At 51.7% G+C, this 57,671-nt stretch carries 51 protein-coding genes and 2 pseudogenes (2 of these 53 cut by a window edge); 23 read left to right on the top strand and 30 right to left on the bottom strand.

Annotation, left to right across the window (positions count from 1 at the left end):
• The 6 genes from G006_RS27365 to G006_RS0123145 all read left to right on the top strand — a co-directional run.
• Positions 1–137, top strand: the final stretch of a protein-coding gene (locus tag G006_RS27365; protein ID WP_020485605.1) for a PAS domain S-box protein. Its footprint begins 3,790 nt before the window's first position; only the last 137 of its 3,927 coding nucleotides appear in the window; its start codon lies beyond the left edge, outside the window; its stop codon occupies positions 135–137.
• Between the two features lie 329 nt (positions 138–466).
• The gene (locus tag G006_RS0123120; protein ID WP_020485606.1) at positions 467–1,393 is read left to right on the top strand and encodes a LysR substrate-binding domain-containing protein; all 927 of its coding nucleotides are present in this window, start codon (positions 467–469) and stop codon (positions 1,391–1,393) included.
• Positions 1,394–1,754: 361 nt separating this feature from the next.
• Positions 1,755–2,270: an RNA polymerase sigma factor gene (locus G006_RS0123130; protein ID WP_081607997.1), complete on the top strand. Its 516-nt coding sequence runs from the start codon at positions 1,755–1,757 to the stop codon at positions 2,268–2,270.
• A 68-nt stretch (positions 2,271–2,338) separates the two neighbouring features.
• Positions 2,339–3,409: a FecR family protein gene (locus G006_RS0123135; protein ID WP_020485609.1), complete on the top strand. Its 1,071-nt coding sequence runs from the start codon at positions 2,339–2,341 to the stop codon at positions 3,407–3,409.
• A gap of 240 nt (positions 3,410–3,649) precedes the next feature.
• On the top strand, positions 3,650–6,079 hold the full coding sequence (locus tag G006_RS0123140; protein WP_020485610.1) for a TonB-dependent siderophore receptor: 2,430 nt from the start codon (positions 3,650–3,652) through the stop codon (positions 6,077–6,079).
• Between the two features lie 17 nt (positions 6,080–6,096).
• On the top strand, positions 6,097–7,269 hold the full coding sequence (locus tag G006_RS0123145; RefSeq protein WP_051067732.1) for a PepSY-associated TM helix domain-containing protein: 1,173 nt from the start codon (positions 6,097–6,099) through the stop codon (positions 7,267–7,269).
• Between the two features lie 1,008 nt (positions 7,270–8,277).
• On the opposite strand, the gene G006_RS0123155 is transcribed toward G006_RS0123145, so the two are convergent.
• The 4 genes from G006_RS0123155 to G006_RS0123170 all read right to left on the bottom strand — a co-directional run bounded on the left by G006_RS0123155 (position 8,278) and on the right by G006_RS0123170 (position 11,587).
• Entirely contained in the window at positions 8,278–8,619 is a 342-nt protein-coding gene (locus G006_RS0123155) for a DUF5615 family PIN-like protein (protein WP_020485613.1), read from the bottom strand.
• Entirely contained in the window at positions 8,616–8,897 is a 282-nt protein-coding gene (locus G006_RS0123160) for a DUF433 domain-containing protein (protein WP_235048906.1), read from the bottom strand. Before G006_RS0123160 ends, G006_RS0123155 begins: the two co-directional genes overlap by 4 nt.
• A 96-nt stretch (positions 8,898–8,993) precedes the next feature.
• Positions 8,994–10,415, bottom strand: coding sequence for an Nramp family divalent metal transporter (locus G006_RS0123165; protein WP_152429002.1), 1,422 nt, complete (start codon positions 10,413–10,415; stop codon positions 8,994–8,996).
• Between the two features lie 209 nt (positions 10,416–10,624).
• Positions 10,625–11,587: a helix-turn-helix transcriptional regulator gene (locus G006_RS0123170; RefSeq protein WP_020485616.1), complete on the bottom strand. Its 963-nt coding sequence runs from the start codon at positions 11,585–11,587 to the stop codon at positions 10,625–10,627.
• Between the two features lie 320 nt (positions 11,588–11,907).
• Between G006_RS0123170 and G006_RS0123175 the strand changes: the two genes are divergently transcribed.
• Together G006_RS0123175 and G006_RS0123180 are read left to right on the top strand one after the other, a co-directional pair.
• On the top strand, positions 11,908–12,366 hold the full coding sequence (locus G006_RS0123175) for a hypothetical protein (RefSeq protein WP_020485617.1): 459 nt from the start codon (positions 11,908–11,910) through the stop codon (positions 12,364–12,366).
• Positions 12,367–12,378: 12 nt separating this feature from the next.
• Positions 12,379–12,939 carry a VPLPA-CTERM sorting domain-containing protein gene (locus G006_RS0123180; protein ID WP_020485618.1) on the top strand — a complete coding sequence of 187 codons (561 nt, stop codon included), beginning with the start codon at positions 12,379–12,381 and terminating at the stop codon, positions 12,937–12,939.
• A 98-nt stretch (positions 12,940–13,037) separates the two neighbouring features.
• Here the strand turns inward: G006_RS0123180 and istB are convergent, their stop codons facing one another.
• The 4 genes from istB to G006_RS0123195 all read right to left on the bottom strand — a co-directional run bounded on the left by istB (position 13,038) and on the right by G006_RS0123195 (position 15,719).
• Positions 13,038–13,787, bottom strand: coding sequence for an IS21-like element helper ATPase IstB (gene istB / locus G006_RS0123185; protein ID WP_020485619.1), 750 nt, complete (start codon positions 13,785–13,787; stop codon positions 13,038–13,040).
• Entirely contained in the window at positions 13,777–14,013 is a 237-nt protein-coding gene (locus G006_RS29270; RefSeq protein WP_225587273.1) for a hypothetical protein, read from the bottom strand. Before G006_RS29270 ends, istB begins: the two co-directional genes overlap by 11 nt.
• Positions 13,956–15,311, bottom strand: coding sequence for an IS21 family transposase (gene istA, locus G006_RS26725; protein ID WP_235048907.1), 1,356 nt, complete (start codon positions 15,309–15,311; stop codon positions 13,956–13,958). The genes G006_RS29270 and istA overlap by 58 nt, the downstream gene beginning before the upstream one ends.
• 201 nt (positions 15,312–15,512) lie before the next feature.
• Positions 15,513–15,719 carry a DUF1289 domain-containing protein gene (locus G006_RS0123195; RefSeq protein WP_020485620.1) on the bottom strand — a complete coding sequence of 69 codons (207 nt, stop codon included), beginning with the start codon at positions 15,717–15,719 and terminating at the stop codon, positions 15,513–15,515.
• A gap of 412 nt (positions 15,720–16,131) precedes the next feature.
• Here G006_RS0123195 and G006_RS0123200 point away from each other — a divergent pair, with 412 nt between their 5' ends.
• Entirely contained in the window at positions 16,132–18,528 is a 2,397-nt protein-coding gene (locus tag G006_RS0123200; protein WP_085986511.1) for a TonB-dependent receptor plug domain-containing protein, read from the top strand.
• Positions 18,529–18,579: 51 nt separating this feature from the next.
• On the opposite strand, the gene cysZ is transcribed toward G006_RS0123200, so the two are convergent.
• From cysZ to G006_RS0123220, 4 genes are all read right to left on the bottom strand, one after another.
• A complete protein-coding gene (gene cysZ / locus G006_RS0123205) occupies positions 18,580–19,323 on the bottom strand; it encodes a sulfate transporter CysZ (RefSeq protein ID WP_020485622.1) in 744 nt (247 codons plus the stop codon).
• Positions 19,317–20,354 carry an S-methyl-5-thioribose-1-phosphate isomerase gene (mtnA, locus tag G006_RS0123210; protein ID WP_020485623.1) on the bottom strand — a complete coding sequence of 346 codons (1,038 nt, stop codon included), beginning with the start codon at positions 20,352–20,354 and terminating at the stop codon, positions 19,317–19,319. Before mtnA ends, cysZ begins: the two co-directional genes overlap by 7 nt.
• Before the next feature lie 211 nt (positions 20,355–20,565).
• Entirely contained in the window at positions 20,566–25,986 is a 5,421-nt protein-coding gene (locus G006_RS27370) for a PAS domain S-box protein (protein WP_152429003.1), read from the bottom strand.
• Between the two features lie 96 nt (positions 25,987–26,082).
• Positions 26,083–27,204: an HD-GYP domain-containing protein gene (locus G006_RS0123220; RefSeq protein ID WP_033194441.1), complete on the bottom strand. Its 1,122-nt coding sequence runs from the start codon at positions 27,202–27,204 to the stop codon at positions 26,083–26,085.
• Positions 27,205–27,321: 117 nt separating this feature from the next.
• On the opposite strand from G006_RS0123220, the gene G006_RS0123225 reads away from it, so the two are divergent.
• The 6 genes from G006_RS0123225 (at position 27,322) to G006_RS0123250 (ending at position 32,503) form a co-directional block, all read left to right on the top strand.
• A complete protein-coding gene (locus G006_RS0123225) occupies positions 27,322–28,644 on the top strand; it encodes a TRZ/ATZ family hydrolase (protein ID WP_020485626.1) in 1,323 nt (440 codons plus the stop codon).
• A 142-nt stretch (positions 28,645–28,786) separates the two neighbouring features.
• Entirely contained in the window at positions 28,787–29,494 is a 708-nt protein-coding gene (gene ubiG / locus G006_RS0123230) for a bifunctional 2-polyprenyl-6-hydroxyphenol methylase/3-demethylubiquinol 3-O-methyltransferase UbiG (RefSeq protein WP_020485627.1), read from the top strand.
• 7 nt (positions 29,495–29,501) lie between these two features.
• Positions 29,502–30,173, top strand: coding sequence for an HAD family hydrolase (locus G006_RS0123235; protein WP_020485628.1), 672 nt, complete (start codon positions 29,502–29,504; stop codon positions 30,171–30,173).
• Positions 30,164–30,892: an SDR family NAD(P)-dependent oxidoreductase gene (locus tag G006_RS0123240; RefSeq protein ID WP_020485629.1), complete on the top strand. Its 729-nt coding sequence runs from the start codon at positions 30,164–30,166 to the stop codon at positions 30,890–30,892. The genes G006_RS0123235 and G006_RS0123240 overlap by 10 nt, the downstream gene beginning before the upstream one ends.
• A 7-nt stretch (positions 30,893–30,899) precedes the next feature.
• On the top strand, positions 30,900–31,448 hold the full coding sequence (gene sufT / locus G006_RS0123245; RefSeq protein WP_020485630.1) for a putative Fe-S cluster assembly protein SufT: 549 nt from the start codon (positions 30,900–30,902) through the stop codon (positions 31,446–31,448).
• Between the two features lie 167 nt (positions 31,449–31,615).
• Positions 31,616–32,503 (top strand): GGDEF domain-containing protein, encoded by an 888-nt coding sequence (locus G006_RS0123250; protein ID WP_020485631.1) that lies wholly within the window; start codon positions 31,616–31,618, stop codon positions 32,501–32,503.
• A gap of 29 nt (positions 32,504–32,532) precedes the next feature.
• Here G006_RS0123250 and G006_RS28070 read toward each other — a convergent pair.
• From G006_RS28070 to G006_RS0123280, 5 genes and pseudogenes are all read right to left on the bottom strand, one after another.
• Positions 32,533–32,637: pseudogene (locus G006_RS28070) on the bottom strand (winged helix-turn-helix domain-containing protein); the annotation flags it as partial.
• A 193-nt stretch (positions 32,638–32,830) separates the two neighbouring features.
• The gene (locus G006_RS0123260) at positions 32,831–33,010 is read right to left on the bottom strand and encodes a hypothetical protein (RefSeq protein ID WP_020485633.1); all 180 of its coding nucleotides are present in this window, start codon (positions 33,008–33,010) and stop codon (positions 32,831–32,833) included.
• A 533-nt stretch (positions 33,011–33,543) separates the two neighbouring features.
• Positions 33,544–34,671, bottom strand: a complete 1,128-nt coding sequence (locus G006_RS0123270) for an aminotransferase class V-fold PLP-dependent enzyme (RefSeq protein WP_020485635.1) — start codon at positions 34,669–34,671, stop codon at positions 33,544–33,546.
• Between the two features lie 72 nt (positions 34,672–34,743).
• On the bottom strand, positions 34,744–35,298 hold the full coding sequence (locus G006_RS0123275) for a M15 family metallopeptidase (protein WP_020485636.1): 555 nt from the start codon (positions 35,296–35,298) through the stop codon (positions 34,744–34,746).
• 7 nt (positions 35,299–35,305) lie between these two features.
• Positions 35,306–36,109 (bottom strand): phytanoyl-CoA dioxygenase family protein, encoded by an 804-nt coding sequence (locus G006_RS0123280; protein WP_033194442.1) that lies wholly within the window; start codon positions 36,107–36,109, stop codon positions 35,306–35,308.
• On the opposite strand from G006_RS0123280, the gene G006_RS0123285 reads away from it, so the two are divergent.
• The 4 genes and pseudogenes from G006_RS0123285 (at position 36,108) to G006_RS29280 (ending at position 38,800) form a co-directional block, all read left to right on the top strand.
• Complete coding sequence (locus G006_RS0123285) at positions 36,108–36,311, top strand: hypothetical protein (protein ID WP_020485638.1); 204 nt, start codon at positions 36,108–36,110, stop codon at positions 36,309–36,311. The genes G006_RS0123280 and G006_RS0123285 overlap by 2 nt on opposite strands.
• A gap of 90 nt (positions 36,312–36,401) precedes the next feature.
• Positions 36,402–37,949, top strand: a complete 1,548-nt coding sequence (locus tag G006_RS0123290) for a cation:proton antiporter family protein (RefSeq protein ID WP_033194443.1) — start codon at positions 36,402–36,404, stop codon at positions 37,947–37,949.
• A 161-nt stretch (positions 37,950–38,110) separates the two neighbouring features.
• Positions 38,111–38,472 (top strand): annotated as a pseudogene (locus G006_RS29275) (oxidoreductase).
• A gap of 85 nt (positions 38,473–38,557) precedes the next feature.
• Positions 38,558–38,800, top strand: coding sequence for a hypothetical protein (locus G006_RS29280; RefSeq protein WP_020485640.1), 243 nt, complete (start codon positions 38,558–38,560; stop codon positions 38,798–38,800).
• Here the strand turns inward: G006_RS29280 and G006_RS26345 are convergent.
• The 7 genes from G006_RS26345 to G006_RS0123335 all read right to left on the bottom strand — a co-directional run bounded on the left by G006_RS26345 (position 38,778) and on the right by G006_RS0123335 (position 46,787).
• Positions 38,778–40,199, bottom strand: a complete 1,422-nt coding sequence (locus G006_RS26345; RefSeq protein ID WP_020485641.1) for a mechanosensitive ion channel domain-containing protein — start codon at positions 40,197–40,199, stop codon at positions 38,778–38,780. The two genes, G006_RS29280 and G006_RS26345, sit on opposite strands and share 23 nt — an antisense overlap.
• Before the next feature lie 93 nt (positions 40,200–40,292).
• Positions 40,293–41,651, bottom strand: a complete 1,359-nt coding sequence (locus G006_RS0123310) for an alginate export family protein (RefSeq protein ID WP_081607999.1) — start codon at positions 41,649–41,651, stop codon at positions 40,293–40,295.
• A 44-nt stretch (positions 41,652–41,695) separates the two neighbouring features.
• Positions 41,696–43,573 carry an amidohydrolase gene (locus G006_RS0123315; RefSeq protein WP_020485643.1) on the bottom strand — a complete coding sequence of 626 codons (1,878 nt, stop codon included), beginning with the start codon at positions 43,571–43,573 and terminating at the stop codon, positions 41,696–41,698.
• 57 nt (positions 43,574–43,630) lie between these two features.
• Positions 43,631–44,296, bottom strand: coding sequence for a hydrolase (locus G006_RS0123320; RefSeq protein ID WP_020485644.1), 666 nt, complete (start codon positions 44,294–44,296; stop codon positions 43,631–43,633).
• 250 nt (positions 44,297–44,546) lie between these two features.
• Complete coding sequence (locus tag G006_RS0123325) at positions 44,547–45,371, bottom strand: helix-turn-helix transcriptional regulator (protein ID WP_020485645.1); 825 nt, start codon at positions 45,369–45,371, stop codon at positions 44,547–44,549.
• Positions 45,372–45,482: 111 nt separating this feature from the next.
• Positions 45,483–46,061 carry an antibiotic biosynthesis monooxygenase gene (locus G006_RS0123330; RefSeq protein ID WP_020485646.1) on the bottom strand — a complete coding sequence of 193 codons (579 nt, stop codon included), beginning with the start codon at positions 46,059–46,061 and terminating at the stop codon, positions 45,483–45,485.
• A 6-nt stretch (positions 46,062–46,067) separates the two neighbouring features.
• Positions 46,068–46,787 carry a pirin family protein gene (locus G006_RS0123335; protein ID WP_020485647.1) on the bottom strand — a complete coding sequence of 240 codons (720 nt, stop codon included), beginning with the start codon at positions 46,785–46,787 and terminating at the stop codon, positions 46,068–46,070.
• 165 nt (positions 46,788–46,952) lie between these two features.
• Between G006_RS0123335 and G006_RS0123340 the strand changes: the two genes are divergently transcribed.
• Positions 46,953–47,843, top strand: a complete 891-nt coding sequence (locus tag G006_RS0123340) for a LysR family transcriptional regulator (RefSeq protein ID WP_020485648.1) — start codon at positions 46,953–46,955, stop codon at positions 47,841–47,843.
• Between the two features lie 258 nt (positions 47,844–48,101).
• Here the strand turns inward: G006_RS0123340 and G006_RS26350 are convergent, their stop codons facing one another.
• Positions 48,102–48,287, bottom strand: a complete 186-nt coding sequence (locus G006_RS26350; RefSeq protein ID WP_020485649.1) for a hypothetical protein — start codon at positions 48,285–48,287, stop codon at positions 48,102–48,104.
• A 198-nt stretch (positions 48,288–48,485) separates the two neighbouring features.
• Between G006_RS26350 and G006_RS0123350 the strand changes: the two genes are divergently transcribed.
• Together G006_RS0123350 and G006_RS0123355 are read left to right on the top strand one after the other, a co-directional pair.
• Positions 48,486–48,938 carry a TerB family tellurite resistance protein gene (locus G006_RS0123350; RefSeq protein ID WP_020485650.1) on the top strand — a complete coding sequence of 151 codons (453 nt, stop codon included), beginning with the start codon at positions 48,486–48,488 and terminating at the stop codon, positions 48,936–48,938.
• Positions 48,939–48,975: 37 nt separating this feature from the next.
• Entirely contained in the window at positions 48,976–49,332 is a 357-nt protein-coding gene (locus G006_RS0123355; RefSeq protein WP_020485651.1) for a hypothetical protein, read from the top strand.
• Positions 49,333–49,527: 195 nt separating this feature from the next.
• On the opposite strand, the gene G006_RS0123360 is transcribed toward G006_RS0123355, so the two are convergent.
• From G006_RS0123360 to G006_RS0123380, 5 genes are all read right to left on the bottom strand, one after another.
• Positions 49,528–49,866, bottom strand: a complete 339-nt coding sequence (locus tag G006_RS0123360; protein ID WP_020485652.1) for a DUF2956 domain-containing protein — start codon at positions 49,864–49,866, stop codon at positions 49,528–49,530.
• Between the two features lie 488 nt (positions 49,867–50,354).
• Positions 50,355–51,464, bottom strand: coding sequence for a hypothetical protein (locus tag G006_RS0123365; RefSeq protein WP_020485653.1), 1,110 nt, complete (start codon positions 51,462–51,464; stop codon positions 50,355–50,357).
• A gap of 110 nt (positions 51,465–51,574) precedes the next feature.
• Positions 51,575–52,096, bottom strand: coding sequence for a hypothetical protein (locus G006_RS0123370; RefSeq protein ID WP_020485654.1), 522 nt, complete (start codon positions 52,094–52,096; stop codon positions 51,575–51,577).
• Between the two features lie 299 nt (positions 52,097–52,395).
• On the bottom strand, positions 52,396–53,784 hold the full coding sequence (locus G006_RS0123375; RefSeq protein WP_020485655.1) for a DUF3999 family protein: 1,389 nt from the start codon (positions 53,782–53,784) through the stop codon (positions 52,396–52,398).
• Positions 53,781–56,294 (bottom strand): DUF2339 domain-containing protein, encoded by a 2,514-nt coding sequence (locus G006_RS0123380; protein WP_020485656.1) that lies wholly within the window; start codon positions 56,292–56,294, stop codon positions 53,781–53,783. Before G006_RS0123380 ends, G006_RS0123375 begins: the two co-directional genes overlap by 4 nt.
• Positions 56,295–56,617: 323 nt before the next feature.
• On the opposite strand from G006_RS0123380, the gene G006_RS0123385 reads away from it, so the two are divergent.
• Positions 56,618–57,671, top strand: partial view of a methyl-accepting chemotaxis protein gene (locus tag G006_RS0123385; RefSeq protein ID WP_020485657.1) — the 5' portion only. It continues 554 nt past the right edge of the window; 1,054 of the gene's 1,608 nt are visible here — the first part of the coding sequence; it begins with the start codon at positions 56,618–56,620; its stop codon lies beyond the right edge, outside the window.

Consider the following 57,671-nt stretch of genomic DNA (forward strand, 5'->3'; position numbering starts at 1 on the left):
TACAGCGTTTGGCGCAGCAAGCCGAAGTGGCCGCTAAGGATCAAGCCGATGACGCGATTTTACTGGCGGAGGGTTTGGCCAACACGCTGGAAACTATTCTGGCGGAGTTACAGAGTAAACGGGCTGTCGCTAGTTAGGGATTATCCGTTCGTCCGCCGCCTAGGGAATGACTCAATCAGCGCTTAATTGAACTCATGTGCTCGGGACTAGTGGCGAAAAAAATGGCGGGTTTATGCAACCCGCCATCAAAACATCCCTGTCGCTAGGAGGAGGTCTGCCTCTCACTAACAAAAGCCGACGAAATCACCTGGTTGATTTGTCATGTTAATGAACGGAACCTCTAAAATAAAACGATATAATGTGATTTTTATATCGAAATAATAGATTCTCATCGCAACGTCGAATTACAGTATAGGTTAGTAATAAAATTTTGCTTTGAATCCCGGAATTTTTTAGGAGCAAGCCTATGAATCTTAATCAATTGGAATTGCTGCGAGTTTTGCAGGAAACCGATTGCAATTTGAGCAAAGCCGCAGAAAAAATGCACGTCGTGCAGTCGGCGGTCAGTCGGCAACTCCAGTTGTTTGAAATAGAAGTGGGCTCGCCGCTGTTCGTCAGACAGGGAAAAAAGCTGACTGGCTTGACGCCCTTGGGCGAAAAGATCATGGAAGAAGTGGATTTAATCAATCAGGCTAAAAAAAATATCCAACTGATTGCCGACGACTTTCTGGAAAATAGTAACGGTACGTTGAGGATAGCGACTACTCATACGCAGGCCAAATATTTACTGCCGGAACCGATAGGCCGGTTTAGGCGCAAATATCCGGGCATTAAAATCTATATGGTGCAATCGTCGCCGGATAATCTGATTAATTTGTTGCATCGGCATCAAGCCGACATCGCCATCTGCACCGAAAAACTGGATGAAGACGATAAATTAGTGGTTAAGCCCTGTTATCAATGGCATCACGTCGCCGTGGTGCCACTCGGTCATCCGCTGGCGGAAGGCGAGATAAGCCTACAGCGCTTATCGGCTCAACCGATTCTGACCTATACCCCAGGTTTTACCGGCCGAACAACCATAGAAAAATCCTTTTATAGCGCTCATTTGCCATTGGATATTACCTTGGCGGCCGCCGATTCCGACGTGATTAAAACCTATGTGCGCCTGGGAATGGGAGTGGGAATTATCGCCGGCACAGCATACGAAGCAGGCAAGGATGCCGATTTGGTTGCCATAGATCTGTCCGGCTTAATACCCAGTTCCACGACTAAGATTGCTTATCTGAAACAACTTTATGTGCCCAACTACTGTCGTTATTTTATCGATGAATTGTTGGCGGAAGCCGCGCGGAAAAGTCGGGAAAGGGGCGAGGGATTTGACGATTGTTAATCTGTCGGACAATGGATTCGGGTAGTAAGTATCTGCCGGGTGGGTTTTGCTATTACCCGGTCCTTGCATACCGTTCGCCTTAATGCCCTTGAGGGTACTGGGTCTATCGAAGGGCGCAGCATCCAGGGCTTAGACGAGTTCAGCCCGAACGGAATACCAGTGATAAAAGGGCCGGGTTAGCAATGTGTGTGAAATCGGGTACTTGACCAGTTTTATTTAACATAGATTAATAAAAAACTATCGGATTTGGAGTCTTGCCAATTTTCTAGCTGTTTGATTGAGCAAAATATTTCTGGTTCGGCTTTAAATTTGCTGACAACTTTTGGTTTACGCCCTGATACCGAAACCATTAAGCCGGCAAATGTCTTTCCCAGCCCATCAATCCCTTCAAGAGCTATACGTCAGTTGCCACGGCGAGTTGGAGACTGTGCTGTATTCGCGTCTACGCTGCCGGGAAACCGCCGCCGACATTTGCCAAGAAGCCTTCGTGCGCTTATGCCGCAGCGAGGACTTGAGCGGTGTCGGCAATCTGAAAGCCTATCTGTTCCGTACCGCGCAAAACCTGGTGATCGATTATTATCGCAGCCAGACCGCGCGCAGTGCCGCGATTGTAGAATGGCCGGACGATACGCCGCCGGAAGTCGAAGACCTGCGCTGCGCGGAAACCGTGGCGCTGGGTGAACAGGATTTGGACCGACTGATCGAGGGCATGGCCAGCTTGTCCCCCTTGTGTCAGCGCATTTTTTACCTCAACCGCTTCGAAGGCTTGAAGCAGCGGGAAATCGCCGAAACGCTGAACATCTCCCTCCGTACCGTGGAAGAAAACATCAAAAAAGCCTTAGTGCATTGTGCTAAAACCCTGGATGAATCCAAATAGCGACTGTGGTTTCGGCCAATGGCCTCGTCTATGATATATCTCCTCCACCGTTCAATCAGGAATTGACCATGTCCACCGAACCAATGCCGGACGATGCCGAGCGTTTGCTGGAGCAGGCTTGCGCATGGTTAAGCCAATTGCATTCCGGTGAGATTTCTCAGTCTGCGCGGCAAGAACTGAATGCCTGGCGGGCCGCCGACAGCACGCACGAACAAGCGTGGCAACGCGCCGAAAAACTGTGGGCGGGCTTGGGACAACTGCGTGGCCGCCGCGTCATTCCCGGTGCGCAACCCTTACCGGGGGAGGGTGGTTGGCAAGCGCACGATGAGGGTGTACGGGTAAGCCGCCCGGTTGCCAAATTGGATTCCCGCCTGCGCGGGAATGACGGCCTTAGGAGTCTTAAAGGCCGCGTCAATACCAGAACCCGCAGCCGCCGTTCTCTCACTTTGGCGGTAGCTTGCTGTGCATTGCTGGCGGTGACGCTGACCGCGCTGTATCCACCGGCATTCTGGCGGGCCGATTATCTTACCGGCAAGGGCGAGCAACGCACCGTAACCTTGGCCGACGGATCGCGAGTAATGCTCAACACCACTACGGCGCTGGCGATTCATTTCGACGATAACGTGCGCCGGGTGGAGCTGTTGACGGGCGAAGCCTTTTTCGAAGTGGCTAAAAATGCGCAACGGCCGTTTGTGGTCAGCAGCGCCGGCAGCGAAGTCCGGGCAATTGGCACCGCTTTCAGCGTCCAGCGCCAGTCGGCGCAAACCCAGATCGAACTGGTTGAAGGCATAGTCGAAATCCAGGATGCCCAACAGCACCGCGAACGCCTGACCGCCGGACAATCGGCGTTGATAAGCGGCCACGCTATCGCCTTACACACCTCAAAACAGCCCGAGAATATGGCGTTGTGGCGCGACGGCTATCTGCAATTTGATGGTTTGCCGCTGCACCAAGCCGTCGCCCAAATCAATCAATACCGGCCCGGACGAGTGGTGTTGCTGAATCCGGCCCTGGCTGACAAACGGATTAGCGGGCTGTTTCGGCTGGAAGCGTTGGATCAAGCCATCGCCAGTTTACAAGCCGCCGTACCGGAGCTGCAGATTATCAACGTCACGCCGTATTTGGTCGTGCTGCGTTAGGCGCTGTTACTTCCCCCTTTGAAAAAGTACCCATGGGGGCATAAAGGGGAGTGAGGGGGATTTATCCAAAACTAGTCAAGCAAATGCCGTCCAGAATTAACAATGCCATCTCAAATTTCAATTGCCAATTTCCCCGAAAAAAATTCCCTAACCGCCTGATGTGGGTTTTTAAATAGTTTCCGTCTTAACTAACACCAGCCCGAATGCTGCCGTGTAACCAGACCGAAACCAGGAGAATCCATGTTCAACGCAAAGTATTGCAAACCTTTCTCAGCCGGCAAGGGCCGACCCCATGCCGCCAAAGCTGCCTTGCTCGCGGCGTTGATCTCGCAAACCGCCCTCGGCGATGCCGCCGGCAAACACCATTTTGACATCCCCGCCCAATCGCTGAACCAAGCCTTACTGATGTTCGGCAGGCAAAGCCAGCAACAACTGATGTACGGCACCGACATCGCCGACAACCTGCGCAGCCGTAACTTGCAAGGCGACTATACCGCTGACGAAGCGATCAGGATTTTATTGGGGGATGCGCCGTTGCAAGCGGTGACGACCGGCGACGGGGCCGTCACCTTACAGCCGCGAGCGGCGGAACTGCACAACAATCTGGGGCCGCAGACCATGCCGGCGGTGCAGGTGGTGGGCAAGGCGGTTTATGATTCGACTGATCCCTATAATCCGGATTACCGTTTGCCCAATGCATCTACAGCGACTAAGACGGATACGCCGATTATGGAGACGCCATTTTCGGTACAAGTGGTGCCGCAACAGGTTCTGGAAGATCAGCAGGTAGTGCGTTTGGATCAAGCAGTACGCAACGTCGCCGGTGTTAATACCAGTTCATTAAATCAAGGAAATACCGATGGATTCATCATTCGCGGATTCCAAAACAACATCACCTATCGAGACGGTATGTTGTTGCCGACTTTTTTGGGCGGCGGGACAACCAAGCGCGAGATGGCCAACCTTGAGCGAGTAGAGGTGTTGAAAGGTCCGGGATCGATTTTGTTCGGCCGGTCGGAACCGGGTGGGATTATTAATATGGTGACCAAGCAACCTCTGGCTACACCGTATTATTCGCTACAGCAACAATTCGGCTCTTACGATTTCTATCGAACTACGATTGATGCAACTTCACCTTTAACCAAAGACGACACACTGCTATATCGCTTAAATATGTCTTACGAGACTGCCGGATCATTTCGCGATTTCGTGGATAGTGAGAGAGTGTTTATTGCCCCGATTTTGAAATGGAATATCAGTCAACGTACGCAAGCGACGTTCGAGTTGGAGTACCAGCACTTCGATGGGACCAACGATCCCGGTATTCCAAACATTGGGGCTAGACCCGCTAATGTTCCAATAAATACCGTGCTACTAGAGCCTGCATTTACTAAAACTAAAGGCGATAGAGTTCTGGCAGGATTTAATTGGTCGCATGAGTTTAACGATAATTGGAAAATAAGTCATAGATTTAACTACGAGAATTTCGACTACAGTAGTGCATCATTATTTTTTAGCGCAGCCGCTCAAAATGGTGACATTACACGGCGGCTAAATATATTTCCGGTGAATGTGTCCGATCGATATTTTAATACACTCAATCTAGCTGGAAAATTCTCCACATTTGGAGCGAACCATAAGGCGTTGTTTGGCTTTGATAGCTACGTGATTAATGAAAGAAGCCAAGGAAATTGTTGTCAAGCGGCACCAGCCTTTAATATATTTGATCCAGTCTATCTAACAGGCTTACCGGCACTTAACCCAAGTAACAACACTTCTAATAATTACACGCAAAACTGGTACGGGTTGTATATCCAAGACCAAATTGAACTTCCTTATGATTTTCACATATTGGCAGGGGTAAGGTACGATAACGCTGACAGTACCGATAATATGATCGGAAAAGTAACATCCGACGAAAATTATTTGAGTCCAAGGGGAGGTGTGCTTTGGCGACCAATTCCTTGGCTGTCCGTCTACGGTAGTTACACCGAAAACTTTGGCCCCTCCAGCACAGTATTTAGAACCGATGGTTTAACTCTGCCCCCGCAAACCGCGCAGCAGTGGGAGGCCGGAATCAAAACCGAATTTTTTGACGGGCGTTTAAGTAGCACGATTTCTTATTTTGATCTAACGAAACAAAATATCCGTGTTGCCGGCACCCAAGCTCCGTTGTTTCTACCAAGGGCTGCCGGCGAAGCGGAGAGCCGCGGTGTCGAGTTCGAGTTATCCGGCGAATTATTGCCCGGTTGGAATATGATAGCCGCTTATGCTTACACGCCTTTCGCGAAAATCACCAAAGACAATGACAGTAACGGCGGCTCGGCTAATACCGGAAAGCGGCTGTTTCTTGCCCCAGAACACTCCGGTAGCCTATGGAATACCTACGAGTTGCAAACAGGTTCTTTACAGGGTTTAAAGTTTGGCGCTGGGGTGTCAGGTGTGGATCAGCGCCAAGGCGATCCTTCGAATACATATCAATTACCTGGATATATGACAGTAGGTTTAATGGCAAGTTACCAAATGAAAGTCGGAAAATCAAAATTCACGACACAACTCAATGTGGATAACTTGTTGGACAAGGACTATTACGCCGGCACTAATAGCGGAAACTTTATCGCAATCGGCGCACCGAGAAGTTTTATGGGGTCGATTCGTCTCGAATATTAATTACTGCGTTTTATGTTATGTTGAGACTGGAAAGAAAATGCCGTCGAAAGTTCTGGTTGTTGCTGCATCGTTACTTGGGTTTATTTGCCGGGGCCATATTCGTGATTATCGGTTTAACCGGCAGCCTTTTGGCATTTGAACATCCGCTGGACGAATGGCTGAATGCAAATGTGATGACGGTAAGCAGGCCTGAAATCCCCGTTCGAGCATCTTTGGATGCCATCGTCTCAGCGGGCCTTAGAGCCATGCCATTTGGCGCCAAAGCCATCAATCTGGATTATCCGCGGCACGAAGGTTTAGCTTTTGCGCTGTGGTTTGAGCAAACTTCGCCGGGCCGGGATTATCCGGAACGCCACCAAATCTTCATCGATCCTTACCGCGCGCAAGTTACCGGCCAACGTTTGCTAATCGATTTTCACAGGATTTGGCGCGATCCGCTGCTGGATTTCGTTTTGCGGTTGCATTACTCGTTGGGTTTAGGCGAAAGCGGCATGACGCTGATCGGTTGGATCGGCATTGCGGTGCTGCTGTCGGTGTTGGCGGGTTTGATCGTCTGGTGGCCGCAAACGGGTAAGTTTCGCTCGGCATTGACCTTCAAACGTAAAGCCAGCCGCGAACGCTTGGTTTACGACTTGCACAAAGTTTGCGGCGTCTACGGCTGCATCGTCTTGCTCGTGATCGTTGCCACCGGCATTTATCTGGAATTTCCCAGTTATGGCCGAGGCTTGATCGGCCAGTTCTCGCCGGTTGCCTCACCGTGGCCCGAATATGGCAGCCGACCGCCATCGAATCTCGACAAGCAAAAGACCATCCCTTTGTCGGAGCTGGAACAGATTGTCGATGCACATTGCCCCGCGGGCGAATTTCGTTACATTGTGTTTCCGAACGATGCAAGCGGCAGTTTCGAAGTCGCGAAGCGAGCGCCCGATGAACCGAACCGGCTTCAAGCGCAACGGCGGATTTGGATCGATCAATATAGTGGCGAGGTTCTGGCGTTACGGGACCGATCCTCACAATCCAGTGGTGATGTGTTTGTCGAATGGCTTTATCCATTACATACAGGTGAGGCATTTGGCTTAACCGGGCAGTTAATCATTCTACTAATAGGATTCGTGCCGCTGTTGCTGTATGTCACCGGTGTAATACGTTGGCTGCAGAAACGCCGCGTCAAGCGCTTGGAGGGAGGCTGATGCCGCTAGGGCACCACGTACTCAGAACTCGGTAAGCTGGGTTTGCGTAGGTTGGGGTGAGGCACGAACCCCAACATTGATGGCCTTCAAGTGATCAATGACTTTATTGTGTCGTTGCCAATGAAGTGCTGGTAGTTTTATGGTTGTCGTGTTGGGGTTCCTGTCGTCACCCCAACCTACGCTGTTGGCGGAAGCTGTGCGGAAAAGCTGGGAAAGAGACGAAAGTCCGGAAACCAAGCCATGGAATTCTGATTACGCATTTTGCATGTCGAGCAGTTTACTAAACACGGTAAGTTGGGCTTGCGTAGGTTGGGGTGAGGCGCGAACCCTCAACATTAATGGCATTCAAATGATCAATGACTTTATTGTTGCGTTGCCGATGGTGTGCTGGTGGTTTTATAGCTGTCGCGTCGGGGTTCTTGTCGTATCGGCAAGCGTTCCCGGCATTGCCCTACCTCCTGCATGACTCACAGGGATATGAGGAATGCAGATATTGCAGCAGAAAATGTCTGTCCATGCACACCCAAGCCTAACCCTGTTTATAGCAATCCATGGCGTCCAATTTCGGGACGGTAAGGCTGTGTCGGGCCTGATTTTCGCTGGGAGACATGGGCTTGCAAGCCTTGTAGCCTGGCGTGAATGGTGTTTTGCGATTCGCGAAAGCTTCGTTGGCTTCGGTGTAAACCAAAACGCCTTGCCCGCAAGGCTTTGAGCTTGATTCGCAAGGCTATGGTGGCTCGGACCCAAGCTTAAACACCGGGCGAGGATAGCAAAACACCACGTGCGCAAGCCTAGTTGCCTTGAGCGCGAGGCTTTTAGCTTGATGCGAAAGGCTATCGTGGCTCGGGTCCAAGCTTAAATGCCTAGCGAGGATAGCAAAACACCGCGTGCGCAAACTGAATTGCCTTGCGCGCGAGGCTTAAAGCGATAGCGGAATCGCTCGGAGACTTGCCAGAATCAATTACCGCGTAAGGCGTTTGGTGATTGCGAAAACAGTCCCGAACCGCGTTATTTCCGATCAGTAATTTCTATAATGGACTCGCCTGAGGCCAATAAGCTTTGTGCTTGCGGAAATACCAGGGAAAAAAGTTGCTGTAAGCGTTGGTTGGTGACGTTACCGCAAGTGACCCAAAGCAGTTGTGGAGGAATCCCAAAACGCAAAACCAGTTCCACAAAATCACTGTCTTTGCTAATCAGCACAATATTGGGTTGTTGCGCATGTCGAAAAATCATTTCATCCTCGGCGTCGCGCAGATTCAAGTCACGCAAGGCAATAGCTTCAACATTAAAAGTCCAGCTCAGCCAATCCGCTAATTGCGGTGGCAACTGTGCGTCAATCCAATAAATCACGCCGCCAGCCGTTCAAAATTCACACGCTTGGCGGCGTACAATAAACAAGCATGTATATCTTGATGCTCTAGGTCAGGGAAATCCTGCAAAATCTCTTCATTGCTCACACCCTCGCCTAACATCTGCAAAATATCGCTGACGCGGATACGCATACCCCGGATACACGGTTTGCCACCGCATTGTAACGGGTTGAACGTAATTCTATTGGCTAAATCCATACGCTGATTCCTAGTAAGTTCGAATGGTGCAAATGTCACCAAACAATCAATAGTTTTCATTTTAGCAAATTCCCTTTGTGCTTCTCACGAATTTACTCTACTGGTTTAGAGCTGTTGTGAAGCCGCTACGGATGTTAGACCCTAACCGAATTGCCATCAAAGTTTAAGGCTGGCCTTTAAATACAACGCTGCAAGCAGTAAATACACCACAAAACTCAAACCCAACAACCAGGGCTTGCCTTTGGGTCTGGCCCATGCCGGTAAATGCGGCGGCAGCATTTTGTGGTTGATCAAATATAGCGCCACCGGAAACATGATGGTGCCGCCAAAGCCGATGATAGCGCTGGTTAGAATCAGCGGGCCGGGGGCGTCGAGTTGCATGGTCAGCGAGGTGATGACGGTCAACAAACCCAAAAAGATGTAATACCAACGCCGCGCCGGCAGGCGGCGGCTTTTCGGGAATAAGGTCAGCACGATGTCGGCCTGAATCCGGCTGACCGCGTCGGCGGTGGCCAGCCAGGTGTCGGTTAGAAATGCTGCTGCGACGACTAAGAACAGCAGCCGGCCTATCTCCCCCCAACTCACCGCAAAAAACTGGCTTTGTACCACGGCCAGTTCGTATTCCTGTGGCAGCAAGCCTTTCGGAAACAACAGCGCATAAGCTAACAGGCAGGTCATCAAGGTGGTGAACAGATTGCCGATAATCCCGACTAAAATATCCGCGCTCAAAAAGCGTCGCCAAGTCGACCAGTTCTTCTCGCTTTCCGGCTCGTCCGCCGGGAGGAAACCATCACTGAGCACCGCTTCTTCGGAACCCCCCAAGCCGGTAATGCGGCCCACCAGACCGGCCATCGCGGCACCTTTATCGCGTAGCCAGTAGGAATAAAACAGAATCCAAAAACCGCCCAGGCCGGCAAACGTAATCGCGGTCAATAGTTTGCTGGCATCGCCGCTGTCCCAGGGGCGCGGCATCTCGCCGACCGGGCCGAGCAGACCCAGGCTAAACGTCGGCAACGCCTTAATTACATCGCTTTTTAGGCAGGCGGACAACAGACCGACCACGGTCACCACCGCGACCAGTTTCATGAAGCGTTCTATCAGCGTGTAAACCACGCCGCTGGCCAGAATCGCGGTGACGAACACCGCAATCGAGGCGTAGCCCCAAAACAGGCTTTGCCCGCGCTGCGTCCAACCGGTCGGCCAATGCGTCAGTTCCGCCATCGCTGTGCCGCCGGCGGAGGCAAAGGCGCCAAACCATAAAAACGACACCGTCATCAGCAACCACAGAAAAATGCCGAAGCCGCGATGCAAGCGAATAAAACCGTGGAAGATGCTTTCGCCAGTCAACATCGTGTAGCGACCGATTTCCAGGTTCAGGGGATATTGCAGCAAACAAGCCGGCACCAGCAACCACAAAAAAGTTAGACCGTATTTGGCGATCATGTACGGCCACCAGATTAACTCGCCGCTACCTTGCGCCAATGCCATCCACACCACGCCAGGGCCAAGCGCAGCCCACCAGCCGGGAAATGCGGGGACACTGTGGCGAGGTAGAGATTGCAAGTCGGTATTGTTCATGGTTTTAAAAACGTAAGCCGCAATAGAAAAGCCGCCATTTGCGCAAATTTGCTCGGTTTTGGCAAATCCGCTTGATTCCAGTTTGTCGGATTACCGTTAAAGCCGTCATTCCGGCGGTTACGACGCGGCTTAGTAAGATTTGAGCACGCAGAGTTGATAACCTAGCGATTATTACTGGTGGGTTATCGAATTGGGACGGCAGTGCTTTTTCAACGTTTCTTGGAAATTTGTTTGGGTGAGACGCCGAAATATTTACTAAAAGCCAGGCTGAAGTTGCTGGCATGTCGGTAACCCACCAGCTCCGCTACTAGGCTGATAGGTTGCAGAGTTGACGCCAGTGCGCGATAAGCATGCTGCATTCTGATCTCGGTCACGATGCCATGCGGGGTGTTATTAAAGTAATGCTGGAACAGATTTTTTAACTTGAATGGGGTGATGCCCAGGGTTTTTGCCAGGTTTTCCAGTGAGGGCGGATCTTGGTAATGCAGTTCGAGGATCTCGCGGGCTTGCTCGGCCATGTGCCGGCTGGCTTGATCGAATCTGGAATAGCCGTATTTTTCAGGTTGGCAGAGTCCGCTAAGTTCGTTAGCCAGTATCGTCATGACCTGGCCGTTTAACGTTAGCGGTGCTAAAGGGGCGCTGAGGTCGCAGCCGAGCAATTGCCGGGCAGCAATTACGCTTTGATGCGAGGTTGGCCGGCTGCTCAACAACTGCAGCGCATTTTTCTGGAAGAAAAACGCCGATTCATCTTCGCCCAAATAGCGGTCCATCCAGCGCTTGCCGATTGAAAAACGTAGTTGCTTTATGGGTTTATGCGCTTGGTACTGGCGTTCGCCGCTACTGCTGTCGAAACTGGTGATCGTGGTATTGCCTTCGCTAAATGTCAGCTCATGCTTCTTGCTGTCGATGAAGCGGGTGTGGCCGGTTATCCCAAGAGTTACCACCAGACGTGGTTCGCCGAAATCGATTTTGCTGCTGATTGCTAGATCGTGCAGCGGTTGATAGGTCGTTTCTATGTAACTTAGGGAGGGATCGAGCTGAAAAATCAGCGATCTACCCTCGCCTATTTGAGAAGGTAAAGATTGCTGCCAGCAATGTTGTTGCGGCACGGGCTGCATAGGCAGCTCGTCACTGTTTAGCCTTTTGTATCCCGCCTTTTTTGCGTCTGTCATGTCCTGAAGTTTCCTTGCCTAGAGGATTTGCCCGCCTCGGTTGGGCATACGACTTACTTTTACAATAATTTGTGACATAACACTAACTTTTATCATAAATCAGTTTGAAACGGTCGGTTTTACCGGACGAATTGGATGCGTGTTTTTTCTTATCTTGTTGTTTTATATGTTTTACTAAATCGGTGGCATAGGGATTGATAGGTAGTTTTTGGGTTGCTTCCCTACTTAAGCCTCAGATTGCACGGAATCGCAATCAGCAGGAATAGTTAGGGGTAATTCGCCAATCACAAAATAACTATCAAGATCTTCGAGAGGACACGATGAAAAACGTTAAATATCTATTGCTCGCCGCCACGCTGGGGCTGTCTAGCCAAGTTCAAGCTGCGCCAGGTTGTAGCGCCGCTAATTTGAACGGCAGCTATGTGCTATATCAAAACAGCGTGGCGCTGGCTAATCTGCATACCGGACGTTGTGAAATTACTGTTCTGAACGGCGTAGTTGGCGGTTCCTGCGCGTTCACTACCACGCAAAGCGGGGTGATTACTCCAGGTTTCGCAGGCCCGGTCAGCGGCACCGCCACCATGAACACCGATTGCTCGGCCGTGGCGCAATTAGATTTTTCGCCTGCGCCGAATGTCACCGTTCAATCATTCTTTGATTTGCAATTTACCCCGGACAAACAGTCGTTTATCGGTCAATGGACCAATAATTTCGGCTTGCTGGGCACTTCCGCCGGTACCCGTTTCTCGCCGTTCCTTCCCTCCACGCCCGCGAAATAAGGTCTGCTTATTATGACAACTAAATCTTTAAAGCTGGCCTTGGCGGTTGCTGGCGCGCTGTTGGCACCCGGAGCTAACGCGGCGGTTTACAATTTTGTGCAGACCGGTTTCGACGACGGAGCGACTATTTCCGGCAGTTTTACTGTTAATGACGCCAATAACTCAGGGCAGATTAACGTGGGGAGCGCTAATTTCGGTATGAATTTCAATGAAATCTCGGCGTTTTCTTTGTCGTTCTCGGGTAACTCTATCGTCGCAGCGTTTACTCACAACCTGGCCGATTTGTCGGCGATGGTCTACAACCTAGGCAGCTCTTATCTTGGCGACGAGATTGATGGTGCTCAACAGGAACTGATCGCAACCAATTACTTCGGTACCACCGGCTTTGATTATTACAGTGGGATGGGCTTTGGCGGTTTCGGCGGCGCCGTATTCGACAAAGCCAGCAATGCGACATCTTATAGCTACAACTTGGTGTCGGTAACGCCGGCCGCCGTGCCGCTTCCTGGCGCGGTTTGGTTGTTTGGATCGGTGCTGGCTGGGTTGGTCGGTATGAAGAAGCGTAAAGCTTGATTGTCAGTTGCAATAAGCCTGGATTGTCAAACGGCTTAGAAAACTTTCCAAAAGTATCCAGGAAAGATCGTCGAAAAGTTTGCAGTTACAGCGACGGGTTATTGGTTTTCCACCGCCTTTTTTCGTTGCTTGAATCGATAGGAATCATTGCCGGTTTCCAAAATATCGCAGTGGTGGGTAATACGATCTAAAAGCGCCGTGGTCATCTTGGCATCGCCGAATACCTGAACCCATTCGCCGAAATTGAGATTGGTGGTGATGATCAAGGATGTTTTTTCATAGAGTTGGCTGATCAGGTGGAATAGCAAGGCGCCACCGGATGCGGGAAAAGGTAGATAACCCAATTCATCTAGGATGACAGCATCCATGGTGGTCAGTTGCTTCGCGAGATTACCGGCTTTGCCCTGCTGTTTTTCTTTATCCAATTGGTTGACGAGATCGACGGCGTTGTAGAAGCGTAACCGTTTGCCTTGGTGAATGGCCGCCACGCCCAAGGCCGTTGCGAGATGGGTTTTACCGGTGCCAGTACCGCCGACTAAAATGAGGTTGTAGGCTTGATCCATGAAGCCAGCGGTCGCGAGCTGTTCGATTCTGGCTTTGGGCAGCGGTGTTTCTACCCAGTCAAAATTCATCAAGTCACGATGAATGGGAAAGCGCGCCGCTTTGAGTTGATAATTCAAACTGCGTGCCTGGCGATCCGCTAGTTCCGTGGCAATCAAGCGATCCAACCAGACTTCCGGCATAACGGGTTTTTGCTGAAGCCCATATTCGGCTTGCCATTCGTTCCAGGCAGAGGCCATACCGAACAGATGCAGGGTTTTCAGTTGCGCAGCGCGATCAATGGACATGGCGAGCGCTCCGTAAGGTGTCGTAACGGCTGCAATCGGCGACGGGTTCGAGCGTGAGTGTGGGTGTCGATGCCGGTGTATTCGCCAACGGTTTTGGCTGAGCGGCTTCCGTTAGGCGTCGCATTTCATTGAGTACGATGGCCGCGCTAATCACGCCGGTTTGCAAGGTCAGATCACAGGCCACGTCCAGCGTGTCCAGACCGGCTTCCCCCAGGTCTCTCGCCACTTGTGCCCTGTGGGTATTAACAGCAGATCGACAAAGGCTCTATCGCCCTTGTCTTGCTTGAGGATACGATCACGTACCACTTTGATGGCAACCGGCAAATCCCAGGTCACAAACGGCGCACCATGGCGGAGTGCACCGGGTTTTTTTTCGAGTACCGGCAGATAATGCCAGGGATCACAGATTAACTGATCTCGCCCAAAACGGCGCTCATGGTCGGCAATCACTTTACCATCCGCCACCATACCGATGCGATGCGCCGTGAGTCGTACCGATACCACGCGATTGGCCCATGAGGCCGGGACACTATACCGATTGTGATCAATACAGATCAGGCACTGGCTGGATACTCGGCGCATCGATTCCACATAACCCTCGAATGGCGCCTTGATGGGCAACAGCAATGGCCGCTCTTCCGCGAAGCATTCCGCTGTTGAGCGACTAGTCTGCTCGGGATGCGGTCGAGCCGCCAGTTCTTGGCAACGTCTTGCCAGCCAAGCATTCAGCTCGGTAAAGTTGGCACAATGTGGCAGCGGCGTGAATAGCCATTCGCGGATATTACCAACCTGATTTTCGACCTGGCCTTTCTCCCAGCCCGCTTCGGGCGTACAGGCTATAGGCTCGAACAGATAGTGATTGGCTAAGGCTAGGAAACGGCGATTAAAGCGCCGCTCCTTGCCGACAAAGATCGCGTCCACCACGGTTTTCAGATTGTCATAGACCATACGTTTGGGTACACCGCCGAAGAACGCGAATGCCTGATTATGGGCGTCCAATACCATTTCCTGGGTTTCACGCGGATAAGCAATGACAAACATTTGCCGACTGTAGGTCAAACGGAAATGCGCCACCTTGACGATTTGTTCCACGCCGCCAAGCACGGCCGTTTCATGACTCCAGTCGAACTGGCACGTTTCACCAGGTGGGAAGCATAAAGGCACGAAGGCCTGTTTGGCGATGGGCTTGCCAGAGTGATTTAGCTTCCAGTCTTTGACACGACGCTGCACCGCCGTGTACCCACCGATATAACCTTCAATCTGCAAACACTCGAATAGCCGTTGGGCGGTGCGTCTTTGCTTGCGGGGCAAGCAAGCGTCTTTTGCCAGCCAGTCATCTAGCAGTTTGAGATAGTCGCCTAGCTTCGGGTGAGGTTGATCCTTTCGGATCGGATAAACCGGCTCTTCGACCGTCTTGAGGTGTTTACGAATAGTGGGACGGGACAGCTTGAATAATTTCGCCAAGGCGCTGACGGTGACATTCTCAACAAAATGCAATCGCCTGATTTCGGTTATGACTTCCATTTTTATCACTCCAGGTTTCTCCGGCAAAAAGCCGGTCATTGAACAACCTGGGGTGGAAACTTTTCAACGCTCTTTTCCCCAGGAACCTGGAAAGTTTTGCACGCCGTTTTGCAAGCCTGGATAGCAAAAACGCCCGCTAAGGGCGTTTTTTTTGGTATTGACCGGCTCTTGATGAATTTAATCGCGATCAAATCGCAACTGTCAGGCGGGTTTTTGCAGCTTTTTCAAAATACTTTTGCTGATCCGTTCCACAAAGTCTTCGGGATTTTCGTATTCATGCTCCCGGATAAATTCCACGACCGATGACACCAATTTTTTGGTGTCGGTGATTTCCTGGTGCGATCTGCCGCAACCTTCGCAGTGAGTGCCTTCGGATGTGCATTTGTCGATACAAGGTTGATATTTCATAGAGTGTTCTCGAAGGTTAATTGCTAAATGGTGATTATTGTAAGTGGCGGCAGCGATTTATCGCAAAACTTAACATCTAATTCGGGTCTTTCGATTCTGACGTGTGGTAAATTGCTACTTACGTTGTTTTGATAATTGTTGTCATTTCTATATAAGTTATTGAAAGTTATCATATATTAAGTTAAATAACATAGTTCAATAACTTGAATTAAATAATTCTAATATTACAATATAGTTCGCTTTAATTTGTTATGGCTGATTGACCGCTTCCGGCTGTAGTCAATCATAAAAACTGTTTCGACATTTCATAGATTTCCAGTTTTTTTGACGGTTTCAAGGGCGGAAGGTCTTAATGATCGTCGCTCGCAGCAATAGCAAATTGAAGTTATTTTTGACTTTCGAAAGGCGAATTATGAAAACAATCTGCGCAGACCATAAGCAAACGGACCGGCATGCTCTCACTTCAGCAAAAACAGAACTTGGACTGCTTTGCTTGCTGGGCACTGGTGTGCTTTTCGGCTTTACAACGGTGGTTAACGCCGATGAAGAGATCCCGGATACATTGAGCGGCGACGTGGTTTTGGAAAAAATCATCGTTACCGATAAGTTTCCGGGGGTTAAGGCCCTAAATGCTTCGGACATGGAAGCGGATATTCTCACCAGCAAACGCGCGGCGGTCAGCGATACCGCCAAATTGCTGGAAGACACGCCGGGGGTGAGTTTATACGGTGCCGGCGGCGTGTCCAGTTTGCCCGTGATACACGGCTTGAACGATGACCGGGTGAAGATAGACATCAACGGCATGACGCTGACTTCGGCTTGTGCCAACCACATGAATCCGCCTTTGTCGTATATCGACCGCAGCAATATCGGCAAGATCACCATTTTGACCGGGGTGACGCCGGTGAGTTTGGGTGGCGACAGCATCGGCGGCACGATTTCGGTACAAACGCCCGATCCGGTATTTGCCGAGCCGGGCAAGGATATTTTGCTGGACGGCAGCGTCTCGTCGTTTTACCGCAGCAACGGCGACGCCTTCGGCGGCAGCATCGCCGCCGGCGTGGCGACACAAAACGTGCGGCTGGACTATACCGGTTCGCACACCGAAAGCATGAATTACAACGACGGCAACGGCCAGATCGTCAAATCCACCGCTTACGAAAACCAAAACCACTCGGCGGCTTTATCCTTCAAAACCGACAAGCATTTAGTCGTGATTCGTGGCGGTCAACAGCATATTCCATTCCAGGGCTTTCCGAATCAACGGATGGACTTGACCAACAACGACAGCATCTTCGGCAATATCATGCACAAGGGTAGTTTCGATTGGGGCTCGCTGGAGAGCAAGTTCTATTTCGAAAGCACGCAGCACAGCATGGATATCGGCGAGGACAAGCACAGTCAGTATCTCGATGGCACGGCTAGCGGCGGCACATTCGGGCCGCCTAACGATCAAATGCCGATGGAAACCCGTGGCCGCAACCTGGGTTATAAAATCCAAGCGGAAATTCCGTTCAACAAGCGCGACACCTATCGCATCGGCAACGAATATCATAGCAACAAGATCAACGATTATTGGCCGGCGGTACACACCAATACCAGTATCGCCGCCAACAATACCGACGCCCGCAGCGCTTACTCGATGATGGCGCCGGAAGCGTATTTGAATATCAACAATGGCGAACGTGAGCGGGTGGGATTTTTTGGCGAATGGGAAGCCAATTGGGACGCGAAATGGCGTAGTTTGTTAGGTCTACGCTACGACCACACCACCGCCAATACCGGCAACGTCCAGCCCTACAATCCCGATTTAATCAACACCGGTCCGGCGCGTACGGTGGATAGGGCCGGGGCGATTACCGCCTTAAACGCGGCGAATGCTTTTAACGCCCGCGACCGCGAGCGCAGCAACGACACCTTCGACGTCACTGCCTTGGTGCAATTTACTCCAAACGACATGAGCCAATACGAATTGGGTTACGCACGCAAAAACCGCGCGCCTAATTTATACGAGCGCTATGTCTGGGGGGCGCGCAATATGGATATGGCGATGATAGGCTGGCACGGCGACGGTAACGGCTACATCGGTAATATGGACTTGACCGAGGAAACTGCGCACACCCTTAGCTTGACCGGCGCATTTCACGAGCCGAAAAACAATTTGTGGGAAGTTAACGTCACGCCTTATTTTACCTACGTGAACAACTTCATCGATGCCGATCGCTGCGTCAGCGCCTCGAATGCGGCAGCTAGCGGTTGCAAAGCCACGCCGCAAACCGCCACTAACAGCTTTGTCTATTTGCAATACGCCAATCACGATGCCCGGCTCTGGGGTATGGATGTGTCAGGTCGGGCGCGGCTGTATAAAGATCCAACCGTCGGTGAATTTGCGACGCATACCACCATGAGTTATGTGCGCGGCGAGCGCATGGATGGCGGCAATCTGTATCACATAATGCCGTTCAACATGAAACTGAGCCTGGATCACCGCCTGCACGACTGGCAAAGCGCCATCGAAATGCAGTTTGTCGACGGTAAGGACGATGTACAGGCCATCCGCAACGAAACAGAGACGGCGGCTTATATCCTGCTAAACGCCAGAACCGGCTACGAGTGGGGCAAGGTACGTTTTGATGTGGGATTGGATAACGTGCTGGATAAGCAGTATTACCATCCTTTGGCCGGCGCTTATTTGGGCGACCGCTATGGCATGAATCCCACAGCGGCGGCTAATGTCACCGTACCCTGGGGTAGAAACATCGCCGGGATGGGACGTTCGGCGTTTGTGGGTTTGACCATCAAGTTCTGAGTCATGCCGATGCATCACCCCGCTTGAAGTTGGGGTGATGCTTATGGGAAGTTAAGCCGATTGTGGCGCGGTGGATTGTGCTTCCGACAAACGGTACACATAAATCGTCGCGCCGATTACCGCCGCTTGGCCCATCAATAAATTGACGATCGGCAAGGTCAGGCCCAGGCCGGTCAGGCCGCCGAAGCTTATCACCCCCCAACGTGTCTGCTTCATGAATTGTTTCTGCTCAGGAAACGGCATTCCGCGTTCTTCCAGCGGGTACGCCAAAAACTCCATCGCGATACCCCACGCAGCAAATACCGCCCACAGCAAGGGTGCGATCAGATTGACCACCGGAATTAGAAACAGTAGAAGCAAGGGCAAGACTCGTATCAACAGATAACCGACTCGCCGCAGTTCGCCAAAAAATACCTTATCCCAGGGCAGGTCGGCTTTGACCACGCTGCCGCCGCTAATCAGTTGCAAGGTCTTGGCAGCTAACTGGCTGTAGTAGGGCGCGGCGATCAAATTGGCGAACAGGGTAAAGGTGAAGAAGCCGATTATCAAAAAGCTGATAAAAAACAGCGGCCATAAAATCCAGTTCAACCAGGACAGCCAGTCCGGGATAAAGGAATGAATCAAGGCCGACACCGAATGGTAGCCCAGCACGAAAGCGCCGGTGTACAACACCATATTGATGAACAAGGGGATTAACAGATATTTGCGCAACTCGGGATGGGTGAGCATTTTCACGCCCTGCCACAAACAGCCAAGTGCGAACAATGGGTTGTTGCCGCGCGGTAAATTTAACATGATGCTAAGCTCCTTACCCCGTGTAGACCGGGATCGATAACCACGCCGCGTTCGGTGACGATGGCGCTAATCAAGGCGGCCGGGGTGACGTCGAACACCGGGTTCCAGGCGTTTACCAGCGAGCCTTCGTTTATGTAACAATCCGCTAGTAATTCTTTGGGATTGCGCTCCTCAATTTCAATGCTGTCGCCGTTTGCCATGCTGAAATCGAAGGTGGAAGAGGGGGCTGCAACCATCATTTTCACACCATGTTGTTTGGCTAATACCGCCAGCGAATACGTGCCGATTTTGTTGGCCACGTCGCCGTTAGCGGCGATCCGGTCCGCGCCAACGATGATCCAATCGATTTTGCCGGACTTCATCAGCCAAGCGGCGGCCGAATCGGCGATCAAGGTGGCAGGGATACCGTCTTGCGCCAGTTCCCACACCGTCAAGCGCGCACCTTGCAGCCAGGGCCGGGTTTCGTCGGCGTAGACGTTTTGGAGTTGACCGCGCTGGTGCAAACTGCGGATCACGCCCAGTGCGGTGCCATAACCGCCGGTAGCCAGCGCGCCCGCGTTGCAATGCGTCAACACCGCTTTGGCATTGCCGATGACATCGGCGCCGCGCTCGCCCATGGCGTGATTGGCGGCGATGTCTTCGGCGTGAATTTGCTCGGCCAATTGGCTCAGTGCCACGATGGGTTCCGCCGGATTTTGTGCTAAAAGACTACGCATCTTGTCCAGCGCCCAGAACAAGTTTACCGCCGTCGGTCGGGAGGCGGCTAACTGTTGAATGTCTTGTGCCACGGCGTTTTGCCAATCGCCGTTCGGATAATGTTGTATCGTCGATAGCACTACGCCGTAAGCGGCGGCGATGCCTATCGCCGGCGCGCCGCGTACCCGCATCGAGGCTATGGCTTCGGTGACGCCGGCGGCGTCGTTGTATTCGTCGTAGGTGATGGTTTCCGGCAGCAAGCGCTGGTCCAGCACTTTCAGGCTGTGTCCGCTCCATTGCAAGGCTTGTACGGAAAGTTTTTGGCTTGTACTCATGGTGGTTCCGTTTAAATCCAAAGAATAAATGATTGAGATGGCTCTGAGTCCCAGCAACTGGCAATTCCCGATGCTCTCAGAGGGCACAAGAGCGGTCAATTTGTGTTGAAAATACTAGCTAGACGCGGCCATAGTCAGGCATATAAGCATTATTTTAAGGTGTTTTTATGCTTACTGCTGTACTTGTCGATATTGGTCGGGTTAATAGTGTTTAAGCTTTGGTAAATGCCACGAATTCCGTGTGTTGTCCGAGCAACTGCCGCAAGTTTGCCAGTGCGCCCGGTAGATCGTAATTTTCAATTTGTCTGCTAATTATCTCGACCTGTTGCGCTTCCTCCAGCAGACTGGTCAATGTGGGCGCTATCTTGTGCCAACTATCGACAGCGTCAATATTGTCGCTCGCCAGCATGCTTAGAAGCTTGGGTATAAGCGCCTTGAGCTGGTCGGTGTCGAGCATGGCAGTTATTTCCTCGCTAGTAGTCGGATTAACCAATAACTTACGAATTTCCGTCGCAGCCGCCGCCAAGGCCAAGCATAGTGGGTCGCAGCTGGCGGCAATAGCCGAACGCTCCTCGGTCGATTTTATGCTTTGCTCCAAAATCGCCGCCAAGGCCCGCACTTGCTCCAGCCCCAGCGTCGCCGCCACACCCTTCAATGTGTGGGCTAGACGCCGGGCGGTCTCCATGTCGTCAGCTTCAACTGTTTCGACTATTTTCCGCGCATCGTCGAGATGTGAATCAACAAAACGCCGCAACATCTTTTCATAGCTGTGGTGCTTGCCGGCAAAGCTGCGCAGCCCGATGGCAGTATCCAGAACCAATGACTTGTCCGGATTTACTTTTTCTGCGGGTGGAGAATTGGGAGTGCCGCGATTGTCCGGCAGCCAGCGGCTCAACATGGCGAATAACATGTCGGGATCGACCGGTTTAGCCAGAAAATCGTTCATACCGGCATTCAGGCATTCTTGGCGATCTTCCTGAAAGGCATTGGCGGTCATCGCAATAATCGTTAAAGTCTGACAATTGGGCAATTGCCGAACTAGCCGGGTGGCTTCCAGTCCGTCCATTATTGGCATATGCATGTCCATCAATATTAGATCGTAGCGTCGGTTTTTTACCATGTTTAACGCTTCGGCACCGTGATTGGCAAGTTCGACCGTCAATCCGGTGGTTTCCAATAGTTCTCTTGCTACCTCTTGATTGATTTCGTTGTCTTCGACTAGCAAGATGGTTGCGTCGCGGCGAAAGTCAGCGGTATCGGTAGCCAGCAAGACGTTGCGCGGATTGCGGTCGGATTTTAGTTTGACGGTAAACCAAAAGGTGCTGCCCATGCCCTTGGTGCTAGTGACTCCCACCGTGCCGCCCATCATGTTGGCAAGGTGGCGGCTAATCGTCAGGCCCAGACCGGTGCCGCCGTATTTGCGGGTGGTGGAACTTTGGCCTTGTTCGAAGGCTTCGAACACGCGGGCTTGTTGTTCGTCGTCCAGACCTATGCCGGTGTCTCGCACTTCGAAACGGACTTCAATGTGTTCCGCCGATTGTGTCAGCAAGCAGGCTTTGAGCAAGATTTCGCCGGCATCGGTGAATTTGATGGCGTTGCCCAGATAATTGATCAAAATCTGGCCGATACGCAAAGGGTCGCCGAGCAAGGGCATAACAGCTAAAGCATCATCGAGCTCTTTTGAAAATCTAAGACCCTTGCCGCGCGCCCGCTCCGCCATCATGCTGTAGGCATGGTCCAATAAGGCTGCCACCTTAATAGGCGTTTCTTCTATCTGCAAGCGCTCTGCTTCGATTTTCGACAGATCCAGAATATCGTTGATCAGACTCAATAAATGCTTGCTGGCATAGGTGATTTTATCGAGTTTATCTAGTTGGTCGGGTTGATTTAGCTCGCGCTGCAACAGATGAGACATACCCAAAATCGCATTCATCGGCGTGCGTATTTCATGGCTCATATTGGCTAGAAAGGTACTTTTCGACAGACTGGCGGCTTCGGCTTGTTCCTTGGCCGCGAGCAGGGCAAGTTCCAATTCCTTGCGGGCCGTCAGGTCGGTGTGGGTACCCACCGCGCGAATGGCCTGGCCGCTCTGGTCTCGTTCGACGACTTTGGCGCGGCTTAAAATCCATTTGTAGCTGCCATCCTTGGCGCGCATTTGAAACTCCATTTCGTAAATTCCCTTTTTTTGCAGTTCTTGCTGCGCTTGTTCAACAATTTGTGCTCTATGCTCCGGATGCAGCAGTTGCATCCAATGGCTGTTTGCATCTTGCCCGAGCTCGCCTGGTTCGTAGCCCAACATTTCGAAATAAGCCTGATTGCAATAACTGGAGTTGTCGCGAATATTCCAGTCCCAGATGCCATCATTGCTGGCTGCCAGCGCAAAGCCCAAACGTTCTTCGCTGATTTTCAGCTCGACGGTACGTTCGGCAACCAGGGTTTCCAGATGTTGGCGATAGTTGGCCAGCTCAGCTTCGGCTTTTTTCTTTTCGGTCATGTCTCGCCAGACGGCGTGCAACAAAGCCTTGTCTTTGCGGCGTATGGCGGTAAGCAACACTTCCGTAGGGAAGCACTCGCCGTTGGCGCGCACATGCAGCCACTCGAATTGATGGCTGCCGTTTTTCAGCGCAATATGCATCATCTCGTTTGCTTTATCCGCGGATGATTGCCCATCAGGCTGAAATTGGGGCGATAGCTGTTCGGGGCTGATGTTTTTCAGCGCGTCGAAGTTATCCAGGCCCAGCATGTCCAGACAGGCGCGATTGGCGTTAACGAAGCGGCCATCTTCAAGGATGCTGATTGCTTCCTTGGTATCCTCGAAAAGCGTCCGAAACTGTTCTTCACTCTCGCGTATCCGTTGTTCGGCATCGCGGCGTTCGGTAATGTCCATGTGCGTACCACTGACGATTAAGGGCTTACCGTCCGCCGTACGTTGGGTCACCCTGCCGCGGTCGGCGATCCAAACCCAGCGACCGTCCTTATGACGCATGCGCAAATCGCACTGGTAGTAATCGCTCAGGCCGGCCAAGTGCTCTTCCAGTAAGAGGTTGGCAAGTTTAAGGTCTTCGGGATGAACGAATTGTTCCCAGCTATGCGTGGTAAATGGCTGAAGTCCAATGAGTTGATAACCGAAGATCTCCGCCCAGCGTTCGTTGAAAACGGCTTGGCCGGTTTGCAGATTCCATTCCCAGGTGCCAGCGTGGGTGGCTTCGATAATATCCGCGAGTCTGCGGCGTTCGTCGGCCAGTTGATTGGTGATTTGCTTGCGTGCGGTAATATCGCGGCACACACAAAATACCAGATTGGTATTGCCCCAATTGACGCCACTCATGCTGACTTCTACGTCGAAGCAATTGCCGTCCGGCCGGCGATGGCGGGTTTCAATGACCTCATCGGTACGCGGCAGATCGGAATAGTTTTCGCGAATTTGTTGTTCAGTTAATTCCGCTTCGAAGTCCCAGGTATAAAGTTGCAAGACTTCTTCGAGTTTGTAGCCCAGCATGTCACAAAAGCGTTTGTTGGCTTCTATCACCCGGTGGCTTTGGTCGATGATGACGATGCCGTCCGAGCTGTTATCCACCAGCACGCGATGCAGTTCGGCTTTCTCCGATAACTCTTTTAGCAGCTGTTTTTGCTCCGTGGTATCGGTCCAGATAGCGGCAAAATAATTGCGTTCCCGGAATGTGACCCGTTTGATACGGACGTTAACGTCCCGCAAGCTACCGTCTTTGTGGCGGTGCAAGGTATCGAAGCAGGCGTTGCCTTGTTTGAATAAAGCCCGCAAATGTTGGCGAATCTTGATGTGGTTTTGGTCAGCGAGAATGTCTCGCACCGATAGTTGCGCAAATTCTTCACGGCTATAGCCTAGGCTATTGCAGGCCGTGTCGTTGAATTCGACAAAAGCTAAACTGCCGGCGGCAATCAGCGCGATGGAATCAAGGGCCTGAGCAACGATGGTGCGATGAATTTCTTCGCGTTCCTTAAATTGCAAATGCACCAAGTGTTGATCCAGAACCGTGGCCAGCCGTTCGGCTACTGTGTCGAGTAAAGCACGCTCCTCCCGCAGAAACGGACCTTCCTGTTCCGTTGGCCGTGATTCCAGGTAAAAAATACTGATACGGCCGGGCGCGCCGGTTTGAGTGTTGAGCCGAGCGCTGAGTTGGTAAGGGGTTTCGCGGAAATTGGCGCTGCTGACTAAAAGGCCTTCCCATTCGATAAGGGCCGCGGTGATTTCCGGGTATTGCCAGCCGCTCGGCAGAATGTCGGCGACCGACTGGAGCATGGCAACCGGACCCTGGTCCTTGTCTTCGGTTTTTTTAAAAATGGTAAAAAGGCATTCGCGTTCCTTGATTCGCTCCTGCAATTGCCTTTGGATGCGGTGTGTTTCGGTGATTTCGCGCGCGACGCCCAATATGCCGAGAAGTTTGCCGTCTGTAGTGGTCACCGGGGTTTTGATGGTTTCGTAAAGGCCCGTATGTTTGCCATCGGCAAAGGTGAGCCACTCTTTATTCACACAAGGCTTGCCGGCGGCAACCGCCACCAAATCGCGTTCGCGGAAAAAATCGGCTAACTCTTCATTCACAAAATCGTAATCGGTCTTGCCGACTACCTGCTCCTCGGTTGTGCCGCATAAGGGCTCGAAACTGGGATTGCAGAGCAAATAAATGCCATTCGGATCTTTAAGCCAGACCATGTCGGGCATGGCTTTTATCAGGGTGCGGAACAGTTCTTCCTTTTCACTTAGGGTTTCCAGGGTCTGCTGACGCTCGGAAAAATAGCTCGCCAACGCCATACCGACTATCGACAATACCGATATGAATATCCAGTAATTCAATTCGTGTTGATTGCCCAGATCATGCTCGAAAAATCCCCAACGCTGTTGGCTGCTACCAAGCATGGCTTGCACGGCGGCGGTGGTTAGAGCTAGCGTGGTGGCGCGCTTGCCAAGTCTTACTGCTATCCAGCTGATCGATAAAAATAGTAAATGGCTTTTGGCGTAGCCGCCGATACTGGCATGTAACCAGTCGAGAAACACAATTTGCCCGAGTAAACCGTTCAAGGCCAGCATCAGTAGCGCTTCGCCAATGGATTTGGCATTTAGTCGGTGTGGTGTGTCGCACCAGACCAGGATTAGCGGCGTAATTAAAATGATTCCTAAACTATCGCCCATCCACCAGTTCATAAGGCTGCTGGTGAAAGCGCTTTGCTGGATAAGGTCGGCGTTGACCAAGGCCAGAGAAGCAACCAGCGCGGGTAGCGCACAGGCAATAAAACCGCCGAGGCAAATCAGTATTAAATAGTCGCGTAAAGTTGGCAGTGTGGCATCAAACCGCTGATGTCGCCGGACTAACCAAGCGCCAAACCCGGCGCCGGCAACGCTTCCCAAGGACATGATCGTTGCCGTAGGCAGCGGTTTACCTTGCAACAGGTTGAGCGTCAGTGCGCCCAGCAAAACGGCCCAGAGATAGTTTTTACCGCCCAGTAAAGTAGCGGCCAGCGCTACGCCGCTGGCAACGAAAAAAATGCTGGCACTACCGTCCGGGGTGAAGTAAAGCAGAGAAATTTGGCCCGTGAACGCGTAAACACTGGCAACTGCGATGAGCTTTAGGTAGATCAGCGCGGACAGTTTAGGCATAAAACCCGTTTGAATTTGCAAAGAACGTTTGCTCTCGATGCGTTGCAGGTGTTTGACATGTCATCGGTTTAGGCGGTTTTCAGTGTGCGTCTTTCATCAATATGTACTCTCAAATTCCGTATCGGCGTAGCGCAGCGCAATTGAAATGAATTGCTCCAGACAGTTGCTGAATGCATCCACGATCATCGGATCGAAGTGCTTGCCTTTGCCTTCTTGAATGACGGAAACCGCCAGTTCCAGCGGCATGGCTTTCTTGTAACAACGGCGATTGATCAGGGCGTCGAACACATCCGCCAGTGCCATCAGTCTTGCCGGCAATGGGATGTTCTCGCCGGCCAATCCGTCCGGATAACCGCTGCCGTCCCATTTCTCGTGATGATAGTGGGCGATTTTCATCGCTACGTGCAGAAAATCGAACACCGATTGATCCGCCTCATCTTGAATGGCGCGGCTGATCGCTTCGGCACCCAAAGCCGAGTGGGTGCGCATGATGGTCCATTCGTCTTCGGTCAATTTACCGGGCTTTAATAGAATCTGATCGGGGATGCCGACTTTGCCTATGTCGTGCAACGGCGCTGCTTTGGTGATTAGCTCGATGCAGTGTGCGTCGCGAATTTCCGGGTGATGCATGCGCGCCAATTCTTGGCACAATACCTCAACGTAGCCTTGCGTCCGCAGAATGTGATTGCCGGTTTCGTTGTCGCGGGTTTCCGCCAGGCTGGCCAGGGCGCGCATGCTGGCATCTTGAATCAGTTGATTTTGTTTCATGCGGCGCGCCACTTCGGCTTCCAGCCAGAGGTTTTGATCGCGCATCCGGTCGCGGGCCTGCTTTAATTCCAGTTGGCTGCGCACGCGTGCCAACACGATGGCGGGCCGCAGGGGTTTGGTGATGTAGTCGGCTGCACCGAGTGCCAGGCCCAGAGTTTCATCGTCCGTGGCGTCCAAAGCAGTGACAAAAATGACCGGTATTTCGGCGGTATGCGGGTTTTCGCGTAGGCGACTCAGCACCGTATAACCGTCCATTTCCGGCATAATGACGTCCAGCAAAATTAAATCGGGGCGTGGATCGGAGTTGGCGGAGGCCAGCGCGCGCGGGCCGTTGATAGCGACACGCAAGTTGTAGTTGGGCTTAAGGAGATCGCCAAGGGTCGCGATGTTTTCCGGCGTGTCGTCCACAATCAGGATAGTCGTAGTTGCGACAGTTTGGTTGTTGCTCATAAAGATCTGGCCGTCCATAGGGTGCAGGTGAAATAGCCTGGGCCACAACAAGTTTCTCCGCAGGCGAGCAAGCCCGCTAACGAGGTATAATTGCCGCTTTGCATATCGGGAGAACCCATGCTGGTCGACCTTCTCATTCAAGCCCGTTGGATTATACCGGTTGAGCCGGCGTCCGCAATCTATGAGTACGCCAGTCTTGTGATAGATGACGGCCGAATTGTCGATTTGTTACCGACCGAGCAGGCAATTGCAAAGTACCAAGCGCGGCATGTCGAAGTGCTGGAACGGCATGCGCTGATTCCGGGTTTGATTAACTGCCATACGCACGCCGCGATGTCCTTGCTGCGCGGAATTGCCGACGACCTGCATCTGATGGACTGGCTGCAAAACCATATCTGGCCGGCCGAGCAAAAATGGGTCAGCGAAGCGTTTGTCAGAGATGGCACCGATCTGGCGATTGCCGAAATGCTGCGCTGCGGCACGACCTGTTTCAATGACATGTATTTTTTTCCGGAAATCGTCGCGCAACAAGCCATACAACACGGCATACGCGCCAATATCGGTTTGATCGTGTTCGATTTTCCGACCGTATGGGCGGAAAACGCGGACGCCTATCTGACCAAGGGCTTGGCGTTGCACGAGCAACTCCGGCATGAAACCTTGATCAGCACCTCGTTCGCACCGCACGCGCCGTATACCGTGTCGGACGGGCCTTTACGTAACGTGATTACCTATGCCGACGAGATGAATCTGACCGTGCACATGCATCTGCACGAAACCGCGCATGAAGTCGACGAGCAAAAAAGTAAAAACAGCCAAACGCCGCTACAGCGTTTGCATGAGCTGGGTTTGCTGACGCCATCCTTTATCGCGGTGCATATGACGCAATTGTCTAGCGAAGACATCCGGTTTTACGCGGAGACCGGCGGTCACATCGTGCATTGCCCGGAATCCAATTTAAAATTGGCCAGCGGTTTTTGTCCGGTGGCGGAGTGTCTGGCGGCAGGCATTAATGTGGCCTTGGGTACCGACGGCGCGGCCAGCAATAACGATTTGGATATGCTGTCGGAAATGCGTACCGCCGCCTTGCTAGGGAAGGGTGTAGCAGGCGATGCCAGCGCGGTATCGGCGACGACTGCGTTGGAAATGGCGACTATTAACGGCGCCAAGGCCTTGGGTTTGGACGCTGAAATCGGTTCACTGGTTATCGGTAAAGCTGCCGACGTGGTGGCCATAGATTTAAGCGAACTGGAAACTCAACCCTTGTTCAATCCGCTGGCGCAGATCGTCTATGCCGCCGGTCGGCACCAAGTCACCGATGTCTGGGTTAACGGTAAACAATTACTGCGCAAGCGCGAATTGACCTCGTTTGATGTCCCGGCTCTGCGACAAAAAGTCACGCTTTGGCAAGAGCGCCTGCAAGAACATCCATCGAATTAACCGCTATTTTATTAGCCGCCCAGAAGCCGTGCTAAAGGCCATTTAAGCCGTTGCGCTGAGTTCAAAAGCAGGGCCGGAAGTTGGCGCATGACGAATAACCTAGTAATACAGTAAACTATAGCCTCATGAACAGGTTGGCATTATGACAGCGAAAGAAAACGTACATCCCCATGAAATTCATAAGTTCGGCTCGCAGGCTGAGCGTTGGTGGGACCCGAACGGCGAGTTTAAAACCTTGCACGACGTGAATCCTTTGCGCTTGCAGTTCATTCAGCAATACGCCGATTTGCAAGGCAAGCGGGTAGTGGATGTCGGTTGCGGCGGCGGGATTCTTACCGAAGGCTTAGCGAAAGCCGGTGCGGATGCCTTGGGTGTCGATTTAAGCGAAGACTTGCTGGATATTGCCGATTTGCATGGCCTGGAAACCGGCGTCAACGCCAGTTACCGGAAAATCAGCGCCGAACAACTAGCCGAGGAAGAGCCGGCCGGTTTCGACCATGTCACCTGTATGGAAATGCTGGAACATGTGCCCGATCCCGCTTCCATCATTGCTGCCTGTGCGACGCTGGTTAAGCCTGGTGGCATGGTGTTTTTCTCGACATTGAACCGGGTGCCAAAAGCCTGGTTGCTGGCAATCGTCGCGGCTGAACATGTGCTGAAAATGGTGCCCAAAGGCACGCACGACTATAAAACCTTTATCAAACCTTCCGAGTTGGGGCAGATGGCCAGAAGCGTGGGGCTTGAGTTACAAGGGATGGTCGGTATCGAATACAGCCCATTCAGCAAGCGTTTTAGTTTGGGTAACGACATCGGCGTCAATTACATCGCTGCGTTTCAGCGTCCTGAGTAAAACGAGCATGACCGGATTTAAACTGGATTGCGTATTGTTTGACCTCGACGGTACCTTGGTCGATACAGCACCGGATTTGATTGCCTGCTTGAACAAGACGCTGCTGGCCCATGGCTTTTCGGAAGCGCCCGCGGCAACGGTACGGCCCTTCATTTCTCACGGTGCTATGCCGATGATCAGGCATTGCGTGTCAGTGGATGACAATTTGGCCCAACAGATGCTGGCGTTCATGCTGGACAGCTACGAACAGAATATCGCCGAACACAGCCGCTTCTTTCAGGGCATTACCGATAGCTTGGAGGCTATAGAACAGCTGGGCTTGAAGTGGGGCGTAGTCACCAATAAAAAAACCCGTTTTACCGTGCCCTTGATGGATGCGATGCAACTTAGCGAGCGGGCCGCGTGCATTATTAGCGGCGACACCACAGCCAACAGCAAGCCGCATCCCGAACCGATGCTGGCCGCCTGCCGCCAAGCCGGCGTGGCGCCGGAAAATTGCGTGTATATAGGCGATGCCATACATGACATCACGGCCGGTAAGCGAGCGAATATGAAAACCCTGGCGGCCTTGTACGGCTATTTGCAAAGCGACGACCAACCCCATACCTGGGGGGCCGACGCCTTAATAGAACAACCGCCACAATTGATGGAATGGATACACGCTAATTTATGTCATTAAGCAATAAGGTTTTACTCATCACTGGTGCCGGCGGCGGCCTGGGCGGCACGGCGGCCCTGGCTTTAGCCAAACAGGGCGCGCAAATCATTCTGCTGGATAAAAGCATTCCCAAGCTGGAAAAAATCTACGATGCGATTTCAGCTGCCGGTGGTCCGGAACCGGTGATGTATCCCTTCGATCTGGCCGGCGCCAGCGAAGCGCAATACGAAGAAATGGCCGAGGCGATAGCGCAGCGTTACGGCGCTTTGCATGGTGTATTGCATGCGGCGGTGGAATTTAGCGCCTACAGCCCCATCGCCAATTACAAAACCAAGGATTGGGGGCATGCCTTAAACGTCAATCTTAGCGCGCCTTTCTTGTTATGCCGGGTGTTGTTGCCATTGCTGCAACGTAGCGAGCACGCTTCCATCGTGTTCATCTCCGATTCGTCCGCGCGCAAAGTTCAGGCTTATTCCGGTGCATACGGTGTAGCGAAAATCGCGCTGGAAGGCTTCGCCGGCATTCTGGCTGCCGAACTGGAAGCAGGACAAAAAATCCGTGTTAATACTCTGGTGCCGGGGCCGGTGGATTCGCCGTTGCGGAAGAGAGCTTACCCGGCCGAAGATAAGACCAAGCTACCGAGCATGAGCAGCCTCGATCCGCTGTATGTTTACCTATTTAGCGATGCCAGTATCGGCAACACCGGTCAAATTATTGACGCCCAAACTTTTAAACCTTAAGACACTTATGGCAGACAGAGAAGTTGTATTTTTAACCCGCGACGTCAACATCGTCACCATTCCGGACGGCAACCACGGCACCTTGAATAAAGGCCAGGAAGTCACGATACATCAGGCTTTGGGCAGCAATTACACCGTGGTGACCGATTACGGCCATATGGTGCGAATCGCCGGTATCGATGCTGATGCCTTGGGCAAGGAAACTCAGCATTTGCACACCTTGGTGTCGGAAACCGACAGCAAAGCCGTCGAAAAGAATTGCTGGGAAGTGATGAAAACCGTCTATGACCCGGAAATTCCGGTCAATATCGTCGATTTGGGTTTGGTTTACCATTGCAGCGCCAAGCCCAATGCCGATGGCGGCAACGATGTGCACGTGCAAATGACCTTGACCGCGCCGGGTTGTGGCATGGGTCCGGTCATCCAAAGCGATGTCGAGAAATGCATCCGCGCCTTGCCCGGCGTTAGTTCGGTTGATGTCGAAGTGGTTTTAGATCCGCCTTGGTCGCGGGAAATGATGTCGGAAGTGGCGCAGGTGCAGTTGGGTTTGTTTTAAAAGTCGGCAAAGCCATACGGCGGCAGCTAAGCGGCGGAAAATTGCCGCTTGCTGAAAAAGTTTGCGGTTGTTTGTTATTAAGTATTTGTATTTACAAGTTAAAAATTAATTGGCACGCTATTGGCTTTATTCCCCTTGAAGTTTGATTCAAGACTCGGGGAACCGTCATGAAAGATAAAGCAGCCGATTTAGCGATAGTCAGTAATAAAACCTTTGAAGCCTCAACCGCTGTCAATTTGCATCATTACGATATCAGTAGTGCTTTGCAGACCACATTGGAATTCAACGAACTGATCAGCATTTTCTGCAATAAAATTCAAAATACCATTCCGCACAACGGCGTTGAATATATCAACGAAGAGTTCGATTTGGAGTTCAAACGCGGCGTGATGGCCCGTCATTCTTGCAACTATGCCTTGAAAGTTGAAGAGCAACAGCTGGGCGAGTTGAAATTGACCCGCAGCAATCGTTTCAACAAAGACGAGTTGAAAATGCTGGAAAGTCTGTTGTGTTGCCTGATTTACCCATTGAGAAATGCCACCTTGTTTCAACAAGCATTGAAAATGGCGTTTACCGATCCGTTGACCAAAACCAATAACCGCACGGCGTTTAACGACTGTTTGCTGCGCGAGATCAAACGTGCACATCGTAATTCGCAGCATTTGTCGGTGATTTTTGTGGATGTCGATCACTTCAAGCATATCAACGACGATTACGGGCACGGTTGCGGCGATTTGGCGCTGTCTTCATTGGCCGGCTGGTTGAAAGACAGCGTGCGCGGTAGCGATGCGGTGTTTCGTTACGGCGGCGAAGAGTTTGTGATCTTGCTGAGCGATACCGACATCGACGGCGCCACGGTGATAGCTGAACGCATCCGTGCCGACATTGAATCGCATACCTTGGCCTATGGCATGGACGTGTTGAATCTGACGGCAAGTTTGGGCATTGCTGCCTTAAAAGGTAGCGATAGCCCCGAATCCTTAATCAAACGTGCCGACGCCGCGATGTATCAAGCTAAACAGCACGGTAGAAACCGGGTAGAAGTTGGATATTGATTCGGTTCTCCGCACCTCGATCATCAGGCTCAGCCCACTTTAAATCGATACCCCACGCCCGACTCGGTCAGCAGGTATTTGGGCTGAGTCGGATCGCTTTCCAGCTTTTGCCGCAATTGACTCATGTAAATCCGCTCGTCTCTCCTAATTAATTGACGTGAGGACTTCATAAAGGCTTCAGTCTAACGAAACCGATTTTTTGTAGACACTGCACAAAGGGGTAGGGAGAAGGAGATTTTTTGATTTTTAGATATTCCCATGACTTGCCGCCCGATATGAGCAACGGGCGCAATAATTATCAAGTGGGATACAACGATAATGGAGGGCTCAGTACTTGTCGGGCGGCTCCGCAGATTTCGGCGTTTTTTCACTGCGCAAGCGAATCCAAAACCACAATTCGAATAGACCACCCACAATGAACGCGATATTGCCGATACCGGAGTATCCAGCAAAATAAAACGCCAAAGCAATCACCAAGATGATGAGTGTAACCACATGATTTTGCATATGCCTTTCACTCCTGTACCCAATTTACCGACCACCGGTTTTGTAGAATGTTTGATAGCCAACGTGCGGGCAATACGGCTACGCCCATTGGCCCGGCCTTACACCGCTAAATTGAAAAAGCCTTGCGCCTAAAAGCCGTTTGTATCGCCATAGCTTTGTGCGGTTATACGCCTGAATATTAGCCCATCAAATAACGCCGACTACCGGTCCAATGGCCGCGACCGGGCAGTCACCGAAGCCGTTGGTGTATAAAACTATCCGGAAGGTATTCTCGGCGCCTCTGGCGGTACTGCCGATTCTTTTAGCTGCACAGCAGAACCTGCTGGCCTTGCCTTCCCGATTTGCTAAGGTGCGCTCGCCATATGGCAATAAGCGTTCCAGGGATTTTAATATACGGCAGGAACGTTTTAGGATGCTCTCGCGGTGGCTGGTAGCGCGCACCGATGCTGCGGAAGTCTCTGCAACGCGATGGGCTGTGACTTTCGGCCCGTCTTATTCCCAAAGGCTATCAATAAGATCGTTGCTGCAAATGCCTATTCGGAAACGGCTGTGGCCAGCGCCAGCGCCCGGTCCAATTCCGCCAGCGTATTATAAAAATGCGCTGAAAAGCGAATCCCGCCGCCCCGTAAGGCGCAAACTACGCCATTTTTTTGCAAATGTTTATAGAGCACGTCGTTGTCTATGTGCCGGTGTTTGAAGTTGACGATGCCGGACTGCAAACGGCTGTGCCGCTCGGACAGCAAAATCAGCTCGGCGTTGGCGCTAATGGCCTCGCGCAGGTAGTCACTACGTTCCAGAACCAGGGCCTCGACGGTCGGCATGCCAGTTTCCAACAATAAAGATAAGCTGGCGGACAAGGCGTGAATCCCCAACATATTCGGACTGCCGCATTCGAAACGGCGGGCGCCGGGGTGGATCTCCCAGGGCAGGTTTTCGTAGTTATGCGTGTCTTTCATCATATGCCAGCCGTATTGGCTGAGCTTGAGCCGGTCGCGGGCCGCCGGGTGGGTATAAAACACCCCCAGGCCTTCCGGACCGAACAGCCACTTATGGCCGTCGGCCATCACGAAGTCGGCGTGATAGGCCTGCACATCAAATTGCACCGCGCCCAAGCTTTGAATCGCGTCGATACAAAACAAGATGCCACGTTGCCGGCAAAACTCGCCGATACGTTCCAAATCCATACGTAAGCCGGAGGCGAACTGGATGGAGCTGATGGTCAGCAAACGGGTATTACCGTCCACCAGCGCAAACAAGGCGTCTTCCGGCGTTTGGGCGCTATGCAAATCGGCTTCTCGAAATGCCACGCCGCGCTCGGCCAGAGCTTGCCAGGGCAGGCGGTTGGAGGGAAATTCCTCGTTGCTGGAGACGATGTTGTCGCCGGCCTGCCAGGGTAAGCCAAAGGCTACGAAGGACAAGGCTTCCGAGGTGTTTTTCACCAACGCAATATCGTTGGCTGAGGGCGCATTGAGTAGGGCCTGCAATTGGCGGCGGATTCCGTTTTCCTTTTTCAACCAGTCCAAATAGTAGTGCGAGCCGAACCGGCTGTTTTGTTCGGCAAATTGAATCACCGCCGCGCTGGTGCGTTTCGGCCAGGGGGCCACTGCTGCGTGATTGAGGTAGATCAAGTCGTCGATTAGTGGAAATTCTGGATGTTTCATCGGTCTATTGGCGGCGCCGAAATTTGCAATGCAAGCAGTATAATTTATAGGTCGTTCCCCGGCAGATCCTTTTTAGGCCTTGTCATCACCGTGATAACGCCAATGCCAGGGCTCGTACACGTAGCCGTATTCGTTATTCCTTGGAAAAGACAAATACAAGTCGAACCGTTCTGCATTGCTTGACAACCAGCGGTAGGCTTCGGTGTTTTCAAATGCTTCGCCGAGATCGGGACAATCCGGGCTGCCGATGTCGATTGCGCAACCGCTGTGATGCTCGCTGTAACCGGGCGGGGCGTTGACGGTGAGAATCTGCTGCAAGGTCAGTCCTCGTTCAAGTTTGCGGCGTATGATGGTCGCTTGATACTCCACACTGCGGAATGCCGATACCATTTGTAGCGCGACACCATCGTTGGCTGCTGCGGTTTTCAGCGCCCGCCAGACTTCGCTTGCCTGGGGCGTCAACTGAAATACCCGGCCGTTGGCCGATACCTCGGCTGTGATCAAGGTGGTTGGTTCCGGCCAGATGACCAAGTTTCTGGTTGTGGGCAAGTCGTCTGGAATGCCCAGTTCTTGGAATATCAAACCCACTCGGGCAAAAAAATCGTAATTGTTTGCTGCCAGGTTCATATCGGAGTCAATCTGCCTGTTTTTGTCGGGGCTCTATCAGCATAGTGCGGGCCAGTTTGTACCATTGCCGGTTCTCGATTGCTTCCAGTTCGGCAGAAGTCGGCAGATTGTCGCCATCAAGGTATGGCAAGGTAAGTCGATGCGGCCTGCCGACGCAAAGATCCAGGGCTTTTCTGCAAGGATTTAGCTGGTAATTACCACGGTGCAACATTTGCGCGTCAAAAATCAAAATATCGCCGGGTTCCAGGCCGATTAGCACTGAGTTTGGCAGTGACTCGCTGTTTGTGTGGCCATTAAGTTCCAGTCTGACATTTCTTTCCAGTTCGGTATCCCAGCGTTGGTGGGAGCCGGGTATCAGTTCGATGCCGGTTTCCGGCAACAGCGGTATCCGAATATGCAAAGCCAGCATATTGGGCTGCTCGGCTTGCAAATCGGCATCGTCAATCGGGCTGTATTGCATATCCCGGTGCCAATAGGGTAGGCGACTGTTTTGGTAAGGATTGAAGAAAAGCTGGGTATTGTGAAAATAAAGGTCTTGGCCAAACAGATCGACTAACAGTGTCGTCAGCTGTTTGGCACTAAGGAGTTGAAAGAAGCGCAGCCTTTCGGCGGGGTGTTGTTCGAAATAACGCGGATGGGTCAGCGAATGCATGTTGACCAGCCGTTGTTCGATATAACTGCTACGGTTTTCGTTTAGCCATTGCCCATGAATTCGATCGACGATTTTGCTCAAGGCATCGACTTCCGAGGGGCTGAAAAGCGCTTTGACGATCAGATGCCCTTGTTGTCGGTAGATTGCTGCTGATTCCATGTTTTTACCGTTCATTGCTGGGAATGATTTAACCAAGGCTATCCACTATTTGGCGCAAGCCGATGCTCCTATAGCTGGTTTGTGGCTGCAAGTTGCATTTACCGGCTATTTTATAGCCCCGGCAATCCGGCATCTCAATTTAGAGCGCTGCGCTGGTTTAAGCTATTCGGCTAGGGAAATATACTCAAAGGGCATCGTTTAACCGCCGCAGCCGGAAAAAATGACCGGAAAGCTTTTAAAACAGGTTACGATCCCAATAGTTTAAACGGCGTTATTATTTTGGTTGATGGATATGATGGAATTAATCTGGATTAGCACGGCATATATGGCTGGTTTGGTAGCCAGCCGCCTGACTTTTCCGCCGCTGGTCGGTTACTTGGTAGCCGGTTATGTGTTGCATGCCTTGGGCATCGCGGTGTTGCCCGATCTTCATCATCTGGCCGATATCGGTATCGAATTACTGTTGTTTTCTGTCGGCTTGAAGCTCAAGCCCAGTTCGCTGATTCGCCGAGAGGTGCTTAGCGTCGGCGGCTCGCATTTGTTGTTAATGGCGATGACTTCCGCTTTGGTATTTTTTTGGCTGGACGAGCATATGACCGGCGGCTTGGTGCTGGGTATCAGTTTGGCGTTTTCCAGCACCGTGTTGGCTCTTAAGGTGCTGGAAGATAACGGCGAGTTGTCGTCGCTGCACGGCCGGGATGTGATGAGTATCCTGATCTTGCAAGACATCGTGGCGATAGGGCTGCTGGCGCTCGCCGAAGGCAAACAGCCGACGCCTTGGGCGCTGGCTTTATTGTTATTACCGCTGTTGCGGCCCATTGCGCATCGCGTACTGTCGGTCAGCCGTTCGTCTGAACTGAAGCTGTTGCTGGGCGTGACGTTGGCCTTGGCCGGCGGCGTGGCGGCGGAAAGCGTAGGCATTGCCGCCGACATCGGTGCCTTGTTGACCGGCATCATGTTGGCGAATCATCCCATGATCAAGGAGTTAAGCGATAGGCTGTGGGGCTTGAAAGAGCTGTTTTTGGTCGCGTTTTTCTTGCAGATTGGCGTCAGCGACTTACCGAACCGCGAGCAGATCATAGACGCCTTGCAATTACTGGTTTTGTTGCCGCTGCAAGGTGCGCTGTTCTTTGGTTTATTTGTGGTGGCCGGACTCAGGGCGCGCACCGCCTTCGTATCGTCCTTGGCTTTGATGACTTATAGCGAGTTTGCGCTGATTACCACCGGCGCCGTTGTAAAAGCCCAACTGTTGCCGGCTGAATGGAATGCCATTATCAGTTTGGCGGTGGCCGGCTCACTGGCGATTGCCGCGCCGTTGAATCGTTATTCTCATCGGTTATTCTCTTGGATGGAGCCGGTATTGGTACGTTTGGAACGAAAATCCGAGCATCCCGACCGCTTGCCCGACTCGTTCGGTGCTGCCGGATGGCTGGTGATCGGTATGGGCCGGACTGGCGGTGTTGTCTACAAGACCTTGTGCAAACAGGATCAGCGCGTAGTTGGCTTGGATTCCGATCCCACGGTATTGGAATATCATCTTGCCGCCGGCCGGCGGGTGGTCTACGGCGACGCCGAGGACACCGAATTATGGAGCGGTTTACCCCTGCATAAAGTTAAAGGCATCATCCTGACGGTACCGGCATTCGATGTGCGCTTGACCGCGGTGGCTCAGCTTAGAAAACGCGGTTTCACTGGGCAAATCAGCAGTATTTGTTATCACGGTGTGGAAGAGCAGCAATTATTAAAATCGGGCGCCAATTTTGTGATCCATCCTTTGATTGAAGCCGGCAATCGTCTTGCCCACCTGATGCTGGACATCCGCGATGAATCAAGGCAGTGAAGGGCTGCTGGCGCTGGTTGGGCGATGGATACCAGAGCGGATTATAGAGGCGTCTTATTTTTAACGATACCCGGGTCAGTGCGGTTTTCCTTAAACCATTGACGATTGGCGCTAAGATTATTGCCAAGTGTCGGGTGACATAATTAGTGAAAACCGGACTGATGATAAGCGAGGCCACCAGCGTCTCCGCGCAAGGCTTGGGCTATCCCGACACACCCGGCATTTGGTCGGAAGAACAAATCGACGGCTGGACCAAGGTCACCCGAGCCGTTCACGCCGCCGGCGGCCGAATTTTTCTACAGCTTTGGCATCTAGGCCGGGTTTCGCATTCGGATTATCTCAATGGCAAATTCCAGGTATCGTCGAGACTTACCGCAAGGGAGCGGAAAACGCCAAACGTGCCGGTTTTGACGGCGTGGAAACTCACGGCGCCAATGGCTATCTGTTAGACCCGTTTTTACCGGACAACACCAATAAAAGAAACGATGCCTATGGTGACCCAATAGAAAATTGCCCCCGCTGACTACTGGAAGTGACCGATGCCGTGATTTCGGTATGGGGTGCGGGTCGAATTGGCGTGCATTTTGTCCCCAGGAGACGCGCATACCATGGGCGATTCCGATCCTTTGCACACTTTCGGCTACGTGGCGGAGCAATTAGGCAATCGCGGCATCGCCTTCATTTTTACGCGCGAAGCGCTCGGCGAAAACCTCATCGGCCCGGACTTGAAAAAACGCTTCTTCTATCCGGCGCGGGGGTTAGGCATATTGCATGATCCGAGCCCCAGCAACAACCGAGATTACGGCTTGTCTGCAAAAATGGAGAAGATCAATTCCCCCACAGCTTCATGAGCCGGCTTTTTAGCCATGTGACCGGATTCTTGTCGAATTCTTCGGGGAGCAAACCCATCTTTTTCAACGACGATTGACAGAGTTGAATGTATTCCTGCCGCTTCAGCATTTCTTCGCTAACCGCGGCCTTGATTCGCGGATAACGGCTTAACAGGTCCGCAAAGCAATCCTCAGGTATTGTAAACAAAACAACTTCGCCGACGGCGCGCATCGATGTCGGATAGGGAATCTTCAAAAGCAAGGGCAGTTCGCCGAAAAAATCGCGATGTTGCAGGCTAAACAAGCGTTGACTGACTTTCTCGTTCTCGAATATCGCATCGACCTCGCCTTTGAGCATGACGCAGAAAAATGGAAAGTATTCGTCCTGTTTAACCAAAATGTCGCCAGGATTGAAATAACGCGGCGAGCCCTGTTCTATCAGTTCGCGTATTTCCAGTTCATCGAAATACTGAAAATAAGGTAGCTCAATGAGGGCATTGTGTATGGACGGCATGCTCGCCGCTTCCGGCGAACCGTTGATCGGGTTGGTGGCCGCATCCGTGGCCGGGTAAAGGTTCCGGTTATTCGTCGGATGATAGGGAATTTTAATAGCATGCAGTCGAAACAAGTACTCAATCCGAAAGTTTAACGCGCTTCTGATCAGACTACGTTGATCGATATGATCGGTCCAAACCCAAAGTTCGAAATTCAACCCGATATCGCCAAACCCCTGAAGCAAGGCTTTGGGTGCCGGATCGCTTAGGACATTAGGTTCCTGGCCGGCGGCTTTCAATAACAACTCGGTCACCAATACCAGATTGCTGTGCTGTTCGACCACAAGCGGAATTTCAACCCGCCCACGCTTGGCTTGATACCCCCATTTTTCCACTATATTGTTGGTGAGCTGAACATTGGGAATGATCAGTTCCGAACCTTGGAACGACGTAATCACGGTCGAGCGCAGAAAAATATCCCGGATGCGTCCTTCGCCACCGGCAAAATAAATAAGATCGCCCACTTTTAGTTTGCGTTCGCTCATCAGGGTAATGCCGCTGGCAATGTTCTTGGTGATGTCTTGCAAGCCAAAGCCGACCGCGACTCCCAGGCCGCCGAAAATGAACGCCAGTGTCTCGAATTTGATGCCCATGACTTGCATGGTCACTACGATACCAACCGCCAACAGCGTAAAGCTGGCGAGATTGGCGATCAGTTTGCGATCGCCTTCGTTGACAACCAGGCCGACCAACAAGCGGGTATTTAGAATATGGCGTATCCAGCGGACCACCAACAGCATCAGCCCTAAACACAGCGCGAATTTAGCCAACCAAATGACATTGACCGATTGCGTACCCAGCGTAAATATTGGCGTTTCAAAGAATAGGAAAGGTTGGGACAGCAAGGCGGATGAATCGATAGCCATAAATTAACTTAGTCGTAAAAGCCGGAGAAATTGCCCCGATTATGGGGCAAACTCACCGGCAATTGCATCAATCAACTGCAACGGAACCTGTTTTTAGAATACTGCATTGAATTGGGTACGGACGTAGTCGGTATCCCGTCCTCCCGCTTCGGTAATCACCTGTTCCGCAAAAAAATGGCTGTAACTCAGACCAAGCGAAAAATGCTTATCGATTTCCCACTCTATATTGCTAGAAAGGGCTTGGGTGACAAATCGACCATTGGCGCCTAGCGTCTGTTCCAACGGATTAAGTCCACGCGTATAAACCGCATCGTTGTTTGACAAGCGCCAGTAAAAATTCCAATCGACAGATAGCCGGACGCTGGGCAGAGGCTGCAAGGAGAGATTCGGCATCACATTAAAAAAATTCTGCGGCGCCAGTATCGCCGCTTCCTCAAAATACGACAGATTGGGATATAAGGGATTAAACGTATTCAACTGCCGGTCTTTTGCATTCCTGTCGCCACTGGCAATATTAGCGCTTAAACCCAAACGCGGTCGCCAGCTTGGAGTGGCAAAGGTATACCCGGTGTTGGATGCCGCGGTCCAGGCATTGATAGTCAACGGTCCAAAACTGCCGAGTTGATAAATACCTTCAAAATTCCAGTCCCAGCCAAACCGCTTGCCGAACACGCGGCTGCCGAACGAATGGCGGGATTCGTCGGCAACCGTATTTTGATAATGGGCTTCTTTGCGTTGCAGGCCAATGTAATAGATTTCGGCATCGGTCGGCTTGAACGACCATTTGCTGTTCAGCCCCCAGAGTTTTTCTTGAGTATTTCCCTGGTCGTCGAAAGTCGCCGGTTTTATCGCCACTTCTTCAAAACCGAACGCATCCAGGTCCAGATAGTCGTTCTTTAGCGAGAGTCGCACGCCATCGAATGCCCGCCGCACATTTTGGCCTTCACGTACGCTGATCAAACGGGACGAACCCAGCGCAAACTCTTGCCTCCCCACTCGAGCGGTCAAGGCTTGAAAATGCAAGTCGATAAAACCCTGCTGCAAATCAGCGCTATCGTTATCCAAAGGCCCTTGCTGCAGACCTAGGTTATTAGACAGATAGCTGGCCAATTGCACAAAGGCCCTCAAGTGTTCGGTGACATGCAGATCGGCGTGCAGCAAAAAGCGATGCAAAAATTGCTGGCCGTCGGCGCGTGTTTTCAGTCCGAACAAATCGTTGTCGTAGCTATTGAAACGTTCCCGAAAATTTCCGCCCAAGGATAAATACACGTCCTCGCGGTCGCCGGTCAACGGCAGGTATTTGAGCGATTTATAGCTGCTCCGCCGAGTTTGCTGGGCAAGGTATTGGTAATTTTCCTGCCAGCGGTTGCTGTTAAAACCCGGCTCGGACGCTTGCGCGATCCCTGCGGTGCTAATCAGCGAAAAGGCCAATGGCATGAGTCCGGATTTCATTGGCAATGTCCTCTTTTGCGTTATCGCATGAAGGCTAGCCGCTATCAGTAGGCAAAACAGCCGCAGCCCAGTGCCCACGGATTGTCAAACTGCGCTTGTTTTCCAGCATTATCCAGCCCCAACCAGCGCGACAGCTTGCCATCGTGGCCTGGGCGATGGCCGTGAATCGCACAGGTGTGCGCTGCGCATGAAGCGGCCAGTAACGCATAATGCGTTTGCGGCGTTTGATGGCCGCCAAAGTAGCGCACCGGCGACCAATCGGGACTGGCTGGCGGCAACGGCGTATCGAACCGGCTAAAATCATCCGCCGCGTAAACAATCCGCCCGCCCACCATGGTCAGCAGCGAGCTAATGGCCTTGATGGTCTCGTCGGCGACGGTCATGAAATCGTGCGATGTCACGATCAGGTCGGCATACATGCCAGGCGACAACGCACCTTTTACGGTCTCTTCGTTCGATTTATAGGCGCTACCGCTAGTCCACAGACGCAAGGCCTCCTCGCGTTCCAGGCAATTGCTTTCGCCGTAGAGCGGCAACCCGCCGACCGTTCTGCCTGTCACTAGCCAATACAAAGAGACCCAGGGATTAAAGCTGGCAACCCGCGTGGCATCGGTGCCGCCACCCACCGGGATGCCCATTTCCAACATTTTTCGCAGCGGCGGTGTATGCTCGGCTGCCTTTTTACCGTAGCGGTCTACAAAATATTCGCCTTGAAAGGCCATGCGGTGCTGTACCGCAATGCCGCCGCCCAATTTCTTGATGCGCGCCAAATTTTTATCGCTGACAGTTTCGGCATGGTCGAAAAACCAACGCAAATCGTCGAAACGGGTGTCGCGATCAATCGCCTCGAATACGTCCAGCGCCCGGTCGATGGTTTCTTCGTAAGTAGCATGCAGCCGGAACGGCCAGCGATTCTCCACCAAAAACCGAACCACGTCGCCCAGCTCTTTTTCCATGCTGGCCGCCATGTCCGGGCGGGGTTGCAGAAAATCCTCGAAATCGGCGGCGGAAAACACCAGCATCTCGCCCGCGCCATTCTGGCGAAAGTAACTGTCGCCGCTGTAGGGTTTGACAACACCGGCCCATTTCTGAAAATCCGCCAGCTCACCGCCCTTATTTTGGGTAAACAAGTTGTAGGCGATGCGCACGGTCATCTGTCCGTCAGCATGCAGTTGTTCGATCACCTGATAGTCGTCCGGGTAATTTTGAAAACCGCCGCCGGCATCGATGCAACTGGTCACACCCAAGCGATTCAACTCGCGCATGAAATGCCGGGTGGAGTTGATTTGATCCTCCAGCGGTAATTTCGGACCCTTGGCCAAGGTCGAATACAAAATCATCGCATTGGGTTCGGCAATCAACATCCCGGTGGGATTGTCGTTGGCGTCGCGCTGAATTTTGCCGCCCGGCGGATCGGGGGTGTCTTTACCGATGCCGGCGGCACGCAGCGCGGCGCCGTTCAATAACGCCCGATCATAGAGATGCAGGATAAACACCGGCGTATCCGGCGAAACGGCGTTGATTTCCGCCAGGGTCGGCATCCGCCTTTCTTTAAATTGAAACTCGCTCCAGCCGCCAACCACCCGCACCCATTGCGGTGCCGGCGTTCTGGCTGCTTGCAGCTGCAGCATGGCCAAGGCATCGGCGATGCTACCGACACCTTCCCAGCGCAGTTCCATGTTGTAATTCAAGCCGCCGCGAATCAAATGCAGGTGCGAGTCGTTCAAGCCCGGCAGGACCCGTTTACCGTGCAAATCAATGGCGACGGTATCGGTGGTCGCCATCACCTGGATCTGTGCATCCGAGCCTAACGCAAGCACTTTGCCGGCGGCGATGGCGATCGCGCTGACCTCCGGCTGAGCAGGATCCAATGTCGTGATTTTGCCATTAAATAAAATGGTCTCCGGGCTAGAAGGATTCATATGCCACGCACCTCATCAACTGAATTTATCAGGGAAACGCATTCAATCCGCCGCCGTTTATTGATTAACTTTGTGCGGATATTTGGCGCGTTGCCCATAGTCGTGCACCAGGCTAGCCGCGTAGTCGATACCCATGCCGTACGCGCCAAAATGTTCGCGGGCAATATCCGTTGTGCCGACATAGGTTTCTTTACGACTCCAATCGCGTTGCAGTTCCAAGAGTACCTGTAGCGAGGTGATTGACTCCGCCCCATGTTGTTCGGCGCGCCTGATGGCGGCGTTGTGCGCTTCTAGCGAAGTACCGCCCGAGGCATCGGTATTCATGATGACTTCGAAGCCTTCCGCCAGCGCGCAGATGGTTGGGAAGATCAGACAAGCTTCCGTCCATAACGCGGCCATCACCAATTTTTTCCGTCCGGTCTTTTTAACGGCGGCGACGAAGGCCTCGTCTTCCCAGCTATTCATGCTGGAACGTTCGATCGGGTCCTGCTGCAACACATCCATCAACTCGGGCCAAATATAGCCGCTGAATGATTCGGTTTCGACGGCGGTGAGAACGGTAGGAATATTGAACAACTTGGCCGTTTTGGCCATCGCGACAGCGTTGTTCTTGAGTAATTGGCGGTCGATATTGGTGACGCCAAAAGCCATTTGTGGTTGATGATCGATAAATATAAACGCACAATTATCGGGGGTAATAAGTTTTTCGGTGGCTGCGCTCATTGATTGCTCCTTTAAACTAGATTGCTTAGGTCAGAATTCACGGACTTGCATTTGACCAAGTTCTAAGACTTGGGTATTGAACAATATTGACTTTTTTCTTAAAAATTAACGTATAAATAAAATGGTTTAATATCTCTCCTGTAAACAAAATACAAAGTGAAAAATGGCGGTGTCCGTAGGAAAATCGCTACAAAACCTATGACAGTTTTACCGTACAAATGACAGTAATTCGGCAGGTAAACAATCTCGATTAAACGTTTCGAAATTGGCCCGGTGTTACTCCAACTTTTCTTTTAAACACGCGGTTTAGATGGCTTTGATCGGCAAAACCGCACAATATCGCCACATCGGTTAATGCGAATCCGGTAACAATAAACTTTTTGGCTTGGATAATTCGATACGCTTGCAGATATTCGTGTGGCGTAATTCCCAAGCATTTTTTAAAATTTCTTAACAGCACAAACGGATTCGATTTAGTGATTTCCGAAAGTTCGTTCAGCGAAATATTTCGATTATAAAAAGTCCGCAAATATTCAACGGATACTTTCACTTTCGAAGGCTTTAATAGTGGCGGGCAACGGTAATGATTACCTGTCACTTGCTGCAAAAACCGATTCACAAACAAAGCCAGACAAGTCGATTGTTCCAGAGCGCATTGGCTGGTTTCTAAAACTCTATGCGTATCGGCAAAGTAATTTCGTAAATACAGGTTATCAATAATCGGATTTTTGAAATCCAATACAAACTTGCTTAACTCGTGTTTTTCGCAAAAATCGATCAGTTGCCTAGGACTGATTTTAATTTCGCGACAAATTGCACCGTCCTTATTTATAAAAGCCGATTTCAGGGAGAATATTTGCCCCGCATCGCGCATCACTAAACAATTTGGCGTTTCAAGATAGTTCTGACCATTTTGCCGGCTTTTCCAAACCGCACCGGAAAAACCGATAATGGCAATTTCATCGTGAAAGATTTTTTCCAGTGAAATCGACTGCTCGGGCGTTATATCGAAGCGAGAAAAATGGCATCCTTCAATCTGCCAGTTCAGTATTTTGCTGGAAGTAGTGTGTCCCATAATTCAGTCTGTCCCGTTAATAAAGGTGGTTTTAATAGGCTTTGCCAGGATTGCGAAAGCGATTGTCACAATCCGCTGCCGTTGACTTGCGCCCAAGGCATAATCCGGACGCTAACTTTTAAAAAACCATTTCGCGATTAGCCGGACATAGAGCGGCATGATCAAATACACCACCAAACCGACGATAACCAAAGCCAATACACCCTGGCGAATGCCGAACTCCCCTAGCTGCGGATACTTTACAAACAGGGGTTCCATCGCCGGCGGCACATACATCGTCAGCGGCCAGATCACCGACGTCGTCACCAGCCATTGCTTCCAACGCCGCGGATGCTTACCCACCGCCGGCGGGGTAAACCAGTAATCGATGCCGGTTTTGATGTCGATCGCTTCTTCGCTGTCCAGAATCCCGGTAATTTCCTGAAGCAACTGCTGGCGTTCCGCAGACTGCTGCCAGAATTCCAAGGCCTGGATACCGGCAAAGCGCACCACGATCAGATACTCGTTGTGGCCGTCCGGCGGCCGGACGACTTGTACCCCCAAATGCCCCGGAAAGCTCGCCGCAATCGGCATTATTTTGCTTAACCAGCGCTCGTACTGCTGAAGGTTGCGCGTACCTTTTTTCAGCCGATGGCGGATGGCGAAAAAAACTTGTTCGTTGTTGGGCGGCGTTTGGCTGATTTCGTTCATGGCGCACTACCGGCTGGGTTTCTCATGCGGGCGTAAATCAAACACCAACACTTCGGCATTGTGGCCCTGTTGTATGTCGATTAGGCGCTCGCCGCGGATGCGGGCGCCATCGCCAGCGTGCAGCACCGTACCGTTCACTGTCAAGGTGCCGCTTACCAGATGCACGTAAGCATAACGATTATCCGCGAGCGTTAACTGCGCCTGTTCGCCGACATCGAAACAGCCGGCGTAAACCCGCACATCCTGGTAAACCGACAATGATCCTTCTGCACCGTCCGGCGAAATAATCAGCGCCAGCCGGCCTTGTTTTTGCGCGGGGCTAAAATGACTTTGCTGATAGCGCGGCTCGACGCCTTTGCTACTCGGCACCAGCCAAATTTGCAGAAAATGCACCAACTCGCTCTGCGAATGATTGAACTCGCTATGAGTCACGCCGGTTCCGGCAGTCATTAACTGAACGTCGCCGGTTTCGATCACCGAGCCGTTGTCCATCGAATCTTTGTGCGCCAGCGCACCGTCGATGACATAGGTAAAAATTTCCATGTCCCGATGCGGATGCGTGCCAAAGCCTTTACCCGGCTGCACAATATCTTCGTTGATCACTAACAAATCCGAAAATCCGCTTTGCTGCGGATCGTAGTAATTGCCGAAGGAAAAAGTGTGTCTTGAGAATAGCCAGTCGAACTGAGCACTACCTCGGCGGTGGGCGGGACGAATTTCCAACATGATCAAGCTCCTTTCAAAAATTTCGAATTAACATTCACTCAGCTTTTGTATGGAATATTGGGGTTTTAAGCGAGTGAAATTAGAATACTCCTGAGTTTTTAGTATTTAAAACGAGTTATTTTGCTTTTAATATTCGATTTTTTCGAAAGTGGTTTTGGAGTTCTAATGAAGTTATCACTGGAAGCTATTCAAATTATCGATGCGATCGACCGCACCGGATCGATGTCGGGCGCGGCGGACCTGCTGCATCGTGTGCCCTCCACCATTTCCTATGCCGTGGGCAAATTGGAAGAACAATTGAATCTGAAGTTATTCGAACGCAATGGCCCCAAGCTTTCGCTAACTCCGGCAGGAAATGCCTTGTTAAACGAAGGGCGTTTGTTATTGCACGCCTTTGGCGACCTCGAATCTCGGTTATATAAAATCGCTTCCGGATATGAAGCCGAGCTGACCGTGGTGTTTGATTCGCTGATACCTAGCAGGGTGTTTATTAACGATTTGCATGAGTTTAATACCCTGGAATGCGGAACCCGCATTCGCTTCACCACGGAAGTGATGAGCGGGGTATGGGAGGCATTACGTGAGGAACGGGCGGATATCATCATAGCCGTCGGCGATTGTCCGAATTGGAGCGGCTATCAAGTCAGGCAGATCGATACCGTGGATTTTGCATTTTGCGTCGCGCCCGTCCACCCGTTGGCCGCAGCAAATCAGCCAATTAAAACCGACATGCTGCATAGACATACCGTTATCGCCGTCGCCGATAGCGCCCGGTCGCTGCCGGCAAAAACAGTAGGTTTATTGTCCGGGCAGAAACGCATTACGGTGCCGAATATAGACACCAAAATCCAATTTCAACGGGCCGGATTGGGCTTTGGCTTTTTACCGCGACGATTAGTTGCCCACGACCTGGAAATCGGATCGCTGATGGAATTGCAGGTTGAGGAAGCGCGTCCGTCGGAACCGGTGTGGCTGGCAATGCGCACTGCAAATAAAGGTGAAGCGGCCAATTGGTGGTACCAAACATTAAGCCGGCCGCTGTTAAGCGACGTTTGAAATATCGGCGCATGCCGTCGCCCAAGCTTAGCGTCCGCGTTGCCGGTTATCGGAGGCGCGGCAAACTCATTTTGGTGTTCACGCCGAAACCGGCGTGGAGTACGCCTGAAAACCGTTCAAAGACGGCTTCAGGCGAATAAAAAGCTCTCCAAACAGGGGGCATAACCGCTGAAAATCGACTTCACGGTCAATTTCAGCGCAAAAGAATCAAGGTTACCGTGGGTAAGGGGAAATATTCGTGAGTTTTTCACCAGCCTGCTAAGCGGCTTTGCTGACAAACAAAACGATGTTGCTGGTGTCCATTTGCGGCCACGCCTGAAAATCGATAGGTAGCTCGAGCAGTGGCCCGGTAACGCATGACTTCAACGAACCATCGGTTGCGATATAGAGTTTTTTCGGTAACTTGGCTCTCTGATTGTCGATTTTGGCGGTTTTGGTGTTCATTGCAGTCAGGCTGGCGAATATTGGGAGACTTCACTTTATTGCCGGTTTCTTATTGCTGCCTTAACCACTTCATGGCGCTCGGATTCCGGCAATCCCTGGCGGATTGACAATCTTGGAAAATATGCGCCGTATAATATGACAACTTAGAATGGATTAACGCGTTATTGAATTGCCTGCAACGTATATCTGAAATCCGACATGCTCGAACAAATTAAACTGTTTTTTGAAAAACACCTCTCCTTACCGTCACCCGAGGTTGTAGTGGAAGCAAGGCTTCAGGAGGCGCTGACTGCCTTAATGACAGAAATGATGACTATGGACGATGTCTGTCAGGATGTCGAACGGGCCAAGATACTGTCCTTGGTGAAGAAGTGTTTTTCGCTCTCCACCGAACAGGCTGAGACCTTGATGACCAATGCGGAACACAAGCGTCGGCAGGCGGTTGATTATTACGAATTTACATCAACAATCAACCGATGCCTAAGCCCTGAGGAGAAGATAAAGTTTGTTAAATTCCTCTGGCAGATCGCCTATGCCGACGGCAACATCGATCCGCAAGAGGAGTATATGGTGCGGAAGATCGCCGACCTTCTCGGCGTCGCGCACAGCGATTTTATTCTGGCCAAACTGCGCGCGAATCCCAATCCCTGAATATCGCCGGATCAACACCTTTCAAAATGAAACACTCATGAAAAAGAGCAAGAAAAACAAAAATCTGTGGCTACAAGAAGCTGAAATTGAGGTGGGAGATTTGTACTTCACCACCGCCCAGCAATACCGTGCGGTCTTGGCGATGAACGGCGATTTTTTAATTTACGCGCCTAGCTCCGAAGGCATGGAGCCATTAACGGCCGATAGCCAAATGCCGTTTGCAAACTCGCCCGCTAAAAAATGCCAGATTGCCACATTTGCGCAAAAAGAATACCAAGCATTCAATTGGCACGGCGCGTTGGCCGTCAAACACAAACTCTCGGCGTCGCAAATTGCCGAGGCCATCAGTCAATGTAACGCGAAAGCCCCAATCGCGGGCTTGATGGCTGAATAAGCCACTTTACGATTACGCTGCTTGGCTAAATCGGTGTAAGCGCGCCACTTTGCTTGCGTGAGCGGAATGCCTTCCTATCGAATCGGGGCCTAAATTTAACGTCGTCGCCGTGCCGGCGACGTCCGTTAATCGCTCTGGATGCCCGAATTCGCGGGGAAGACGGCGCCCGAGTATTTCGAGCGTGGTCTACCCGGGTTAGCTTCCCATATAGAGATAAAAGCCGCCCACTAACCACGTCAAAATTAATAATGTCCAAGGTAGCCAATGCTGCTGGTAGACAATGATTGTCTCCATTTCCTGATCGTCCGGCTCGATCGTTTGCTGCTTTTCGCGCACCAACTTTTTGCGTTTTTTGTCCAGTTCCCGCGCCTTGGCTTTTTGCTGCTTTTTGTAGTGCTCGATACCTTCTTGAATGCCTTGGGCAATTAACTTGGTTTGCTCTTTGGTTTGGGCCGGACGCTGGTGGGCCCTGGCGATTTTGCCGGCTTCTTCCTGCGTTTGCTGGGACGGCTTTTGATAGGGGGTTTTACTCATCGCGATTCGATTAGGTGGTGCGGATTGCTTGATTCGGAGTCAGTATGTCGAAATCTTAGGAGCTTGTCATCAGCTGGGTGACGAAACGGCCGGGCTGGGCCGTGGCCCGGTTTGTTACCTTAACGTTAACATCCGACCACTTTGCCCTTGTCGCAATCAGTGAATTTAACTTACTGCGAAGGTGCAGGTAAGTCATTAAAGAGTTAAAGTTTGGCATTAACCTCTAACGTTTTCCTGATTACTCATAACCCTCAGCCAATCTGAGCAAACGCCCCAGTATGGGAGGTGTATTTGAGAGACGTAAGGCAAAAAACGGCCAATTTCCGACCTTCGAGGTGTGATTTCTGAATGGCCGGTTTATGTCATAAATTGCTCGTCTACGTTCGCCATAACCGGCAGCAAAAAGCGGTGCGGCGAAGGAGCTCCGCTTTTTACTGTCCGCGTTGATGGCGTTGTTAGCTGATATTTTACTTTGGTAATAATTCATACTATTCAACCCGTGAATATGTTTTACCTTCAAGAACTCGTTTAACCTGAGCAACGTCTTTTGCGCCAATACGCGTAAATATTTCTTCGGCAGAATATTCCTTGCCAAGCTCGCGTATCGCTCGTACTTGATCAGCCGATAACCTGCCATCTCGGCCACAAATTTGAGCAATGGCCCAATCATTATCTCGCCACTTTTCTGTTACCCAAGGCGCAGGGAGGCCTTTCCTAGGATGCTCTTTTAGCCACTCACTAACGATTCTGTCCCGCTCATCTGGCATGGGGACAACAGATTGTGATAACAAGCCATTCTCTCGTAGGTAACGCAAACCAGATTTACCACCCGGGATCATGTTAAGGCGGCGTTTATCTTCCCAATGGCCTTCGACTAAAAATTCTTCGGTTGCGTACAATTTTTCAAGATCATCAGTTATACCCATCACCTTGTGATTAACATAGGCAATTCGTCCTTTTTCCTTCTCTTCACGAAACTTCCTATGGAACAGTAGGGGGCTGCCTCCGTCGATCGCTCGTTTATGCTCTGACCACCGCTTTTGCCAGCTACGCGTAGTAACGCCTACATAAAAATATCCATCATTTGGATACGAGCCTCCATTTCCAAAAATATGTTGGTAAAGCACGTATGCTCTTTTTGGAAAATGTTTTGGCGACAACAAGAAGTGTGCGGGTATAGAAAAGAGCAAACTTGGCTGTGTTATCTGACTTTCATCTATAGTTGTTTGGCCTTGCATCGCTGCTTGAATAAACACTGGATCAGTCACAACGTCGATAGAAATAATTGGCTGAAGCGCGCGCTCCTCTTCTTCGAGGTTCTTTCCAGATTGGTACTCTGTAGCAACTCCAACTGTACGATGAGCAGCCTCCAATTTCCGGAAAGGCGCAACAAAGCCTGGGGATTTTCCAAGAAAGGTTAATTGGACAACTGGAATCATCTGCCCCGGCTTCACTCGAAAGATGCCATTAGGATTCCTAGCTACTTTAATCCATTCCGCACCGTAGCTTGATGTTTGTATGAAATTATTTAGCAGAGTTTCCACCTCGCGACGACGAGAAATCATTGGTTTTGGAGCTAAGTGCTCCCACCATGACATGTTTATTGCTACGTCGCTTCGCATTTCCGAGAGACCTTATTTGTAACAGCTAACGTGAAGGTAACCGGCCTTGCGCGGCTTTTCGCGCAAGGTCCGTGTTGACCGCAGGGTTAGGTTTCTTGAGCTGAGAAGAACGTGTCAATGTAGGCACCATATCGGTTCTCGATTTCCTTCAGATACGCTTGAAGGTCGGGGGTAGTGGGCGCATCGATCTTGGCTTGGACTTGCCATTTAGTTACGAGAGTAGCAAATATCTCATTCACCATGTGGGCTTGACGAAGAAGCGACACGACGAACTTGCGAGCAACCAAGGCGCCATCTTCGGTGCTGAGATTCCAGCCCGGAATCTTGTTTTGGTTGTGAACGAAATCATTCCGCTTCTGCAAGAACTCGCTAAGCAGTTCTTCAAAAGCAGGAAATAGCTGTGCTCGCTCTTTGACCTTCCCTAAGAAATAGCCGAGCGCCTTCTGCCTCTCTTGCCCCTCAATATGCTGAAGCCTTTCCCACGTTAGCTCGGTATCGCCTTGCAGCACGAACGTTGTGCAGAACTTGATGTTGCGTTCAACCGACTGGATATACGTCAGCGTGAACCCGATGAGCGAATAGATGTCGTGCTCGTTCGGTTGGTGCATGGCGTGAGAAACCTAACAAGATATTAAGCTGTTAACCGTATATCTACCCGATAATGCGCTTCGATAAGGTAATTTATTGATCTGCATATGATCTTCCTTTCTATATATCATTCGACGATGAAATAATGACCGGTAACAGCCTGACTGTTGCCATTGAATCATCTCAAGCGATAGTCCGCAACGGGTCGTTATGAGCCCTCGCTTAATTATCGCCATGTAAATCGAAGCCTCTGCCATCTGCCTAACCAGGGTTAGGACATCGTAAATCTGAAAACTGGCAAAGGCTGTGACGGTTGATATTATTGGCGCTCAGTAGAATCGGATAGATTGGCAACGCGCTTGCCGACCCGAAACAAACTCCACGCCAGTACGACCACCATCAACGTGATGACAACGCCTAAAAACCAAGAACTGTTCAACAGCTTAGCGACATTGAAAGCTTGTTCGGCGGCTTTCGCCTCGGTTTCCGGCCCCAATCCGGCCGAGTTGCTGCGGTAACCGCGCCGCAATAATTCCTGGATCGGTGCGGTGTCGTAGCGCGGTTGTTCGGCGGTTTCAGAGCCGTATTTGAGTTGGTAGCTCAGGCCGGTTTGCGGCAAGAACAGCAATTGGTAGCCGGGACCGGTGCCGGCGACGGTGTTGATATGCAGTTCCGGGTTGTCCTGGTCGCGAATCACAATGCGGTAGCGTGATTGCCGTTGTTCCGGAAAGCCTATGCTGGTTTGCTCGCGGTTGATGTCTTGATAATGCAAGGCTTCCAAAGAGCCGGTGCCGATGGTGCGCATTTGGGTTTCCAAGCCTTGCGTCAGCGGGATTTGCACTTCGGCTTGGCGGCTGAAGTTTGGGGTCATGATTTGCAGCTTCAAGCCCTTCAGCGGTTGCCGTAGCGTGTCTACGTCGATGATAGTGGCTTTTTGCTCGGTATCGAGTTTGATTTTAAAACTGGCCGGGTAATCATATTGCTGATCGGTGTCGGCAACGGTTTCGCCCACGTTGTGCCAGAGCTCGATGCGCTCGACATGTAGCGGTTCTTTGATTTGTTGCGTGGTTTCCTGGCGTTGCAATTCTTCGCCGCCGCGCACGGTGCGGGTCAGTTCCAACAGCTCGGCTACCCGGGTTTGGCTGGCTTTGGCGACGACGATTTTAAATTGTCGGAAGCTATTCGCCGGCAACTCGACGTCGCGGTTACCAACAGACATATAACGCGAATAATCGTAAATCTGCGCTCTCTCGACCAGCAATTGCCAGTTTTGGCCGTCGTTGGAACCGTGAATCTGCAAGGCGTATTCGAAATCATGCTGGTTGGTGACTAGGCTTAGGCCGTCGGCGTTGGCGGCGTTTTTGTCCAGTTGTACGGTAACGACGAAGCCTTCGTCCTCGTCACCAAATTTTTGCAAATCGATGGTCTTGCTGGTGCTGGCCACGCGCTTACTGACCGTCTTCCGGCTGGCGATTTTTTGCAGCAAATAAGGCGTTTCGACGCCGTTTTGATCGATCAGGCGCAAGTCGCGAAAGTCGGCGGCGGTGTTGGCATACACCGCGCTGTCCAGCGGAACGGCCAGCAGGCTTTGTTGCCCGTTATCTTGGGCCAGTACTGGTCGGCTGTACCGGAAGGCCGGCGCTTCGTTGGCCCAAGCCTGGGTCAAAAACAGGCAGCATAACACTGCAAATTTGGCGATCATGATCATGTTTTGTTTTCGGCGTTGCCGATAAAAGTTTGTTGATAACGCATGTAAAAAAACGCGCCGCCCAGCGCCAGCATGCCCAGCACGATAAAGGCGACGATTCGGTAAATTTGTTCCAGCCGCGCCAGGTCGATGAAAAACACCTTCCAGGCCACCAAGGCAAACAGCGCCAGACCGACCAGGCGCAGTCCGGCAATTTGCCGCTTGATGCCGTTGAACACCAGCGTCAACGCAAATATCGACCATAAGATTGATACGCCGCCGGAACGCAAACCCGGCACATATTGATACAAGAGTGAGTTAATTTCCAGACTTAAAAAGGTAAATAACAAGACCAGCGCCGCGCCGCCCAGCCACTGGCGGATATTGCCGGTGTCGGTTTCGTAGTCCGCCAGACAGCGTAAGGCGAACAGCAAAAAGGCTATGGTCGCCGCGAAATCCAGCAAACGCATCAATGCCAGTTCGAAGGAATAGCCGCCGCCGTAGCGCAAGGTCCAGACGCTGTCGCCGACGCCGATATGCCCCAGCGTCAAGTCCCAGGACGGCAGATCGAACAACAGCATCTTCAGGAACACGCCGATCAGGAACAGCCGAAGCGCTTGTAGCAGCCAATCGCCCGTACCGGCCACGTAACGGGTCAACAACAGCCAGCACATGGCCAGCCAGACCAACGTCAATGCCGGCAATTGCAAGGGTGGATACAGATAGGCAAAACTGCGGAACAACTCCAGTTGCAGTACCACAAACAACAATCCGCCGCCGACCAGCAGGATGATTTGCAACAGCAGATTGTCTTTCAGCCACAGCGGCACATCGTTGCCGGCATCGCAGGCTAGTGGTGAAGCCGGTGCCGGTTTTTCGATCAGCGTGTAGGCCAAGGCCAGCGACAGGATGGGTATGCCGAAGCTGATTACCCGTTCCAGCAAGCCCAGCAAGAAGGCGCCGAACGATTGCTGGCTATCCATCGTCATGCCGTATTGGCCGGGCAAGTCGATGAAACAAAAACGCACCAGCACCAACGCATACAGTAGATATGCCACTTGTTGTAAAAACGCGCTGCGCAATTTGCCCGCCATCCACAGCATTACCAAGGCTTGCAACGACCAGCTGACGGTAATCCATTGATTGGACAGCAGCAAGGGCAGGGTGATGGTCACAAAAAATGCCGCCAAGCCAATGAAGCTGATCAATAGTTCCTTATCCACCACCTTCCGCGCGAGGCAATAATAGACATGGCCGACATAAAACGCCGCCAATGCCACGGTCAGCAAGGCGGTCCAGATTTGCCCGTAGGCGTCGTCGATCAGATGGTAGGCGGTGCCGAAGAAGATGGCGGCATTGACGATCAGGCCAATTAAATCCAGTAGGGTCGATTTGGTTTGATTGACCAGGCAGAACAAAAACACCGTTGTGGAATACAGCACAAAAAAGCCGGTCAAGAACGGCAACACCTGCCAGAAATACTCGACCTGGTAGTTTTGCATCGAGCCGAAGAACAACAGGTAATTAAAGAAAAAGCTCAGGAAATTTAATAAATGCCATTGCTTGTACCAGTTGATCGCCAGGATGCCGGAGCCCAACAGCAACATGTAACTAAACAGCCCCGGAAAATTGACCTGGCCGGTGGACAGCATAATCGGCGTGCAATAGCCGCCGATGATGGCGAAGATGGCGACCAACATTGAGTCCAGCTTGATCGCTAAAAATGCGGCGCAGGCGGTCACTAAAATCATCAACGCAAAGGTCGGGTAGACGTCTAGCAGATGGTAAAAACTGTGCGCGGCAAACACGCTGAAATATAACACTGCGATGCCGCCGCCCAGCAAACCCTGGCTGAAAAGATGATAGGTGCCGCCGACCAGGCGCACGCCGCCGACGATCATGCCGACACCGGCCAGCACCGATAGTGCTACCCGCGCCTGTTCGCCCAGCATGCCGTTGTCGATGGAATATTTCAGGAAAAAGCCGATACCGGTCACCAAAATCAATACGCCGATGCGCAACAACCAATTGCTCGCGACCGCGTATTCCATCGCCACACCCTCAGGCCGATGGCCTTCGCCGACGATGATCCAGTTCCAGATTTCTTTGAGGATTTTCTGTGCCGCCAGTTCGAAACGGCTGGGTTCGGCGGGTTGCCAGGTGTTTTGATTCCAGGGGTTTTCCTGGGGTGGCTCCGCAACAGGGCTTGGCGTTATTTCGGGCGTTTGCGGAACCGGTTCGGCAGGGAGCTGGCTGGCGGTAATATCGAATAGCACCTGTTCTGTTGCCGGTGTTTGCGCTGCAAATAAATCCGGTTGCGGCGGTGCTTCGTGAGTAGGCACTACTTGCGCCTTTGCCAGATCGCGCAGCAGTTTGCGGTCTTCGCGTAGCGCCGCTTCTATCTTCCGCAGGGTCTGATTAATGTCATCCTGGTTACGTCTTTGGCGGCCCATTAAAACGGTCAACATCGCGATAATTACGATGGGCACCAAAATCAGGACAAAAGCGATAAAACCGAAAAAATCGTCCACGGCAACTCTCCAAGGCTGGGCAAACGGCGGGTTATTTGGGTTATCAAGCAAGCTTTTCAGGTCACGGCCAGATCTTCTGCGTGAAGCGGGCAACGCGCTGGGTTACGCGCCAATTTGCAAAAGTAGTCGTATTCGTGAGCGGCGTCACTATTCAGGATAACCGCTTGTTACTCTGATTGCTATATATGGCCCGTGTGGCAAGGATTTGTTCTATGCTTGATGCATGGATTACAAGGGTAAGCTTAGGATTACATATAGATTTTCCACGAGCTGCCGACAACCCAAGGTGTATAACCACACATTCCAATACATTGGCCGATCTCATGAACAAGAACTCCACAATCCAATCCAAAATATTGCTAAGCATAGCCAGTGTATTTTTGTTGCTGATGTTTGTCAGTACGCTGTTTATGGCGGAACGGCAAAAAGACATGATACAAACGCTGGCGACAGATAAAGCTCGGGATATTGCCAATAGTTATTTCGACGGCGTCAATACCCTAATGCTGACCGGCGCGATGGCGCAGGGTGAAGTATTGCGCGATAAAGCCCTTTCGCATACCAATGTCACGGAAGTGCGGTTAATTCGTGGCAAGCAAATTACCGATTTTTACGGTCCCGGTAAATCCGAGCAAAGACCCGTTGATAATCTGGATGATCGCGCGCTGGCCGGTGAAAGCATCATTCAACCGGGTAACGACAAAAACGGACGCCTGATCACCGTGCTGGAGCCGGTTAAGGCTAGCGCCAATTTTCGCGGCACCAACTGTCTCACTTGTCACGCCGTGAGCGAGGGGACAGTGTTGGGAGCGGTGCGGGTGAGTTTTTCACTGGCAAATCTCGATGCGCAGATTAATCGCGATTTGGTGATTGCTTCGGCTATCTCCTTGGTGATGTTTGCCGGCGGCCTCTTGCTGGTCAACATGCTGATGCGCAAGATTGTGGTTAATCCATTAGTGGCTATGCGCGACACGGTTAACGCCATCGCCGGACAGTCGGATTTACGGCAACGGTTGCAAGTCGATTCCGGCGACGAAATCGGCCAGGTCAGCGAGTCGTTTAATACCATGTTGGCAAATTTTGCCGGTAGTTTGGGGCAGGTGTCTTCGGTCAGTCAGCAATTGGCGTCTGCAACCAACCAAATATCCGGTGTGGCCCGACAAACCTCGCAAGCGGCCACGCAACAACGCAGCGAAACCGAGACGGTGATTCAAGCGATACACGAACTGGAGAATTCGGTGCAAGACGTGCGCGGCGGGGCGACCGGTGCGGCGCAAGCGTCGGTGGAAGCCGATCAGGAGGCCGCGCAAGGCGCGGCGACGACTAAAAATGCCATCAACGGTATCAACGAACTGGTGAATGAAATCGACCGAGCCG

It is taken from the genome of Methylomonas sp. MK1 (assembly GCF_000365425.1).
Taxonomy (GTDB): domain Bacteria; phylum Pseudomonadota; class Gammaproteobacteria; order Methylococcales; family Methylomonadaceae; genus Methylomonas.

Bases quoted from the DNA above. Each gene is read 5' to 3' on its own strand.
- G006_RS0123120 (WP_020485606.1), top strand. From the start codon at position 467: ATGAATCTTAATCAATTGGAATTGCTGCGAGTTTTGCAGGAAACCGAT.
- G006_RS0123130 (WP_081607997.1), top strand. From the start codon at position 1,755: ATGTCTTTCCCAGCCCATCAATCCCTTCAAGAGCTATACGTCAGTTGC.
- G006_RS0123135 (WP_020485609.1), top strand. From the start codon at position 2,339: ATGTCCACCGAACCAATGCCGGACGATGCCGAGCGTTTGCTGGAGCAG.
- G006_RS0123140 (WP_020485610.1), top strand. From the start codon at position 3,650: ATGTTCAACGCAAAGTATTGCAAACCTTTCTCAGCCGGCAAGGGCCGA.
- G006_RS0123145 (WP_051067732.1), top strand. From the start codon at position 6,097: ATGTTGAGACTGGAAAGAAAATGCCGTCGAAAGTTCTGGTTGTTGCTG.
- G006_RS0123160 (WP_235048906.1), bottom strand. From the start codon at position 8,897: ATGAAAACTATTGATTGTTTGGTGACATTTGCACCATTCGAACTTACT.
- G006_RS0123165 (WP_152429002.1), bottom strand. From the start codon at position 10,415: ATGAACAATACCGACTTGCAATCTCTACCTCGCCACAGTGTCCCCGCA.
- G006_RS0123170 (WP_020485616.1), bottom strand. From the start codon at position 11,587: ATGACAGACGCAAAAAAGGCGGGATACAAAAGGCTAAACAGTGACGAG.
- G006_RS0123175 (WP_020485617.1), top strand. From the start codon at position 11,908: ATGAAAAACGTTAAATATCTATTGCTCGCCGCCACGCTGGGGCTGTCT.
- G006_RS0123180 (WP_020485618.1), top strand. From the start codon at position 12,379: ATGACAACTAAATCTTTAAAGCTGGCCTTGGCGGTTGCTGGCGCGCTG.
- istB (WP_020485619.1), bottom strand. From the start codon at position 13,787: ATGTCCATTGATCGCGCTGCGCAACTGAAAACCCTGCATCTGTTCGGT.
- istA (WP_235048907.1), bottom strand. From the start codon at position 15,311: ATGGAAGTCATAACCGAAATCAGGCGATTGCATTTTGTTGAGAATGTC.
- G006_RS0123195 (WP_020485620.1), bottom strand. From the start codon at position 15,719: ATGAAATATCAACCTTGTATCGACAAATGCACATCCGAAGGCACTCAC.
- G006_RS0123200 (WP_085986511.1), top strand. From the start codon at position 16,132: ATGAAAACAATCTGCGCAGACCATAAGCAAACGGACCGGCATGCTCTC.
- cysZ (WP_020485622.1), bottom strand. From the start codon at position 19,323: ATGTTAAATTTACCGCGCGGCAACAACCCATTGTTCGCACTTGGCTGT.
- mtnA (WP_020485623.1), bottom strand. From the start codon at position 20,354: ATGAGTACAAGCCAAAAACTTTCCGTACAAGCCTTGCAATGGAGCGGA.
- G006_RS27370 (WP_152429003.1), bottom strand. From the start codon at position 25,986: ATGCCTAAACTGTCCGCGCTGATCTACCTAAAGCTCATCGCAGTTGCC.
- G006_RS0123220 (WP_033194441.1), bottom strand. From the start codon at position 27,204: ATGAGCAACAACCAAACTGTCGCAACTACGACTATCCTGATTGTGGAC.
- G006_RS0123225 (WP_020485626.1), top strand. From the start codon at position 27,322: ATGCTGGTCGACCTTCTCATTCAAGCCCGTTGGATTATACCGGTTGAG.
- ubiG (WP_020485627.1), top strand. From the start codon at position 28,787: ATGACAGCGAAAGAAAACGTACATCCCCATGAAATTCATAAGTTCGGC.
- G006_RS0123235 (WP_020485628.1), top strand. From the start codon at position 29,502: ATGACCGGATTTAAACTGGATTGCGTATTGTTTGACCTCGACGGTACC.
- G006_RS0123240 (WP_020485629.1), top strand. From the start codon at position 30,164: ATGTCATTAAGCAATAAGGTTTTACTCATCACTGGTGCCGGCGGCGGC.
- sufT (WP_020485630.1), top strand. From the start codon at position 30,900: ATGGCAGACAGAGAAGTTGTATTTTTAACCCGCGACGTCAACATCGTC.
- G006_RS0123250 (WP_020485631.1), top strand. From the start codon at position 31,616: ATGAAAGATAAAGCAGCCGATTTAGCGATAGTCAGTAATAAAACCTTT.
- G006_RS0123260 (WP_020485633.1), bottom strand. From the start codon at position 33,010: ATGCAAAATCATGTGGTTACACTCATCATCTTGGTGATTGCTTTGGCG.
- G006_RS0123270 (WP_020485635.1), bottom strand. From the start codon at position 34,671: ATGAAACATCCAGAATTTCCACTAATCGACGACTTGATCTACCTCAAT.
- G006_RS0123275 (WP_020485636.1), bottom strand. From the start codon at position 35,298: ATGAACCTGGCAGCAAACAATTACGATTTTTTTGCCCGAGTGGGTTTG.
- G006_RS0123285 (WP_020485638.1), top strand. From the start codon at position 36,108: ATGTTTTTACCGTTCATTGCTGGGAATGATTTAACCAAGGCTATCCAC.
- G006_RS0123280 (WP_033194442.1), bottom strand. From the start codon at position 36,109: ATGGAATCAGCAGCAATCTACCGACAACAAGGGCATCTGATCGTCAAA.
- G006_RS0123290 (WP_033194443.1), top strand. From the start codon at position 36,402: ATGATGGAATTAATCTGGATTAGCACGGCATATATGGCTGGTTTGGTA.
- G006_RS29280 (WP_020485640.1), top strand. From the start codon at position 38,558: ATGGGCGATTCCGATCCTTTGCACACTTTCGGCTACGTGGCGGAGCAA.
- G006_RS26345 (WP_020485641.1), bottom strand. From the start codon at position 40,199: ATGGCTATCGATTCATCCGCCTTGCTGTCCCAACCTTTCCTATTCTTT.
- G006_RS0123310 (WP_081607999.1), bottom strand. From the start codon at position 41,651: ATGAAATCCGGACTCATGCCATTGGCCTTTTCGCTGATTAGCACCGCA.
- G006_RS0123315 (WP_020485643.1), bottom strand. From the start codon at position 43,573: ATGAATCCTTCTAGCCCGGAGACCATTTTATTTAATGGCAAAATCACG.
- G006_RS0123320 (WP_020485644.1), bottom strand. From the start codon at position 44,296: ATGAGCGCAGCCACCGAAAAACTTATTACCCCCGATAATTGTGCGTTT.
- G006_RS0123325 (WP_020485645.1), bottom strand. From the start codon at position 45,371: ATGGGACACACTACTTCCAGCAAAATACTGAACTGGCAGATTGAAGGA.
- G006_RS0123330 (WP_020485646.1), bottom strand. From the start codon at position 46,061: ATGAACGAAATCAGCCAAACGCCGCCCAACAACGAACAAGTTTTTTTC.
- G006_RS0123335 (WP_020485647.1), bottom strand. From the start codon at position 46,787: ATGTTGGAAATTCGTCCCGCCCACCGCCGAGGTAGTGCTCAGTTCGAC.
- G006_RS0123340 (WP_020485648.1), top strand. From the start codon at position 46,953: ATGAAGTTATCACTGGAAGCTATTCAAATTATCGATGCGATCGACCGC.
- G006_RS26350 (WP_020485649.1), bottom strand. From the start codon at position 48,287: ATGAACACCAAAACCGCCAAAATCGACAATCAGAGAGCCAAGTTACCG.
- G006_RS0123350 (WP_020485650.1), top strand. From the start codon at position 48,486: ATGCTCGAACAAATTAAACTGTTTTTTGAAAAACACCTCTCCTTACCG.
- G006_RS0123355 (WP_020485651.1), top strand. From the start codon at position 48,976: ATGAAAAAGAGCAAGAAAAACAAAAATCTGTGGCTACAAGAAGCTGAA.
- G006_RS0123360 (WP_020485652.1), bottom strand. From the start codon at position 49,866: ATGAGTAAAACCCCCTATCAAAAGCCGTCCCAGCAAACGCAGGAAGAA.
- G006_RS0123365 (WP_020485653.1), bottom strand. From the start codon at position 51,464: ATGTCATGGTGGGAGCACTTAGCTCCAAAACCAATGATTTCTCGTCGT.
- G006_RS0123370 (WP_020485654.1), bottom strand. From the start codon at position 52,096: ATGCACCAACCGAACGAGCACGACATCTATTCGCTCATCGGGTTCACG.
- G006_RS0123375 (WP_020485655.1), bottom strand. From the start codon at position 53,784: ATGATCATGATCGCCAAATTTGCAGTGTTATGCTGCCTGTTTTTGACC.